Origin of the sequence: Streptomyces sp. NPDC048696 (assembly GCF_043198895.1) — a bacterium.
Lineage (GTDB): Bacteria > Actinomycetota > Actinomycetes > Streptomycetales > Streptomycetaceae > Streptomyces.
On the sequence record NZ_JBICVJ010000004.1, the window covers coordinates 347,374 to 404,649 of the forward strand.

The window sequence follows — 57,276 nt, forward strand, 5'->3', positions numbered from 1 at the left end:
CGCCGGCGGGTGGTGTGGAAGGCGCAGCTGCCGAGCCCTTCGGCCAGTACCCACTGGAGGTTGTCGACGACGGTGTTGCCGGTGGTGAGGATCTGCTCGGCCGCGATGCCCTCGGCGGCGAGGTGGCGTGCGGCACGTTCGGTCGGGGCGAAGTGCCAGCGGGCCATGCGCCCGATCAGGCAGCGGTTGAGCTCCTCGGGGAACGGGTTGTCCGGGACGCCGGTGCGCAGCCCGGCCTCGACATGGGCGACCGGGATCCGTTCGTAGAACGCGCAGAGCGCACCGGTCAGCGCGGTCGTGGTGTCCCCCTGGACGATGACGACATCGGGCCGCTGCGCACGCAGCAGAGTGCCGAGACCCTTCACCAGACGGGCCGTCAGATCGGACAGCTGCTGACGGTTGCGCATGACGTCGAGCGTGAAGCCGACCTCGACCCGGAGCAGGTCGAGCATCTGGTGCAGCATCTCGCGGTGCTGGCCGGTGGTCACCACGACCGGCTCGAACTGCGGGTCGCTCTCCAACGCCCGGGCGAGCGGCGCCAGTTTGATCGCCTCGGGCCGGGTACCGAGCACCAGCATGGCGCGGACGGGCGCGTTGGACGCAAATGTGGACACAAGTCCCCCCTAGGACATGGTCGGACAGGAGAAGACAGGAGAAGAGAGGAAGAGGAGGGCGGCGGGGGCGCGGAGCGGGCGGCCCCCGCCGCCGGTCGCGGAAGACCGCCGCCTTACGTACGGGCGGTCTTGAGCCAGGTGCGCTTGCCGGTCACCATCCGCCACATCCCCCACCAGCCCGCGGCGAACCAGATGTAGCCGTACAGGACGAAGACATGGGCGACCAGCACGGATCGCACGAGTCCGAGGTCCCGCTCCCGCTTGGCGTAGACGAGTCCGTACGCGTACGCGGCGGTGAAGGAGAGCAGATACGGGCCGAGCAGCCACATCGGTGAGATCAGCGACCGGCCCGCCTCGACGGAGGCGAGGGCGGTGCCGCCGACGGCCACCAGGAAGGAGAGCGGCAGCAGCGAGGTGAGCAGGATGAGCACCGGGCTGGAGAGGTGGTAGAGCAGATCGAGCGCGGCCCGGTTCGTGGGGACCTCCCGCAGGATGAGCGGGACGAGTCCGGCCGACTGCAAGTGGCCCTGGAACCAGCGGGATCGCTGCCGGACCAGGCGCCTGACGTCGAGGACGGCCTGCTGGGAGACCGAGGCCGTGGTGCAGTGCTGGGTCTTCCAGCCCTTGGCGATCAGCCGCACCCCGAGGTCCAGGTCCTCGGTGAGGCTGTCGCTCCAGGGGCCGCCGGGGCCGAAGGTGTTCAGCGCCGAGAGCCGCATGAACTGGCCGTTGCCGCCCATGCCGACGCTTCCGATGAACCGGCGCGCGCTCTGGAAGACATCGCCGTAGACGACGAACTCCATGTCCTGGAGCCGGGCAAGGAGGCCCTTGCCGCGGTTGTACATCCGTACGCAGATCTGGGTGGCGCCCGTGCGGGGGTCGTCGAAGAACGGGTCGACGGCCTGGACCACATGGGCGTCGAGCCGTCCGTCCGCGTCGACGACACAGAGGATGACGTCGGCCGGGTCGTGCTCCGCGAGCAGACCGGACTCGGTCAGATGGCGCACTCCGTCGTTGAGGGCGGCGCCTTTGCCGCGCCGTGCGTCGGGCAGTTCGCGCCGGTGCAGCAGGACCCGGTCGCCCGCGGCCAGCGCGATCTCGGACGTACGGTCGTCCGAGGCGTCGTCGATGACCAGGGCCAGGAAATTCCCGGCGGGGAGTTGGGTGATCCGCGCCAGGCTCTCCGCCAGCACCTGCTCTTCGTTGAGACAGGCGAGGAGGAATATGTAGAGCCGCTCTTTGCGCGGCCCTTTCCTGTGGGGCGCCCTGCGCCTGGAGAGAAGAAAGAGGCCGGTGTTGTAGCAGCCCGCCATCAGGATGATGGAAATGCTGGACCACAGGAGCAGGTCAACGATCATATCTGCCCCTGGTCGCCGGGGTGCGGTAGCGCTTTCGTTCCGATGCGCCGGCGCATTCGAATTCTGATCGATATGAGCACGAAGGCGGTGAGGCAGTAGAGAACGAAGCCCGCTCCCGCGGTGGCCTGCAGAGCTTTGGCCAAAGGTAGGCCGGGTATCGCCTCTGGTGCCGCTGCCATGCCCGCTAAAGGCAGCACTGTGCCCAGGGCAGGCTTTCCATACATGGGTCCCCCCCCATTTTTCCCGCACGCGTCTCCGCATGCGGTGGTGAACGTAGCAGATCCACCTGTGGGTGCGAGGCCGAAGTTAAAAGTTCACGGACGGCGCGTCGGGGCGTGTCACATAAAGCTGTGAATGACCCGGACTCTATTGACAGCCTTTACAGCCGGACTGAAGAATCGTGGGTCTCATTCGACCATGATCCTAGGCCGCGGATTCCCGGGCCCGGGCTCCTGGCCTGCCTCTGAATGGCAAGAGGCAAGAGGGGGGAAAGAAAACATGAAATCCTTGAGAAGAACGTCCCAAGGGCGCCGTCGGGGGCGGCGCCCGCTCTCCGTGGTGTTCCTGCTGATCGCCGCGCTCCTGGGCACCGCCGTCGCGGCCTCCGCGGCCGCGACCGACACCCCGCCGCCCGGCGCCGCGAGCGTCGCACCGGTGGCGAACGTCAACCGGGCGAGCCTCGCCGGCTGGGCGAGGACCCACCTCGCGAAGGACCAGGCACGCCGCGCGGCGCCGCACGGCCTGCTCTCCCCGGTGACGGGCCTGCTCGACACGGTGACCTCCACCGTCGGCAAACTCCTCGCCCAGACACCCGACTCCACGTCCACGCTGGTGCTCTACGACACCGCGGGCCCCTACGGCTACCTCGGCGAGCTGTACGCCATGGCGGCCGCGAACCTCGGCGGTCACTTCGGCACCGTCACCGCCAAGCCCGTCCAGCAGTACACCCCGGGCATGCTCGGCCAGTACACGGCGGCCGTCTACCTCGGCTCCACGTACTACGGCGGCGATCTGCCGGACGCCGTGCCCGCCGCCTTCTACCAGGACGTACTGGCCGCCACCAAGCCGGTGATCTGGGTCGGCGACAACATCTGGAACATGGGGAACGCCGTCGGCGTACCGCAGTTCACCCAGAAGTACGGCTGGGACCCGACCACGTCCTACTTCGCGGACGCGAGCGGTTCCATCGGCAACGTCACCCAGGTCACCTACGGCGGCCAGGCCCTCACCCGGAAGATCCCGGCCGGCCAGGACGGCGGCGTCCTGCGCCCGAACGTCCTCACCGGCGCGGGATACCCGCCGGTCACCACGGTCGCCACGGCACTGGACTCGGCGAGCGGGGCGACCTTCCCGTGGGCGGTGCGCTCGGCGAACCTCACCTACGTCGGTGAGATCCCGTTCAGCTACGTCTCCGAGAGCGACCGCGTGATCGCCTTCGAGGACATGCTCTTCGACGCCCTGGCCCCCGCCACCGCCACCCGGCACCGGGCGATGATGCGCCTGGAGGACATCAGCCCCGAATCCGACCCCACCCAGCTGCGGTCGATGGCGGACTACCTCTTCTCGCAGCACATCCCGTACGGCATCAACGTCATCCCCGTCTACACCGACCCCAACGGCGTCTACAACGGCGGCACCCCGCAGACCGAGACGCTGGCGCAGAAGCCGCAGGTCGTCAGCGCGCTCAACTACATGCTGGCGCGTGGCGCGGTGCTGATGGAGCACGGCTACACGCACCAGTACAGCAACGTCAACAACCCGTACACCGGGGTGACGGGCGACGACTTCGAGTTCTACCGGGCGCACATCGACTCGGCGAACAACGTCGTGTACGACGGGCCGGTGGCCGAGGACTCCACCCTCTGGGCGCAGTCCCGGGTCACCGCGGGGCTCGCCGCGTTCGCCGCGGCCGGGCTGCCGCGCCCCCAGCTGTGGACCACGCCGCACTACGCCGCGTCGGCCACGGACTACCGCGTCTTCAGCCAGAACTACTCGGCGCGGCTGGAACGTTCGCTGTACTTCGCCGGGACACTCAGCGGTGGTACGGCGGACCCGAACCGGTTCATCGGCCAGTTCTTCCCGTACGTCGTCAACGATGTGTACGGGACGAAGGTGCTTCCCGAGGATCTGGGGAACTATGAACCCGTGGCACTCAACAACCATCCGCCGCGGCTCCCCGCGGACCTCGTCGCGTCCGCCAAGGCCAACCTCGCGGTCCGGGACGGCATCGCGAGCTTCTTCTACCACCCCTACTATCCGCTCCAGCCGCTGAAGGACACGGTCGACGGCATCAAGGCCCTCGGCTACACCTTCGTCAGCCCCGCGGCGCTGTGATCAGGACCGGAACCAAGGCGGTCGCGGCCATCGCCGCGGCCGCCGCCCTGCTGCTCGCGGGCTGCTCGGGCGGCGGCGGTGGTGGTGGTTCGGACGACGGTCCCAGCCGGTCGGGCCCGAACCCGAGCGGGTCCGGGGGCGACGACGGGCGGGTGCGCGGCATGACCCTGCCGTCCTGGTCGGTGGACGACTACGCCAGCTCGCGCGCCCCGGCGTATCTGCGGGACATCGCGAGCACCGGCGCGCGCTGGGTCGTTTTCACGCCAACCTGGTACCAGCGGACCACCAAGGACTCCGAGCAGCATCCCACCGAGGAGACCGCGAGCGACGCGAGCCTGCGCCGGATCACGGACCTGGCGCACAAGGCCGGGCTCAAGGTCATGCTCAAGCCGCATGTGGACCTGGTGGACGGCACCGACCGGGCGGAGATCCGCCCCGCCGACCGGGCGGCCTGGTTCGCCTCGTACGAGAAGTTCATCACCCACTACGCGACCCTGGCGCAGGACACCGGCATCGAGCGCTTGTCGGTGGGCACCGAACTGGCGGGCGTGTCGGGCGACTTGGCGGCCTGGCGCAAGGTGATCACAGCGGTGCGCGCGCGGTACAAGAAGCCGCTCACCTACGCGGCCAACTACGACGAGTACGCCAAGATCCCCTTCTGGCCGGAGCTCGACGTCATCGGTATCGACGCCTACTGGCCGCTCGCCTCCAAGGCGACCACGGACCCGGCGGCGCTGAGCCGCGCCTGGCAGCCGATCGTGGGGGAGCTGGCCGCGTTCTCCGGCCGTCAGCACCGCAAGATCCTCTTCACCGAGGCGGGCTACACCAGCCAGCGCGGCACCGCCACGGCCCCGTACTCCTGGACGGTGAGCAAGAAGGACGGTTCGGACGAACAGGCCGCCGCCTACCGGGCGTTGCTGGACACCTTCGCGGGCCGCGACTGGTGGGCCGGGGTCTGCTGGTGGATGTGGGACGACTGGCCGGACAGCGGCGAGACCCCGGCGAAGCTCGCCTACACCCCGCACGGCAAACCGGCCGAGCAGGTGCTGAGGGAGCGGTGGACCAAGCCTATTGACTAAAAGTCAAATCCCCTCCACTCTCGGGACCGGGCCGCTGCCGCTCGAAGTCACCGGGAGGTTCCGTGAGCACACAAGCGCTGTCACGACTGGGTACGGAGCTCGGCTCGCCCCCGCCGGAGGGGGTGCGGGGGCTGGCGGACGATCAGGTCACGCTGCTGGCCGACGCGTTGCGGGGCGAGCGGGCGGCGAGGGCCGCCGGTCTCGAAGAGGCGGCTGAGGAAGCGCTGAAACTCGTCCCCGCCCTCGCCCGTGGCCCCGTCCGCCGCATCCTCTTCAAGTGAGCGGGCGGGAGTCCATGAACAAGCTGCCGGCCCGCGCCGAGACCGAGAAGATCGCCCGCCTGCTCGACCGGGACCCGGGCGAGTTCGCGTTCCTCGCGGAACTCCCCGCCGACGACGTACGGCGGCTGCGCGAGCTGACCGTCGCCGCGCTCTTCGACAACGCCCCCGACATGCTCGACCGGATCGCCCGAGCCACCAAACTGGTACCGGCCGGGGTCGCCGCGGCCATCTCGCAGAAGGCGCTCGGGCCGCGCCTCGCCGCGGCCGTCGCGGGCAGGCTGGAGCCGTCGCGCGCCGCCGACATCATCGACAAGCTGCCCGTCGCCTTCACCGCCGAGTCCTGCGCGCATCTGGACCCGCGCCGCATCCCGTCAATCGTCGCCGGTCTCGACGAGGGCCTGCTGGTCCGCGTCTCGGTGGCGCTGGCCGAACGCGGCGACCACCTCACCATGGGCCGCTTCGTGGCCCATCTGCCCGACTCCGTACTGGACCGGGTCCTGCCACAGGTGAGCGACGAGGTGGTACTGAGGACGGGTTACGCGCTCGACTCACCGCAACACCTGCCCCACATCGTCGAGTTGATGGGCGACGACCGCCTGGAGCGGGTGGTGGCGTCGGCGGCGGACGGGCTCTGGCCCGAGGCGCTGGCGATCGCGTCGTCGGTCACCGGCGAGCAGCGCATCCGCATCGCGACGCTGGCGGCGCACAGGCCACCGGACCAACTGGACTCTCTGGTACGGACGGTGGCCGACCAGGACCTGTGGGAGGCGCTGCTGCCGCTGGTGGCGGTGCTGCCGGACGAGGACCGCCGGACGGTCGCGGCCCTGCCCGCGCTCAGCGACGCCGAGGTCCTGACGGGACTGGTCCCGGCGGTGGTCGCGACCGGCCTGTGGGCCCAGTTCCTGCCGCTGTTCGACCTCCTGCCCGAGGACTCCCGCAAGACGGTGGCGGACGCGGCGGGCACGCTGCCCGACGCGGACCTGGACGCGCTGGCCCGCGAGGTCGACAAGCGCGATCTGTGGGAGCTGGTGCTGCCGCTGGTGGAGCTGATGGACGACCCGGCGAAGGAGCGCATCCTCACGCTGCCGGCGTTCCAGGACCGGGCGGGTCAGCCGTAACTGCGGTTAGCTGGACGCATGGGATCACAGACATCGAGCTGGGCCGAGTTCGAGGCGGCCGAGCCGCGGTTCGCCGAGACCGTGCGTACCCGCTTCCTCCTGTACAAGCATCATGTCCTCGCCACGCTGCGGGCCGACGGCAGTCCGCGGGTCACCGGTCTGGAGGTCGAGATCCACTCCGGCGAACTGTGGCTCGGCATGATGCCGAACTCCCGCAAGGCCATCGACCTGCGCCGCGACCCCCGCTTCGCGGTCCAGGCGAACCCGGGGCCCGACGCGGAGATGGCCGACGGCGACGTCCGCGTCAGCGGCAGGGCGATCGAGATCACCGACCCGGCGGCGCTGGCCCGTTACGTGGAGGTGACGAAGCCCCCGGAGCCGTTCCACCTCTTCCGCGCGGAACTGACGGAGGTGGTCCGCACCGGGATCGAGAACGAGGAGGTGGTGATGCGCGCCTGGCGCCCCGGCGCGGCCCTGCGCACCATCCGCCGAGGCAACGGCACGGAGCCTGCGAGGGAGGATGCGTGAGGGGGAGGCGCGGCGCTCTCAACTTCGTTCGAGCAGGGGGGACCCCCACCGCACGGTCCGCAGCCCGAACACGCACCCTTCCAGCGGAGCGCCCCTCACCCCACGTGGTGCGCCAGCACATCCCCCCGGCACACCCGGGCGGAGCCCCACGCGTCCCGCAACGGCCGGGCCTTGCGCAGCCACAGCGACAGGTCGAGCTCCTGGGTGTACCCGACGGCCCCGTGCAGCTGAAGCGCCGCCCGGGCCGCCGAGTACACCGCCGACCCCGCCGCCACCTTCGCCCCCGCGACATCTCCGGGGGCGAGGGTGACCGCGGCCCCGTACAGCAGCGGCCGGGCGAACTCGACCGCGAGGAGCGTGTCGGCGAGCCGGTGCTTGACGGCCTGGAAGGACCCGACCGGGACACCGAACTGCGTCCGTTCCTTGACGTACGCGACCGTCCGCCGCAGCAGTTCCTCCGCCACCCCGACCGCCTGCGCCGCCGCCGCGAGCCGCGCCCACAGCTCGGCGTGCCGAACGGCGTCCGCCAACCGGGGTCCACGGGCGAGGAGTTCACCTCCGGGGGAGGGGAGCGCGAGCCGCCGGGCCGGATCGGCGGACGGGCGGACCGGCCCGTGCCCCGGTGCGAGCCGCAGCTCGGCGTCCCGCACCACCAGCACCGCCCCCGCCGCGTCCGCGTCCAGCGCGTACGGCCCACCCCCCGGCAGGGAGAGCGTCGCCACCGCCTTCCCCGAGACGAGCCCCGGCAGCAGGCGCTCGGCCGGCCCGGTGGCGCCCAGTGCGGCGAGGCGCGCCAGGAGCGCGCTCGCCCCCGCGGTCTCCACCACGGGCCCGGGCGCGGCATGGCGGCCCAACTCCACGTAAGCCACCACCAGTTCGACCGGCCGTAGCCCCATCCCGTCGTACGCCTGCGGAGCGGCCAGCCCGAACACCCCCGCGTCGGCGAGCCGCGACCACAGCGCACGCCCCGGCCCGTGGTCCCCGGTGGACCAGGCGCGTACGACCGCCGGGGTGTCCGAGGCCGTCAGGAGCGCGTCCAGCGAGCGGGCGAACTCGCGCTGTTCGGCGGTGAGGAGGAACCTCATCAGCGACGTCCCTTCGGCAGCCCGAGCAGGCGCTCGGCGACGATGTCCCGCTGGATCTCGTTCGTCCCGGCGTAGATCGGCCCGGCGAGCGAGAACACGTACCCCTCGGCCCAGCCACCCCCGTCGTCCGCCAACTCGCCGTCCGGGCCGAGAACTTCGAGCGCCGTCTCGTGCAGCGCGATGTCGTACTCCGACCAGAACAGCTTGTTGAGGCTGGCCTCCGCGCCGATCCGCTCGCCCGCCGCGAAGCGGGACGCGTTGGCGTGGGTGAAGAGCTGGTAGGCGCGGGCGCCGACGACCGCGTCCGCCACCCGGTCCCGCAGGCCCGGGTCCGAGCCGTGCGCGCGCCACAGCCGCACGAGCCGGTCGGCGGCGGCCAGGAAGCGGCCGGGGGAGCGCAGGGTGAGGCCGCGTTCGTTGCCCGTGGTCGACATCGCGATGCGCCAGCCGTCGCCGGGCTCGCCGATGACGTCCTCGTCGGGCACGAACACCTCGTCCAGGAACAGCTCCGCGAAGGCGGGCCGCCCGTCGAGGCGGGCGATCGGGCGGACCGTCACACCGGGCGCCGCGAGGTCGAACATCAGGTAGGTCAGGCCCTGGTGGGGGCGGGGCGCCGCCGGGTCCGTACGGAAGATCCCGAACGCGCGGTCGGCGAACGCGGCCCGCGACGACCAGGTCTTCTGGCCCGAGAGCAGCCAGCCCCCGTCCGTGCGCGCCGCCCGCGACCGCAGCGCCGCCAGGTCGGATCCGGCCTCCGGTTCCGACCAGGCCTGCGCCCAGACCACCGCGCCGCTCGCCATGTCCGGCAGCACCCGGTCGCGCTGCTCGGGCGTCCCGTGGTCGAACAGCGTCGGTGCCAGCAGATTGATGCCGTTCTGGCCGACCCGGCCGGGCGCGCCCGCCGCGTAGTACTCCTCCTCGAACGCCAGCCATCCGTAGATGTCGGCGCCCCGGCCCCCGTACCGCTCGGGCCAGGAGACGACCGACCAGCGGTCGGCGGACAGCTCGGCCTCCCACGCCCGGTGCGCCGCGAAGCCCTCCTCGGTCTCCAGGGACGGCAGCGGCTCGGCCGGAACGTGCGCGGCGAGCCAGTCCCGCGCCTCGGCGCGCAACGCGTCCTCCTCGGCCGTGTGGTCCAGGTCCATGACGCGTCCCGCCCCTTCGCCCAGCGGCCGACCGACCGAAGCTTCCCTAACAAGTGTTTGGTAGGTTAGCCTGCCGACGTGACCGACAACAAGGTTCGGAACACCGGCGACAAGGTTCGGAACCAGGTTCCGTACGTGCCCGGGCACGGCCTCCTCGACGGCCGCACCGCCGTGGTCACCGCCGCCGCCGGGGCCGGGATCGGCGGCGCGACCGCCCGCAGATTCCTGGAGGAGGGCGCCCGGGTGCTGCTCGGCGACGCGCACGCCCGCCGCCTCAAGGAGACCGAGCAGGCCCTCGCGGCCGAGTTCGGCGCGGCCGCGGTGGCCGCGCTGCCCTGCGACGTCACCGACGAGACACAGGTGCGGGCCCTGTTCGACGAGGCCGTGCGCCTGCACGGCGGCCTCGACGTCGTCGTCAACAACGCGGGCCTGGGCGGCACGGCCGAGCTCGTCGACATGAGCGACGAGCAGTGGGACCGCGTCCTCGACGTCACCCTGGGCGGCACCTTCCGTTGCACCAGGGCGGCCCTGCGCGCGTTCCGCGACGCCGGACGCGGCGGCGTGATCGTCAACAACGCGTCCGTCGTCGGCTGGCGCGCCCAGGCCGGGCAGGCCCACTACGCCGCCGCCAAGGCGGGCGTCATGGCGCTCACCCGCTGCGCGGCGATCGAGGCGGCCGCGTACGGAGTACGGGTCAACGCGGTCGCGCCGTCGCTCGCCATGCACCCCCACCTGGCGAAGGTCGCCAGCGCCGAACTCCTTCAGGAGCTGACCGCCAAGGAGGCGTTCGGGCGGTACGCCGAGCCGTGGGAGGTGGCGAACGTGATCGTCTTCCTGGCCGGCGACTACTCCTCGTACCTGACGGGCGAAGTCGTCGCGGTCAGCAGCCAGCACCCCTGACGCCGCCCAGGACGACAATGGACCCGTGCCGAACAACAAGAAGCAGCAGGTGACCGCCTCGCCCGAGCGGCGCGGGGAACTCCTCGCCACCGCGGCCGAGGTGTTCGCGGCCCAGGGCTACAACGCCACCACCGTCCGCCGGATCGCGGACGAGGCCGGCATGCTCGCGGGCAGCCTCTACTACCACTTCGATTCCAAGGAATCGATGCTCGACGAGATCCTCTCCACCTTCCTGACCGAGCTCTGGGAGGGGTACGACGCCGTGCTCGCCGCCGGGCTCGGGCCCCGGGAGACCATCGAAGCCCTGGTCACCGAGTCGTTCCGGGAGATCGACCGGCACCGGGCGGCCGTCGCGATCTACCAGAAGGAGTCCCGCCACCTCGCCGCCCAGCCCCGCTTCGGCTACCTCGCCGACTCGCAGCGCAAGTTCGAGCGGGCGTGGCTGGGGACGCTGGAGCGCGGGGTGGCCGCGAAGGCGTTCCGGGCGGACCTGGACGTCCGGCTCACCTATCGGTTCGTCCGGGACACGGTGTGGGTGGCCGCGTCCTGGTACCGGCCGGGCGGACAGCACAGCCCGGAGGAAATCGCCCGCCAGTATCTGTCGATGGTGCTGGACGGAATCGCCGTACGCGAATAACCCACCTCAATTCCAAGGGAGTTGGAATGTCCGAGGCCTATATCGTCGAAGCGGTGCGTACGCCCGTCGGGCGGCGCGGGGGCGGGCTCTCGGCCGTCCATCCGGCGGATCTGGGAGCGCATGTGCTCGGCGCGCTGATGCGGCGCTGCGGAATCGATCCGGCCGCCGTCGAGGACGTCGTCTTCGGCTGCCTCGACGCGGTCGGGCCGCAGGCCGGGGACATCGCGCGGACGGCGTGGCTGGCGGCCGGGCTGCCGCAGGAGGTGCCGGGCGTGACCGTCGACCGCCAGTGCGGCTCCTCCCAGCAGGCCGTGCACTTCGCCGCCCAGGCGGTCCTCTCCGGCACCCAGGACCTGGTGGTCGCGGGCGGCGTCCAGAACATGTCGATGATCCCGATCGCCTACGCCTCCCGGCAGGCGGCGGTGCCGCTGGGTCTGACCGAGGGGCCGTTCGCCGGCTCCGAGGGCTGGCGGGCGCGGTACGGGAGGCAGCCGGTCGACCAGTTCCACGGCGCCGAGCTGATCGCGCGGCACTGGCGGATCACCCGCCGCGACCAGGAGGAATTCGCGCTCGGCTCGCACCGGAGGGCGCTGCGCGCGATCGACGAGGGCCGCTTCGCGCGCGAGAGCGTGCCGTACGCGAACGTGACCGTGGACGAGGGGCCGCGCCGCGACACGGACCTGGAGAAGATGGCGGCGCTCAAGCCGGTCGTCGACGGCGGAACGATCACCGCCGCCTGCTCCTCCCAGGTCTCGGACGGCGCGGCCGCGCTGCTGCTCGCGAGCGAGCGGGCGCTGCGGGAGCACGGGCTGACCCCGCGCGCCCGCGTCCACCACCTCTCGGTACGCGGCGAGGACCCCATTCGGATGCTGTCGGCCCCGATCCCGGCGACCGCGTACGCCCTGAAGAAGACGGGTCTGACGATCGACGCGATCGACCTGGTGGAGATCAATGAGGCGTTCGCGCCGGTGGTGCTCGCCTGGCTGAAGGAGACGGGCGCCGACCCGGCGAAGGTCAACGTCAACGGCGGGGCCATCGCGCTCGGCCACCCGCTGGGCGCCACCGGCGCCAAGCTGATGACCACCCTGGTGCACGAGCTGGAGCGCACCGGCGGCCGCTACGGCCTCCAGACGATGTGCGAGGGCGGCGGACAGGCGAACGTGACGATCGTCGAGCGGCTGTAGGCCGCCCCGGCGGGGGAGTGGCGCGGCCCACACCGCCTGCCCTGGCCAGGGCGGAGCGGTGTGGTAAAGTTTTCCCCGTTGCAGTTTTGGTACCCATAGACTTTATGTGCGCCTGACGGGAATGTTCCTTCAGGCGCATTAATTCTTTTCCGGCTTTCTCCGGATGGGGCCCCTACCTATTCAGGAGAATGACATGGCTACTGGCACCGTGAAGTGGTTCAACTCGGAAAAGGGCTTCGGCTTCATCGAGCAGGACGGCGGCGGCCCGGACGTCTTCGCCCACTACTCGAACATCGCCTCCTCCGGCTTCCGTGAGCTCCTTGAGGGCCAGAAGGTCTCCTTCGAGGTCACGCAGGGCCAGAAGGGCCTGCAGGCGGAGAACATCATCCCCGCCTGATCTTCGGCGAATTCCGCTAGCCGGGACCCGCACCGCGCAGGTGCGGGTCCCGGCTTGCGTGCTGTCCGTCCCCCGGCCCCGGAAGGCACCCTCCGTATGACGCGCATGACCTCCCGCAAGCGCCCCAGCTCCAGCTCCAGCAGGCCCGCCGCGAAGCCCGCGCGCGGCCGGACCGTACAGCCGCAGGGTGAATTCACGCTGCCGGAGACCGTCACCCCGGCGCTGCCCGCCGTGGCCGCCTTCGCCGACCTCGACATGCCCGCGGCGCTGCTCAAGACGCTCGCGGCGCAGGGGGTCACCGAGCCGTTCCCGATCCAGGCCGCCACCCTGCCGAACTCGCTGGCGGGCCGCGACATCCTGGGCCGGGGCCGCACCGGCTCGGGCAAGACGCTCGCCTTCGGACTCGCCCTCCTGGCCCGTACGGCCGGACACCGCGCCGAGCCGAAGGCGCCGCTGGCGCTGGTGCTCGTGCCGACACGCGAGCTCGCCCAGCAGGTCACCGACGCGCTCACGCCGTACGCCACCGCCGTCAACCTGCGCCTGACCACCGTCGTCGGCGGTCTCTCCCTGACCAAGCAGGCCAACGCGCTGCGGCGCGGCGCCGAGGTCCTGGTGGCCACGCCCGGCCGCCTCAAGGACCTCATAGAGCGCGGCGACTGCGTGCTCGGCCAGGTGCGTACGACGGTGCTCGACGAGGCCGACCAGATGGCCGACATGGGCTTCATGCCGCAGGTCACGGCGCTGCTGAAGCAGGTCGAGCCGGGTGGCCAGCGGATGCTGTTCTCGGCGACCCTGGACAAGAACATCGACCGCCTGGTCCGGATGTTCCTCACCGACCCGGTCGTCCACTCGGTGGACCCGTCGGCGGGCGCGGTCACCACGATGGAACACCACGTCCTCTACATCCAGGACGAGACCGACAAGAAGGCCGTCACCGCGCGCATCGCGGCGCGCGACGGCCGGGTGATCATGTTCCTGGACACCAAGCGTTCCGTGGACCGGCTGGTCAAGCGGCTGCTCGCGAGCGGTGTACGGGCGGCGGGCCTGCACGGCGGCCGCTCCCAGCCGCAGCGCAACCGGACGCTTGAGCAGTTCAAGAACGGCCAGGTCACCGCGCTGATCGCGACGAACGTCGCGGCGCGTGGCATCCACGTGGACGACCTCGACCTGGTCGTCAACGTCGACCCGCCCACCGACCACAAGGACTACCTCCACCGGGGCGGCCGCACGGCCCGCGCGGGCGAGTCGGGCAGCGTCGTCACCCTGGTCCTGCCGGAGCAGAAGCGCGAGATGACCCGCCTCATGTCGTTCGCGGGGATCCGTCCGCAGACTGCTGCGGTGAAGTCGAGCGACGAGGAGCTGGTACGGGTCACGGGCGCGCGCGAGCCGTCCGGCGTCCCGGTCGTGATCGAGCTCCCGCCGCAGCCGACGCCGTCCACGTCGGGCCGCGGCCGCAGCCGGGGCACCCGCTCGGGCGGAGCCCGCACGTCCGGTGCGACCGGTGGTGCCCGCACGTCCAATGGCGCCGGTGGTGCCCGTACGTCCAGCGGTACCGGTGGTGCCCGCACCCAGGGTGGCGGTCGCGCGGGCCAGGGCGGCGCGCCCCGGCGCGGCGGTCGCCCCCAGGGCGGCGGCCGCCGCAACGCAACGGCGTAACCCCTGGGGCTCCGCCCGGGACCCCGTGACCGCTCCGTGTTCACCTGCGGGTGCGTGGGGGCTGGTCGCGCAGTTCCCCGCGCCCCTAAAGGCGGGCCGGTGGTTTGTCTGCGGGTTGTGTGTGGCTGGTCGCGCAGTTCCCCGCGCCCCTCAGATGGGCCCTTCGGGCCCTCCCTGCGGGCGTGGGCATCGGCGTGAGCAGCGAAATTGGGCCCGGAGGGCCCTCTTAGGGGCGCGGGGCTGTGTCGATTTGCGGCTCCGCCGCGTGGGCGCGAGCAACCCAGCACGGTCCGCAGCCGAACGAAGCGGGGTGCAGGGGCGCAGCCCCGCGTACCTACCCACTCACCCCAGCCGGGGTCCCGGGCGGAGCCCCAAGCGGGGTGCAGGGGGCGCAGCCCCCGCCCAGGGGTCCGGGGGCCCCGCCCCCGGGAAACCGCCTCCACCCCCACCCACCCCCGGAGGGTTCAGGGAAGGGGCGGGGTGGGGGAAAGACCCGACAGGATCGCGGACGCCTCACCCATCACCCGCCCCACCAACTCCGCACAGCTCGGCAGATCCGAAATCACCCCCGCCACCTGCCCGGACGCCATCACCCCGGACTCCGCCCGCCCGTCCACCATCGCCGCCTTCAGCAGCATCGGAGCATTGGCCGCCAGCAGCACCTGACTCCACGTCAAGTCATGGCCGCGCCGCATGGCGACCCCGTCCCGGAGCATCCGGGACCAGGTCAGCCCGGACAAGCGGCGGAACCCCGACGCATGCCGCACCGCACGCGTCAACGCCCGCAACCGCCCCGCCCGTTCGAGCGAGGCGACGAACTCCGTACGGAGCATGCGGTGCGGCAGCCCGTCCACCGCCCGCGTCACCGTCACATCCCCCACCCCCGCCGCCAGATACCGCGCCTTCACCGCGTCCGGCACCGGAGAGTCGGAGGTGAGCAGGAAGCGCGTGCCCATCGCGACCCCCGCCGCCCCGTACGCCAGCGCCGCCACCAGACCGCGCCCGTCGCAGAAGCCGCCGGCCGCGATCACCGGGATGTCCACCGCGTCCACCACCTGCGGCAGCAGGACCGTGGTCGCCACCTCGCCGGTGTGCCCGCCGCCCTCCCCGCCCTGCACGATCACCGCGTCCGCGCCCCACGCCGCGACCTTCTCGGCGTGCCGCCGCGCCCCGACGGACGGCACGACCACCACCCCCGCGTCCTTCAGCTCGGCGATCAGCTCCCGAGAGGGGGCCAGCGCGAAGGACGCCACCCGCACGCCCTCCTCCACGATGATCCGCACCCGCTCCCGCGCGTCGCCCGCGTCCGCCCGCAGATTGACCCCGAACGGCGCGTCCGTACGGGACTTGACCTCCCGTACCGCAGCCCGCAGCGCGTCCGTGGTCATCGTCGCCGAGGCGAGAATGCCCAGCGCCCCCGCCTCGGCCGTGGCCGTCACCAGGCGGGGCCCGGCCACCCAGCCCATCCCGGTCTGCACGATCGGGTGCCGCACCCCGACGAGGGCCGTCAGCGCCGTCTCCATCACGCGGACCGGACCTCTCGCTCGCGACGGCCCTCCGGGTCGAGCACGTCCCGTATCAAGCGCAGCTCCTCGGCGGTGGGTTCACGCGTGAAGGCGACTTCGGCATCCACCGACAGCGAGAAACCCGTCGCCGAGCGCACCTCCTCCACCGTCACCCCCGGATGCAGCGACGCCAGCCGCATCGAGTGGTCCGGCGTGGCGAAGTCGAAGACGCCGAGGTCGCTCACGACCCGGGGGATGCGGTGGTAGCGCGCCCCGGCGGCGGCCGCCCGGTCGTAGCCGACGCCGCACACCATGTCGACCGCCGGGACGAAGACCCGGGGCGAATGGCGGGGGATCCAGTAACTCACCGGATTGTTGAGGGTGTTGACCGGTGCGCCGCGCACCCCGAGCAGCTGGCGCGTCGGGGCCGCCCAGTCGCCGATGCAGGAGATGTTCTGGTTGCCGAACCGGTCGATCTGGCTCGCGCCCATCATCACGTGCCGCCGCCCGCCGGTGACCATGGTCAGATGGCGGCGGTAGGGGAGCCAGCCCTCGGTCGCCCCGGCCGTCGTGACGAGCCTCGCCTCGCCGTCGGTGAGCAGCAGGTCGCGCGCGAACGTGAGGCGTGCCAGGCGGGCGCCGACCGACGGGATCAGGCCCATCGGGCTGGCCAGCACCTCACCGTCGCCCCGCCAGGCCTCGGCGCAGGCGATCACGCAGTACTCGGCGCGGCTGATCACCGGACTCCCTCCTGCCGGGCCTGGACCCGGACCTCCTCGTGCCAGGTCCGGACGGCCGACTGGTAGCTCTCCTCGTCGCCGTCGCCGGGGAGGAAGCGCGCGGCGAACTCCGGCCAGGGCGTGGTCGCGTACAGCTTCTGGAACGGCTCGTCGCGCTCGTAGTCGGGCGCGCAGGACGTGAAGTGCGCCCCGTGCGGGGTCTCCACCACACCGGTGACCGAATGACGTGCGACGAGGAGGGTCTGGGGAGCGGCGTCCGCGAAGCCGCCCGGGTCCACCACGCGTTCGCAGGAGACGTACGCCTCCTCGGCGGCCTCGCAGAACAGGTCGTCGAAGTACGGGTCCGGGCCCAGGTACTGCGCGTTGCCGAGCCGGTCGGCGCGGTTCAGGTGGACCAGGGCCGCGTCCAGCCGCAGGGCGGGCATCGCGACGAAGGTCTCGCCGTCTTCGTACGGTGAAGTGACCGTGCGCAGTGCGGGGTTGACCCGCATGACGTCCGAGCCGAGCCCTGCCCGTACCGGCAGGAACGGCAGCCGGTTGGCGGCGGCGTGCAGCCCCCACATGAACATCGCCTCGTCGACCTCCATCAGCTCGAACGCGCCCGCCTCGCGGGCCGCGCGGAAGTGCGGTTCGAGCGGGATCGAGTCGAGGGTCGCGAAGGGGGCGACCAGCTTGCGGACGCGCCCGGCGGCGGCGAGCACCCCGACGTCCGGACCGCCGTACGAGACGACGGTCAGATCCGTGACGGGGGACCGCAGCACCGCCCTGACCAGCGCCATCGGCTTGCGGCGCGAGCCCCAGCCGCCGATGCCGACGGTCATGCCGCTGCGCAGCCGCGCCGCCACCTCGTCGGGCGTCATGGTCTTGTCGGTCATGCCGGTCCCGCCTGTTCCTCGCTGCCGAAGGTCGCCCGTACCCGGTCGGCGACCCCGCTGAGGTTGGCCTCGAAGGTGAAGCCCTGCTCGTAGCGGTAGCTGCGGTGGACGTCGACGGGGTCGATGCCGTTGATGGCGGCCTTCGCCAGCCGGATGAGCGTGCCGTCCTTGCGGGCGATCTCGCGCGCCAACTCCAGTGCGGCGGACGGCAGTTCCGGGCGCTCGACCACCCTCCAGACCGAGCCGTGCGCGTGCAGCTCGCGGGCCGTGACGGTCCGCGAGGTGTAGTAGAGCGCGCGCATCAGATGCTGGGGGACCAGCCGGGCGAGATGGGTGGCGGCGCCGAGCGCGCCCCGGTCCAGCTCGGGCAGCCCGAAGGTGGCGTCCTCGCTGGCGACGACGGCGTCCGCGTTGCCGACCAGGCCGACGCCGCCGCCGAGGCAGTGCCCCTGCACCGCCGCGACGACCGGCACCTCGCACTCGTACACCGCCGAGAACGCCTCGTAGCAGCCCCGGTTGGCGCCGATGAGGGCGCTGTGACCCCGGTCGCGCCGCAGCTCCTTGATGTCGACCCCGGCGTTGAAGCCGCGCCCCTCGGCGGCCAGGACGACACAGCGGACACCGGGGTCGCGCCCGGCGGCGCGTACGGCGTCGGCCAGTTCGTACCAGCCCTTCACGGGCAGCGCGTTGACGGGCGGGAAGTCGACCGTGACGACGGAAATCCCCGTTTCGGGGGCGGTGGTGGAGACACCCATGAGCGGATCAGCTACCTTTCCACCAAACGTTTGTTAGGTAGGAAGGTAGCAGCGGATGGAGCTGGCCGGGAAGGCGGCGGTCGTCACCGGGGGCACCCGGGGCGTCGGCGCGGGCATCGCACGGGCGCTCCTCGCGGCCGGCGCCGACGTCGTCGTCTGCGCCCGCCGCCCACCCCGAAGCCCGGTCCGGGCGGCGGGCCGCGAGGCCGAGTTCCGCCCGGTCGACCTGCGCGAACCCCAGGCCGTACGGGAGTTCTTCGACGCGGTCGCGACGGCGTACGGGCGCCTCGACCTCCTCGTCAACAACGCGGGCGGCACGCCCTACCGGCTGCTCGGCGAAGGCGAAGCCGGGAACACGGAGATACGCACAGGCGCGCTCGACGCCGAGCGCCACGCGCGCGTGATCGCGCTCAACCTCATCGCGCCGCTCACCGCCTCCCTCGCCGCGTACCCGTATCTGCGCGGCTCCGGCGGCTCGGTCGTCATGATCGGCAGCGTCAGCGGTACGCGCCCCTCGCCCGGGACCGCCGCGTACGGCGCCGCCAAGGCCGGGGTGGAGAGCCTGGCCCGCTCGATGGCGGTCGAGTGGGCACCCGAAGTGCGGGTCAACACCCTGGTCCTGGGCATGGTCCGCACCGAGCTCGCCCATCTCCACTACGGGGACGCGCGGGGGGTCGCGGCAGTCGAGCGCACGGTGCCGCTGGGGCGACTGGCCGAGCCGTCCGACGTGGGCGCGGCGGTCGTCTTCCTCGCGTCCGGAGCGGCCTCGTACATCACCGGCGCCTCCCTCCTGGTCCACGGCGGGGGAGAGCGCCCGGCGTTCCTGGGCGCGGCGACAGTCAACACGGCGGAAACCAAAGGGAGTTGAGATGGCTGCGGACATGTGTGCGGGGCGGGTCGTCGTGGTGACGGGCGCGGGGCGGGGGCTCGGCCGGGCCCACGCCCTGGCGTTCGCGGCCGAGGGGGCGAAGGTCGTCGTCAACGACCTCGGGGTCGGCCTCGACGGCACGCCGGGCTCCGGCAGCCCCGCCCGGAACGTGGTCGAGGAGATCCGGGCGGCGGGCGGCGAGGCGGTCGCGCACGGCGGGGACATCGCGACGGCGAAGGGCGCGGCCTCGCTGGTCGAGGCGGCGCTCGACACCTTCGGCCGCCTCGACACGCTCGTCAACAACGCGGGCTTCCTGCGGGACCGGATGCTGGTGAACCTCGACGAGGACGACTGGGACGCGGTGCTGCGGGTCCACCTCAAGGGCCACTTCCTGCCGCTGCGGGAGGCGGCCGCGTACTGGCGGACCGAGTCCAAGGCGGGGCGCCGGCCGGTGGCCCGGATCGTCAACACCACCTCCGGCGCCGGGCTGTTGGGCAGCGTGGGGCAGGGCAACTACGCGGCCGCCAAGGCCGGGATCGTCGGTCTGACGCTGGTCGCGGCGGCCGAACTCGCCCGGTACGGCGTCCAGGTCAACGCGGTCGCCCCGGCGGCACGCACCCGTATGACGGAACGTGCCTTCGCCGATCTGGCGGCCGCGCCCGAGGACGTGGCGCCGCTGGTGGTCTGGCTCGGGTCGGCCGCGAGCGACGGCGTCACGGGCCGCGTCTTCGAGGCCGAGGCGGGCCGGATCACCGTGATGGAAGGGTGGCGTCCGGGCCCGACGGCGGACAAGGGCGACCGCAGAACCCCGGCGGAGGCGGGCGACACAGCGCGCGACCTGCTGGCGCGGGCACAGGCGCCGGGGGCGGTGTACGGGGCGGGGTGACCGGGGACGGCCGGTCGGGGACCGTGTGCGGCGGGAACAGCGGAAGGGGGCGGGGGTTACGACGTCAGCCGGGTCGCGGCCTCCCGTTGCAGGGTGCTCGTACCGGCCAGGAACCGTACGACCGTCTGCAGCTCGTCGGTCGTGAACTCGTCGCAGAACGAGGCCATTTCGCTCGACCAGTCCACGAAGAACCGTTTCAGACCGGCCACGTTCTCCCGGCGGATCTCGATGAGTACCCGGCGCTTGTCGGTGGGATGCTTGGCGCGGCGTACGAAGCCCTTGGTCTCCAGGCGGTCCACGAGGCCGGTGACGGAGGCGGGGGCGAGGCCGGTGTGCTGGCAGAGGTCCTTGGCGGTGAGCGGGCCGAACCGTTCGAGCAGATCGAGCGTCTTGCTCTCCGAGGCGCCGAGGCCTTGCTTCCCGGCGACGGCGGTGTGGAACATCACCGTGACGCCGCTGTGTTCGCGCGCCACGCTCAGAAGGTCTTCGACCGCCTTGGCGCGGTCAGTGCCGTTGCTGTCGTCCATGCGGGGGAGAGTAGCAACTCCTTAGTTTGCTGAAACGAAAGAATGGCTAAATTATCCCCCTTGTCACAAATAGCGGTGGGCGCCTCCGTTACGCCAGGGTGTCGCAGGTTAACTCGTAGGAAATTCAATGGTTTTATCGTTGACGACCCCCGCTCTACGCGCGTCATCATGTGGCGCATGACCACCCCCACACGCATCACGAAGCGCTTTGTCACGCTCGGCGGCGTCGCCGCCCTCGCCGCGACCCTGCTGGTCGGCCCGTCCGCGCTGACGGCCACCGCGTCCACCCAGTCCACCGGCAGCATCTGCTACGGAGCCCTGCCCTCGCAGGCGCACGACACGCTCGACCTGATCCAGCAGGGCGGCCCGTTCCCGTACTCGCAGGACGGCGTGGTCTTCACCAACCGCGAGCACGTCCTGCCGGCGGAGTCGAGCGGCTACTACCACGAGTACACGGTCACGACGCCGGGCTCCCCGACGCGCGGCGCCCGCCGCGTCGTCACCGGTGAGCAGGACAACGAGGACTACTACACCTCGGACCACTACGCGACCTTCGACCTGATCGACTTCGGCTGCTGAAGCTCCCCGCCAGATCGTTCCGGCCGAAAAACGCCGATGGTCAGGAGCCGCCCAGGCTCCTGCCCATCGCGCGTGACCCGGTCGAGTTGCGCACCGTGAACGCCACCGTGCCCGGGAGATAGCGGTCCTGGGACCATTCGAGCGGCAGCCCGGCCGGGTCGGTGGAGCGGCGGCGTTCACGGAGCAGCGCCTCACCGGCCGGGCAGCCCAGCAACTCCGCGTCGGCCGCGTCCGCCGGGACTACGTCGATCGTATGGTGGGCGTCCACGAACAGCACCCCGTGCGCCTCCAACTCATCGGCGTGCGAGGCGAGTCGCGGATCCATCGCCAGGACCAGCTCGCCCACTCGCTCCGGGTACGTGGTGCGCTCCACCATCACCGGCGCGCCGGACAGGGTACGCACCCGCAGCACCCGGAACACCCGCTCTCCCAGCGGCAGTCGCAGCTGGTACGCCTCCTCCTCGCTCGCCTCGCCCGGGTCCACCGAGACCGTCCGGCCGCCCGGCACCTCGCCCAGCGAGCGGGCCCAGCGGGCGAAGGACCGCAGCTCCTCGAAGCTCTGCAGCCGCGCCCCGCCGGTCCCGCCGAGCACCACCCGCCGCGCACCGCGCCGTGAGGTCACCAGGCCGTCGGCCCGCAGCGCGCCGAGCGCCTGGCGGATGGTCCCCCTGGACACCCCGTAGGTGCGCGCGAGTTCGTCCTCGGCGGGCAGCCGCGCCCCCGATCCGTACTCGCCGGCGGTGATGGCGGCCCGCAGATCGCCGGCCACCTTCCGGTACAGCGGCGCCTTGCCTGCCACGTTCTCCCCCTGGATGTGTCAGCCGGTGCGGATCAGCGAGCGGAGCAACGCGAGATCCGCTTCCTCCAGACTAGCCAGCACCGTTCGGCCGGCCGCGGGCGCGATGGGTTCCATGGACGGCACCGCGAGCACCGCGCATCCCGCCGCCTCCGCCGACGTCACACCGGTGACCGTGTCCTCGACGGCGACGCACCGCGAGGGCTCCGCGCCGAGGGCCGCGGCGGCCGCGAGATACGGGTCGGGCGCGGGCTTGGTCCGTACGGTGTCCTCCGCGCCGTACACCGCGTCGAAGCGGTGTCCGGCCAGCGAGGCCGCCACCTTGTCGACCACCGCGCGCGGCGAGGCGGACACCAGCGCGGTCGGCACCCGGTGCTCGCGCAGCACGGACAGCAGCCGGACCGCCCCCGGCCGGGGCTCGGCCCCGCCCGCGAGCCGCGCCTCGAACCCCTCGCCCAACTCGGCCGCCAGCACCGCCTGTCGCTCGTTCAGCGGCTCGCTCAGCATCGCGGCCGTGTCCTCGACGGACCGCCCGTACACCGCCCGCCGCCCCGCGCCCGCCAGCACATAGCCGTGCCGGGCCGCGACCTGCTCGACGACCTCGACCCAGGCCGCCTCGGTGTCCACCAGGGTGCCGTCCATGTCGAACAGGACGGCCCGCAGCCCGCTCACGCGTCCTCACCCGCCGCCAGCACCGGACGCCGCTGCGGCCGCACCGTCACGGCGGCGCCCGCGCCGAACGCGCCCGCCGCGTGCGACGGAAGGTCGGCCTTGACCCGCGTCCCGTCCGCCAGCCTGATGTGCAGCCGGGTGCTCGCCCCGTGGAAGGCGCTGCCGGTCACCTGGTCCGGGCCGTCTTCCGTGACGTCCAGCGCCTCGGGCCGCAGCAGGAACGCGGTGGCCCCGGCGACCGGTCCGTCCACGGGAAGCGTGACGCCCAGGACCTCGGCCCGCCCGTCCGCCGCCGGGCGGCCCGGGATCCGGTTCATGGTGCCGATGAAGGACGCGACGAACGGGGTGGCCGGACGGTCGTACAACTCGGCCGGACTCGCGCACTGCTCCAGCCGTCCGCCGCGCATCACCGCGACCCGGTCGGCCATCGACAGCGCCTCCTCCTGGTCGTGCGTGACGAAGACCGTGGTGATGCCGAGCTCCAGCTGGAGCCGGCGGATCTCCTCGCGCAGGCTGACGCGCACCTTGGCGTCGAGCGCCGACAGCGGCTCGTCGAGCAGCAGCAGCCGGGGCCGCAGCGCCAGCGCGCGGGCCAGCGCGACCCGCTGCTGCTGGCCGCCCGAGAGCTGGTGGGCGAAGCGGCCGCCGTGCTCGGGCAGGCCCACGAGCTCCAGCAACTCGGCCGCGCGCGAACGGCGTTCGGCCGCCGGGACCTTGCGCATCCGCATCCCGAAGGCGACGTTCTCGGCCACCGTCAGATGCGGGAAGAGGCTGTAGGACTGGAAGACCATGCCGGTGTCGCGCCGGTTGGCGGGCACCGGCACGATGTCCTCGCCGTCGAGCAGCACCTGCCCGGCGTCCGGCCGCTCGAAGCCCGCGAGGACCCGCAGAGCCGTGGTCTTGCCGCAGCCCGACGGGCCGAGCAGGGCGAGGAGTTCACCGGGCGCGACATCGAGGTCGAGCCCGTCGAGCGCGACGGCGGAGCCGAACGTGCGGCGCAGCCCCCGGATCGTCAGGGCGGTTCCGGTGCGTGGAGCGGCATCGGTGAGGGTCACGCGCCGGCCTCCTTCTTGTTCTTGCGGACGAGGGTACGAGAGCGGGTACGGGTGCGGGCGAGCGCCGTCAGGACGAGCAGCAGCACCCAGGTCAGCACCAGGCTGAGCAGCGAGACGGCCACGGACAGCTGGGCGTTGGAGCCGGACGCCTGCACGATCCACACCGCGAACGGCTGGAACCCGAGCAGCTGCGCCACGGTGAACTCGCCGAGCACCAGCGCGAGCGCCAGGAACGACGCGTTGAGCAGGGCGGTCCGCAGATTGGGCAGCACCACCGAGAAGATCGCGCGCGGCCAGGACGCGCCCAGATCCCGGGCGGCCTCGACGAGCGTACGGACGTCCAGGGCGCGCAGCCCCGCGTCCAGCGAGCGATAGACGAACGGCAGGGCCATCACCACGTACGCCAGGATCAGCACGACGGGGAAGTCGGGGTTCTGGACGGCGACGAACGTCGCGTACAGCGGGGTGGTGGACAGATGGTCCGGGCCCCACTTCAGGACCGTCCCGATCCCGGCCACCAGCGCCACCGGCGGCACCACCAGCGGCAGCGTGCACACCGTCTCCAGGACCACCCGCAGCCGCCCCGACCCCGAAAGGCGCACCGCGAGCGCGGCCGGGACCGTGAGCAGCAGCGCGAGCGCGACCGTGGTCAGCGCGAGGCCGAGGGAGAGCAGCAGCGCCGTGGTGAAGCCGTCGGCGGCGAAGATCTGGGTGTACGAGGAGAGGGTGAAGCCCTGGTTGGGCACATCGACGGTGAAGACCGCGGCGGCCAGCAGCGGGACCAGGAAGTACACCCCGGCCACGCCGAGGACCGCGCCGCGCCACGGGCGCAGCGGCTGCGTCAGGCGAGCCATCGGGCGCTCCTTCGCTGGAGGGGCAGGTGGACGGCCATGACGAGGGCCGCGACCAGGACCATGTCGAGGCTGAGCGCGAGGGCCACGTTCTCCTGGCCGAGCAGGACGTTGCCGGAGAGCGCGTCCGCGATCTGGAGCGTCACCAGCGGCACCGAGCTGCCGACCATCGCGGCGGCCGTGGCGTACGCGGCGAAGGCGCTGCCGAAGAGCAGCACGAACCCGCCGAGCAGGGTCGGCAGCAGCACCGGGATGCCGATGTGCCGCCAGTACTGCCAGGCGCTCGCGCCGGAGTTGAGGGCCGCCTCGCGCCACTGCGGGCGCAGCCCGTCGAGCGCGGGCGCCACGGTGAGCACCATCAGCGGCACCAGGAAGTAGAGATAGGTGATCGCCAGGCCCCAGAAGCTGTAGAGGCTCCAGCCGTGGTGATCGAGCCCGAGGCGGGTGGTGAGCACACCGGCGTTGCCGAGGGTGGCGACGAAGGCGAACGCGAGCGGCACACCGCCGAAGTTGGCGAGGACGCCGGACGCGGTGAGCACGCTCTCGCGCAGCACCCGGCCGCGCGAGGTGACGACGGCCTGCGCGAGCAGCAGCCCGAGCACCGAGCCGATCGCGGCGGTGGTGCCCGCGAGCTTCAGGCTGCCGAGCAGCGCGGTGCGGTAGGCGCCGTGCACGGACGCGTCCAGGTTGGCCAGGCCGTACGAACCGTTCACCGTCAGCGCCCCGTTGAGCATCGCGAGCGCCGGGAGGCCGAAGGCGAGCGCGACGAAGAGGAGCAGCGGGACGGCGGCGAGCCAGGGCCCGGGACGGCGGCGGTTGGGAACCGCCTGGTCCGCCGGGGCGGTTGCGGTGGCCCGGGCCGGGGCGGTGGCCCCGGCCGGGGTGGTGGTCTCGATCGTCACCGGTTCAGCCCGAAATCGCCTTGGCCCAGCCCTGGGCGAGGACCGTCTTCGCCCGGGCGGTCTGCTGCTCGCTGGGGAACTTCGGGGTGCCCGCGACCTTCGGGAGCGTCGCCGCCGCGTCCTTGTCGAGCGTGCCGTCCTGCTCCATGACGCTCATGAGCACCGGGCGGGCGTGCCCCTTCAGCCACAGGTTCTGGCCCTCGGCGGAGTACAGGTACTCCTGCCACAGCCGGGCTGCCGCCGGGTGCGGGGCGTCCTTGTTGACGGCCTGGGAGTAGTACTGGGCGTAGACGCCGTCGGTGGGCACGGCGACCTTCCAGTCGAGCCCCTTGGTCTTGAACTCCTCGCCGTAACCGGCGTTGAGGTAGTCCCAGTCGATGCTGATCGGGGTCTCGCCCTTCTCGACAGTGGCCGGGGTGGACTCGACGGGGTTGTAGTTCCCGCTCTTCTTCAGCTTGCCGAAGAAGTCGAGGCCGGGCTGGATGTCGTCGAACGAACCGCCGTTGGCGAGCGAGGCGGCGTACACACCGGCGAACGCCGAACCCGACTTGGTGGGGTTGCCGTTCAGCGCCACCTGGCCCTTGTACTGCGGCTTGAGCAGATCGGCGAAGGTCTGCGGGCACTCCTTGACGCGCTTGGCGTCGCAGCCGATGGAGACATAGCCGCCGTAGTCGTTGAACCAGCGCGCCTGCGCGTCCTTCTGGCCCTGCGCGATCTTGTCGTACGCCTCCACCCGGTACGGGGCGGTCAGCCCCTGCTGGGCCGCGGCCTGGGCGAACGAGGCGCCGAGGTCGAGGACGTCCGGGGCACGGCCTTGGCCCTTGCGGGTCTTGACCGCGTTGATCTCGTCCTGGCTGGTTCCGTCCGGATTGTCGACGGCGACCTTGATGCCGTACTTCTTGCTGAACCCGTCGATGATCGCGCCGTAGTTGGCCCAGTCGCGGGGGATGGCGATCGCGTTGAGCGTGCCCTCCTTCTTGGCCGCGGCGACGAGCGCGTCCATGCCGCCCGCGTCCTTGGCGGAAGCGGCGGTGGCGATGTTCTGACCGCCCTTCCCGCCCGAGTCGACGTTCTTGGCGTCGCTCTTGGCGCCGCACGCGGCGAGGGCGAACGCGGATGCGGTGAGCGCGAGGGCGATACCGGTATTGCGGCGGATGCGAGGGGCGGTCGTCACGTGGGCTCCATGAGGGGCGAGGCCGTACGGAGTTGTACAGCCAACTGTTGTACAGACAACTCCTTCATTACGGGGGTGGTGTGTGACTCGGTGGTTAACAGGGGGCGGTTTTCGGCCGTCCAGCCGGTGAGATTCGGCCTCCCGGCCCGGGGGGTGTTGTTGTTTGGCTGCGGGCCGGTGGGGGGGCTGGTCGCTCCCCCAAGCTCTCGACTCCGCTCGAACAGGGGGGACCCCCACTGCGGCGGAGCCGCACAATGTCACAGCCCCGCGCCCCTCAACGCCTCCGGGACCGTTGCGATCAGCCCGTACCCCTTATGCCTCCAGGGCCGTCACGATTTCCGCGTGCGCCGTCTGCTGGTCCACCGTCGCCCATGTCTCGCCGTCGCGCCTGGCCTCCGCCACTACCGTCACGCCGTCCTCGTCCGTCACTCGGCGTACTACGGTCTCGATCTCCTCGCCGTATGTCCGGACCAGTTGCCGCCGCAGTTCGTCCGCGATGTCGCGGGTGAGCCACAGGCGCGCCTCCGTCAGGGCCTCGCGGCGGGCCGGCGCGCCGTGGCGCAGCAGGGCGCGGACGGTGGGCAGGGAGCCGCGGCGGGCGGCCAGGACCAGGGGCGGCTCGCCGGTCGGGGCGGGCAGGGACGGGTCGGCGCCGGCCGCGAGCAGGGCCTCGGCCGTGGCGGCGTGGCCCAGGCGTACGGCCCAGGTCATCGCCGTGAAGCCGAAGCCCTCGCGCAGATCCGGGCGCGCCCCGGCCGCGAGCAGGGACCGTACGACTTCGGTGTGGCCGCCGCACGCGGCCCCGCACAGCGGCAGGTCCGCCGCGTCCGGGCCGCTCGCGCGCTCGGGGTCGGCGCCCGCGGCGAGCAGCAGCCGGACCGCGCCCGGCCGGTTCTCGACGGCGGCGAGATAGAGCGCGGTCATGCCCTCGGCGTCGGTGTGCTCCGCGGTCGTCCCCGACCGCAGCGCCCGCATCACCGCGTCGTCGTCACCGGCCAGTACCGCCTCGAACAGGTCCATATGTCGACCTTACGTTCGAAAGCCCCTCCGTGATCATCGTCAGGTGTCGCACTCCAGGACCGTGCGGCACAGCGCGCACCGCGCCCGTACGCGCCCCCGCACGGGTACCCGGATCCGCTGTTGGCACGTCGGGCACGCGAAGCAGACCCGCAGCTCGCCGCGGTCGCTTTCGAACGAGTACGGCGTCGAGGGCCCGGCCGGCAGTCCGCCGTTCTCGCCCGCGTACTTCCGGTCCTTGGCGTACCGCCGCCGTCCGGCCCAGCCCGCCGCCACCAGCGGCGGCTGCTGGAGGTCGCGCCGGGCCTGGGCCAGGCCCGCCGTGTACGCGGGGTACGCCTGCGGGCTGGTGAACCAGGGCGAGGGGTCCTCGCCGAACACGGCCGCGCGCTTGGCCAGGACGTAGCCGAACTCCTCCGGCGTGAGATAGCCGAGCTTCTGGCTGGAGACCGCGTCCTCCCGGAACGCGTCGAGCAGCAGCCACCCCGCGCCCAGATAGGTGGTCGCGGTGTCGGTGAGGATCTCGTTGTCGCGCGTGCCCGGGAACGAGAGGTCGAGCCGGTGCAGCAGCACATGCGTGATCTCGTGCGCGAGCGCCGCCCCGATGTCCCGCCGGTGGCGCCGGAAGCGGTCGTTGAGCTCGATGAAGTACTCCGGCCCCGCCGCGAGTTCGACCGCCGCCGCGTGCTGCATCTCGCGGAAGCCCACGATCATCCGGGCCTCCGGCAGCCGCAGGTGCTGGACGAGCGCCCGGGCCACCCGCTGGGCCCCCAGATGCAGGTCGTCGTGGTCGGCGAAGGCCACGTCCACGGGCAGGACGCTCGTCGCGTACGCCTGGAGCCCGTCGTACGACAGCCGCTTGTGCAGCGCGGTGATCGCCGCCCGCACGGTGTCGAGGTGCGGATACCCGTGGACGACCGGGCTGGACCCGGCCGCGCTCTCGTGGGACACGCTGGCACCCCCGTACGACGGTGAACCGGCCTCCACTGTACGGCGATCGAGGCCCGGCGGGTCGTGGCGCACACCTGACCGGAAAGTGCTCCTTGTGGCGCGTGCGGCGGGCTCCGGATAATCCGCGTACACACTTTGACGCGCCCATGACATGTCACCCATGACGCCCATGACATGCACGGCATCGAGTGGCGAACGCGACCGGGCGCGCCGGGGTGCGGACATCCACCCCCCACGAAAGGCAGTCCCTTGAAGAACACCCTCGTACGCGCGCTCAGGAGATGCGTCGCCGTCGCGGCGGTCACCCTCGCGGCGGTCACGCTCCAGCCCGCCACCGGCGCCACCGCCTCCCCGATGCCCGTCGTCGGCGGAACCCGGGCGGCCCAGGGCGAGTTCCCGTTCATGGTCCGCCTCTCCATGGGCTGCGGCGGCGCCCTCTACAGCTCGCAGATCGTGCTGACCGCGGCCCACTGCGTGGACGGCTCCGGCGCCGACACCTCCATCACGGCCACCACGGGCGTCGTCGACCTCCAGAGCGGCAGCGCCGTCAAGGTGAAGTCGACCAAGGTGCTCCAGGCGCCCGGCTACAACGGCAAGGGCAAGGACTGGGCGCTGATCAAGCTCGCCAAGCCGGTCAGTCAGCCCACCCTCAAGATCGCCACCACCACCGAGTTCAACAACGGCACCTTCACCATCGCCGGCTGGGGCGCCCGCAGCGAGGGCGGCGGCCAGCAGCGCTATCTGTACAAGGCGACCGTCCCGTTCGTCTCCGACGCGGACTGCCAGGCCGCGTACGGCAGCGACCTCGTCCCCGGTGACGAGATCTGCGCCGGGTACCTCCAGCAGGGCGGCGTCGACACCTGCCAGGGCGACTCCGGCGGACCCATGTTCCGCAAGGACAACGCCAACGCCTGGATCCAGGTCGGCATCGTCAGCTGGGGCCAGGGCTGCGCGGAGCCCGGCTACCCCGGCGTCTACAGCGAGGTCTCGACCTTCGCCGCCGACATAGCGCAGGCGGCCGCGACGCTGTGACCCCTCGGTTCGCGCTTCTGGCCGGGCGCCCGGGATTTGCGGGCGTCCGGCCGAACCTGCTCATATAGGGACATGCCGATCACAGTGGTCATCGCGGACGACCAGGAGATGGTCAGGACCGGGTTCCGCATGATCCTGGAGAGCAGGTCCGACATCGAGGTCCTGGGCGACGTCCCGGACGGCCCGGCGGCGCTCGCGGCCGTCGACCGGCTCGACCCGGACGTCCTGCTCCTCGACATCCGCATGCCCGGCCTCGACGGCCTTGAGGTGACCCGGCGCCTGTCGGGCCGCGAGCGCCCGCACATCGTCATCGTCACCACCTTCGACCTGGACGAGTACGTGCACGCCGCCCTGCACGGCGGCGCCTCGGGGTTCCTGCTCAAGGACGCCAGCCCCGAGATGCTGGTAGAGGCGGTCCGGGCGGCGGCGGCCGGTGACTCCCTGGTCTCCCCGGCGATCACGGTCCGCCTCCTCAAGGAGCTCGCCACCGCCCGGCCCGCCGGCTCCGTGCGCCGCCCCGCCGAACCCCTCACCGAGCGCGAACGCGATGTGGTGCGCTGTCTGGCGCGCGGCGCCACCAACGCCGAGATCGCCTCCGACCTGTACGTCTCCCTCTCCACCGTGAAGACCCATCTGGCCAATGTGCAGGGCAAGCTCGGGGCCCGGAACCGGGTGGAGATCGCCGCCTGGGCCTGGGAGAGCGGACTGGCCACGGGCGCGGCGTGAGCCCCGTACGCACCTGGCTGGGCACCCATCCGCACGCGGCCGAGGCCGCCCGCGTGGCGCTCGCCGCCGTCCTCGTCGGCCTGGTGGTCTTCGAGGGCCTGGCGCTGGCCCGCCAGCCCACCCGGCCGCACGCGCTCGTCTGGGCCTCGGGCCTGGTGGTCTGTCTGTGCGCGCTGCCGTGGCCGCGGGTCGCCCTGGTCGTACGGGCATGGGTCGCGGCGGCCGTCACCTGGACCACGACGGGGCTGATGTTCCTCGACCGGCCGGAGATCGTCTGGGGGATGGGCGAGGCGCTGGCGCTGCTGGTGCTCCTGTCGGCCGTGCTGCTGCGGGCGCCTTCGCGCACCGCCGCCGTCCTCGGCCCGCTGCTCGGGCTCGGCTGTACGGCGGTGCCGGTGCGGGACGCCTCGCCCGGGCGCTTCACCCTGCTCTTCGCGGTGCTCACGGTGGTGGTCAGCGCGTACTCGCTGCTGCTGCGGGTCCAGTCCTGGCAGCGGGTGCGCGATCTCCAGGCGGTGCGCCAGGCCGAGCGGATCGAACTCGCCCGTGAGCTGCACGACCTGATCGCCCACCATGTCACCGGCATCGTCGTCCAGGCCCGCGCGGCCCGTTTCACCTCGGTGGAGGGACAGCGGGCGGCCGACACCTTCGGCCGGATCGAGGAGGCGGGCGGCGAGGCGCTGAGCGCGATGCGGCGCCTCGTGCGGGTGCTGCGGGCGGGCGACCCCGAGACCGAGCCGGTCGCGGGCCTCGCCCAGATCCGCGAACTGGCCGACCGCTTCTCGCTGGCGGGCCCGCCGGCGCTCCTCCACGTCGAGCCCGGCCTGGAGGAGCGCCTGCCCGGCGAGGTCGCGGCCGCCGCGTACCGGGTGGTCCGCGAGGCCCTGACGAACGTCCGCAAGCACGCGGCGGACGCGAGCGCGGTGCGTGTCGGGCTCCGCGTTGTCGGGTCCGGCCTGGAGGTCCGCGTCGCCGACGACGGTTCCCGAGCGGCGCGGCTGCCGCCTTCGGCGGGTGGTGGCGGCTTCGGCCTCGCGGGCCTGACCGAGCGCGTCACGGCCCTGGGCGGCGAGCTGACGGCGGGCCCGTCGCCGGAGGGCGGCTGGTTGGTGCTGGCGGTTCTGCCACTGGAGGAGTGAGCCGTTCGGAGGGCCCTTCGGGCCCATCCAGGGTGGGCCCGGAGGGCCCATTAAGGGGCGCGGGGAACTGCGCGACCAGCCCACGACGGTCCGCAGACGAACTCGCCCCGCGCGGAGCGCGAACCGGCTCAGTCGCTCGGCCGCGACCAACCCGCCGGCGAACAGTCCAACACCCCCGCCACTTTGTCCATGGGCGCGCCCCTCCCGCCCGGCCCAGGGTGACCGCAGCGGCCCCGGCACGAGGAGGGACCCAGCGTGAACGGTGAAGTACGCGGACCGAAGCGGAGGACGGTGGTGGCGGCCACCGCGCTGGCCGGGGCGGGGGCCGCCCTCGGGGCGCCGGGCACCGCGACGGCGGCGACCGCGGAGAGCGTCATCCGCTCGCACGACCTGGACGTACGCGTCGACACCGCGTTCCCCCGAGTCATCTCGTACACGGACCGAGCGACCGGCGCCCGCCTGTACGGACAGGAGGACCCCGTCCACGACGTCCTGATCGACGGGGTGGCCCACACCCCCCAGGTCACCGCGCACCCCGCCCGCGACCACGTCACGTACACACTCGCGTTCGGGAACGGCACCGAGATCCGGGTCGGGATCCGCGTCGAAGGGCTCCGCGTCGACTGGCGCGTCACCCGCATCCACGACACCCCCGCCCTCCGCATCGGCACCCTCCAGATCCCCGGCCTCGCCCTGCTCTCCGTACGCGACGACCAGCCCGGCGCCGCCCTGCTCGCCGCCAGGATCCAGCTGGACAAGGCGAAGAGCGGTGACACCCTCGTCCTGCTCACCCCGGACAGCGCCCCGGACGCCGCACCTGTCGGCTGCGCGTACGCCGTCGTCGCGCACGACACCCTCGGCGGCGCCGTCGAGACGAACACCGTCTACGACAAGCCCGACAGCGCCGCCGGGACCACCTGGGAGAACGGCCGCCTGTGGCGCCAGACGATCGAGCGGGACGGTCACGTCACGGCGCGGCTCGTCCCCGGCCAGTGGACGCACCGCGCGGCGACCGCCCCCGTCGACGCCACCGAGCCGCTGCCGTACGCCACCGTGATCGTCACCCGGGGCCGGGGCGGCGGTGCCGTCGTCGACTGGCAGGACGCGGCGATCGCGCTGCGCGAGATCATGGTCACCCCGCTCGGCGCCGACGAGCAGCACCTGCGCGTCGTCCCGCACATCCCCTTCAACTTCGCCTCGCAGGCGACCAACCCGTTCCTCGCCACCCTCGACAACGTCAAGCGGATCTCGCTCGCCACCGACGGCCTGCGCCAGTTCACCCTGCTCAAGGGCTATCAGTCCGAGGGCCACGACTCGGCCCACCCCGACTACGCGGGCAACTACAACGAACGCGCGGGCGGCCTTTCGGACCTCAACTTCCTGGTCCGCGAGGGCCGCAAGTGGAACAGCGACTTCGCGGTCCATGTGAACGCGACCGAGTCGTACCCCGTCGCCCACGCCTTCTCCGAGACGCTGGTCGACAAGAAGAACCAGCAGTGGGACTGGCTCGACCAGTCGTACCGCATCGACCAGCGCCGCGACCTGGTCTCCGGCGACATCGTGCGGCGCTTCGCGCAGCTGCGCCGGGAGACGGATCCGGCCCTCGGCGCGCTCTACCTCGACGTCTTCCGCGAGTCCGGCTGGACCTCCGACCGCCTCCAGCGCGCCCTGCGCGACCAGGGCTGGCTGGTCGCCTCGGAGTGGGGACACGGCCTGGAGCGCTCCTCGCTCTGGTCGCACTGGGCCAACGAGACCGACTACGGCGGCGACACCTCGCGCGGCATCAACTCCCGGCTGATCCGGTTCCTGCGCAACCACCAGAAGGACGTGTTCGCCAACAAGTGGCCGACCCTGCTCGGCCATGTCCACATGGGCAACTTCGAGGGCTGGGTCGGCAAGACCGACTGGACGGCGTTCTACCGGCTGATCTGGACCGAGTCGCTGCCCGCCAAGTACCTCCAGGCGTATCCGATCCGGCGCTGGGGCGACCACGAGATCACCTTCTTCGGGCCGACCGGCACCTCCGTCCGTGACGCGGACGGCGTGCGCCGGATCACCACGGACGCGCGCGTGGTGTACGACGGCGGCGCCTATCTGCTGCCCTGGGAGCCCCGCAGCGCACTGAATCCGGCGAAGCTGTACCACTACAACCCATCGGGCGGGAGCACGAGTTGGCGCCTCCCGCGCGGCTGGTCCGGTGCCCGCTCGGTGGTCCTGTACCGCCTGACCGACCAGGGCCGGGTGTACGTACGCGATCTGCCGGTCCGCGCGGGGGCGGTCACCGTCGACGCGGAGGCCGACCAGCCGTACGTCGTCTATCGCGACCGCGTCACCGGCCGCCGCCCCGACTGGGGGCAGGGCACCGCGCTGCGCGACCCCGGCTTCCACTCCGGCTCCCTGGACGCCTGGAAGGTCAGCGGCCCCGCGTCGGTGCGCCGCAGCGCGCTCGGCGACTACGAGCTGGTGATCGGCGCGGGCGCGGCGGCGGCCGTCGGCCAGCGCCTGAGTCGTCTCGCGCCCGGGCAGTACGCGGCGTCCGTGCAGGTCGAAGTGGGGGAGCGGGCGGACGAGCGGCGCACGGCGGCCCTGGAGGTCCGCACCGCCGACGGAGTCACCGCCCGCAGCTGGACGCGGACGTCCACGGCGGGCAACTACGTGGCCGCCGACCGCAAGCACGGCACCCGCTTCCAGCGGATGTTCACGTATTTCACCGTCCCCGAGGGCGGCGGCCCGGTCGAACTGACGCTGCGGGCGGCGGCCGGGAGCGCCCGGGTGCGGTTCGACAACGTACGGATCGTGGCCGCGCGCCGCGCCGCCAGGGCGGGCACGCTCGTGTACGAGGACTTCGAGAACGTGCCACAGGGCTGGGGCGTCTTCGTCAAGGGCGACGCGGGCGGCGCCACCGACCCGCGCACCCACATCGCGCAGCGGCACGCGCCGTACACCCGGCGGGGCTGGAACGGCAAGGCGATCGACGACGTGATCGACGGCGGCCAGTCGCTGAAGTCGCGAGGCGAGAACGACGGCCTGGTCTACCGGACGGTCCCGTTCACCGTCCGTTTCGCCCCGGGCAGGCGCTACCGCGTCGCGTTCCGCTACGAGAACGAGAAGGCGGGCCAGTACGCCTGGATCACCGGCGTCGACGACGGCTCGGCGACGCGCGAGCTGAGCCGCGAAGGACTCCCGGCGGCGGACGGACCGACGGTGTACGCCTATGAGTTCACGGCTCCGGCAGCCGGTGAGGCGTGGGTCGGGCTGCGCAAGACGGGCGACGACGGGACGGCGGAGTTCGTGCTCGACTCGTTCGAGGTGCGCGAGGTCTGACGGCGGAATCTCACTTCCGGATTGATTGAATCCTCAAGCTCCAGCTCCCAAATCCACACCGTATTGGCTTGTTCGCGCAGCACCGCCCCTGGAACGTGGAGCGACGTCTGTGGCCCGGCGGACCAGTAACGTCCGAGGTTGACTCCGTTCACCCAGGCGAAACCCCGTACCAGGCCGGGAAGTTCGAGGCGGGCGTCGCCGGGATCTTGAAGGTCGAACGTGCCCTGGAACAGACCCCGGCCGCTGTTCTCCGCAGTGGAACGGAACGGCAGCCGCCGCATCCGCTCCGCGTCCTCGAACGCGTCGAGCCGCAGGCCACGCGCGCGTACGCCGTGCAGGAACTGCCGTTCGTGGAGCACCCCGACGGTGACGCCCTTGGTCTCACCGAGCCGGGGGCCGTAGTTGACGCGCCCCAGCGACTCGACCCACAGCTCGACCACGGCGGGCCCCGCCACCGGCTCGGGCAGCACCGCCTCCTCCTCGGTCAGCACCCCCGCCCGCACCCCGTCGACGTAGACGACCGCACGGTCCCGCAGCCCTGCCACCCGCAGCGGATACGGCTGCCGGGGACCGGGCACATCGAACCGGTAGCGCACCACGCCCCGGTCCACGTCCAGCTCCTCGAATGTCGGCGGCGTCCCGAACTCGCGCTCGGACGAGCCCAGCACCTCCAGGACGTCCTCGGCGGCGACCCACTCGGTGAGCGGCACGGTGACCGGGGCGCCCAAGGTCACCGGCTCGGGCGGCAGTTGGGGGAGCGGCACCTCGTGGTACCCGGCGAGCACGTCCCGGAAGGCCCAGAACTTCTCCGTCGGCCGGCCGCCCTCGTCGATCGGTGCGTCGTAGTCGTACGAGGTGACGTCCGGCAGCAGCGCCCCGAGATGCGCCTCGCCGTCCCGGTTGGCGCCCGCCCAGCCCGCGAAGCTGGTGCCGCCGTGCGCCATGTAGAGATTGACGGAGGCGCCGCACTCCAGGATCTCGCGCAGCGCCCCGGCCGCCTCGCGCGCGTCCCGTACGACCGGCTCCGCGCCCCAGTGGTCGAACCAGCCGCACCAGAACTCCATGCACATCAGCGGCCCCTTCGGCCGGTGGCGGCGCAGCACCTCGAAGGCCCCCAGGGCGTCCGAGCCGAAGTTGGCGGTGGCGAGCACGCCCGGCAGCGACCCGCCGGTCAGCATGTGGTCCTCGGGCCCGTCCGAGGTGAACAGCGGTACGGCGACGCCCAGTTCACGCAGCAGCTCGGCGAGGGCGTCCAGATACACCCGGTCCGAACCGTAGCTGCCGTACTCGTTCTCGACCTGCACCATGATCACCGGGCCGCCCCGGTCGATCTGCCGCGCCACCACCTGCGGCAGCAGCTGCCCGAACCAGCGCCGCACCCGGTCCAGATACTCCGCGTCCCGGGTGCGCACCCGCCGCCCCAGCGGGCCCGTCAGCCAGTGCGGCAGCCCGCCGTTCTCCCACTCGGCGCAGATGTACGGGCCGGGGCGCACGATCGCCCACAGCCCGGCGCGCCCGGCCGCGTCCAGGAACCGGCCGAGCGCGCCGGGGTCGCGGAAGGCGCCCGGCGCCGGCTCGTGCAGGTTCCATGGAACATACGTCTCCACGCAGTTGAGCCCCATCGCCCGCAGCATCGCGAGCCGGTGGCCCCACTGGGACTCGTGCACCCGAAAGTAGTGCAGCGCCCCCGAAAGCAGCCGCACCGGCCGCCCGTCCAGCAGAAAGTCCTCGTCACCCACGGTGAAGTCGGCCACCGGCCCCCGCCCGTCTCTCGTCCGCTCGCCCCGGCCACTTTTGTCCCTGGCGCCCCGCCGGTCCATGGACAAAGATCGGCGCTGATTGGACGCAAGGAGCTGGTGGGCAGGGGGACGGGACGGGAGGCGGCGGAATGGGCGGGTATCACACCTGGATGCGCTATTTCACCCCGAGTCCGGTCCACCACCGGCTCGGTCTGGTCTGCCTCGGCGTCGGGATGCAGCACGGGCTGCTGCCCACGGTCGGACCCCGCACCCTCGACCACCACGTGGCCGTGGTCGTCGGCGCGGGCGGCGGCTGGTTCCGGGGCGCGGACGGGGAGCGGGTCGCGGTCGTCGCGCCCGCGCTGATCTGGCTCACCCCGGGCGTCCCGCACCACTACGGACCCGACCCGGCCACCGGCTGGGACGAGTCCTTCGTCGACTTCACCGGGCCCGCGACGGCCACCTACACCGAGCTCGGCTACATCGAGCCGGATCGCCCGGTCGTCCCGCTCGCCGACACCGCGGGCGCCCGGGCCGCGGTGGGGAGGATCGCGCGGGCGGCCCGCCGGGGCAATCCGCTCCTGGAGGTCGAGACGGGCGCGGCCGTCCATGAACTCCTGGTTGCCTTGCGCCGCGCCCGCGCCGACCTGGCCCCCGACGGCGACCCGGTCCTGGCGGCGCTCGCCCGCGACGCCTTCCGGCCGCTGTCGGTCGCCGAGCACGCCGCACGGCACGGGATGACCCCCGCCGAGCTGCGCGTCGCGGTGCGCCGGGGCGCCGGGTGCAGCCCCAAGGACTATCTCCTCGGCATCCGGCTCGGCCGGGCCAAGGAACTCCTCGCTGCCACCGACCTGCCGGTCGCCGCCGTGGCCCGGCGCGTCGGCTACGACGACCCGGCGTACTTCTCCCGGCTGTTCACCCGCCGGGTCGGCATCGCGCCGGTCCGCTTCCGCGAGCAGCAGGGCCGGGCGGTGCCCGGCGGCTGGAGCAGCCGCGTCCCGGATCCCGAACACCCTCCGACGATCGCGGGCCGAGCCACGTAAGCTCGACGACCATGACCACGATCGACCCCTCCGTGCAGGCGGAGCTCGCCCGGCTCCGCGACAGCATCGACAACATCGACGCGGCCGTCGTGCACATGCTCGCGGAGCGCTTCAAATGCACCCAGCAGGTCGGCCACCTCAAGGCCCAGCACAAGCTGCCCCCGGCGGACCCCGCCCGGGAGACCGAGCAGATCGCCCGGCTGCGCCGGCTCGCGGAGAACGCCAAGCTGGACCCGGCCTTCGCCGAGAAGCTGCTGAACTTCATCATCGCCGAGGTGATCAGGCACCACGAGACGATCGCGAAGTCGTCCTGACGAGCGCGGACCCGGTCCGCGCGGCCGGGCTCCGCGTGCGCTGAGAGCGCAACGCAATCCCGATGTGCGGACGGGGGGCCATCGGGCAGCATGGCCCCCATGTCCGTACTGACGCGCGACGAAGCGCAGACCCGAGCCCAGTTCCTCGACGTACAGCGGTATGCGATCGAACTAGATCTGACCACCGGCGACGACACCTTCGACTCCCGTACCGTCATCCACTTCACCGCGCGCGCCGCCGGGGACACCTTCGTCGAGGTCAAGCCCGCCGTTCTGCGCTCGGTCAGCCTCGACGGGCAGCCGCTGGACCCCGCCTCGCTCGTCGAGAACCGGATCGCGCTCACCGGCCTGGCCGAGGGCCCGCACGAGCTGCGCCTGGACGCGGCCATGACCTACTCGCACACCGGCGAGGGGCTGCACCGCTTCACCGACCCGGTCGACGGCGAGACCTACACGTACACCCAGCTCTTCATGGAGGACGTGCAGCGCGTCTTCGCCGCCTTCGACCAGCCCGACCTCAAGGCCGCCTTCGACCTCACGGTCACCGCGCCCGAGGGCTGGAGCGTGCTGGCCAACGGCATCACCGAGCAGCAGGAGGACGGCCGCTGGAAGGCCGCCACCACCCCGCTGCTCTCCACCTACTTCGTGGCGCTCGCCGCCGGCCCCTTCCACTCGGTGACCACCGAGCACGCCGGGCTGCCCTTCGGCCTGCACTGCCGCCGCTCGCTCGCGCCCTATCTGGACGCCGACGCCGACGAGCTCTTCGAGATCACCCGGCAGTGCTTCGACCGCTACCACGAGAAGTTCGACGAGCCGTACCCGTTCGACTCCTACGACCAGGCCTTCGTGCCCGAGTTCAACGCGGGCGCGATGGAGAACCCCGGTCTGGTCACCTTCCGGGACGAGTTCATCTACCGCTCGGCCGTCACCGACACCGAGCGCCAGACCCGTGCCATGGTCATCGCGCACGAGATGGCCCACATGTGGTTCGGCGACCTGGTCACCCTGCGCTGGTGGGACGACATCTGGCTGAACGAGTCGTTCGCCGAGTACATGGGCTACCAGACGCTCACCGAGGCCACCCGCTTCACCGACACCTGGGTCGACTTCGGCATCGTGCGCAAGGCGTGGGGCTACGACGCCGACCAGCGCCCCTCCACCCACCCGGTCGCCCCGGACCCGGACGCCGTGCCGGACACCGCCTCCGCGATGCTCAACTTCGACGGCATCTCGTACGCCAAGGGCGCCTCGGCGCTGCGCCAGCTGGTGACCTGGATGGGCGAGAAGGACTTCCTCGCGGGCATCAACACCCACTTCAAGCGGCACAAGTTCGGCAACGCCACACTCGCCGACTTCATCGACAACCTCGCCTCGGCCACCGACCGGGACGTGCACGGCTGGGCCGAGAGCTGGCTGCGCACCACCGGCGTGGACACGCTGACGCCGGTGGTCGAGGAGGCCGAGGGCTCCTGGACGCTCACCGTCGACCAGGACGGCGACCGCCCGCACCGGATCGCGGTCGGCGCGTACGACATCGACCCGTCCAGCCCCGGCCGGCTGGTGCTGCGCGAGCGCTTCGAGATCGACGTCCCGGGCGCGCCCCTGACCCGCACCGGCGCCCGCCCGGCGCTCGTCCTGCTCAACGACGGCGACCTCAGCTACGCCAAGGTGCGCCTCGACGAGGAGTCCTGGGAGACGGCGCTGCGCACGCTCTCCGGCCTCCCCGACCCCATTGCCCGCGCGGTCGTCTGGAACGCCGCCCGCGACATGGTCCGCGACGGCCAACTGGAGCCCGTCGCCTACCTGGAGACGGCCCGCGCGCATCTGCCGTACGAGTCGGACCTCGCCAATGTGCAGGGCGTCCTCACCTTCGCCGCCGCGCAGGCGGCCAACCGCTACCTCGCCCCGGACGCCCGCCCGGCCGCGCTCGCGCTGCTCACCGAGCTGACCCGGGACCTGATCCGGCGCACCGAGGACGGCGACAACCCCGGCCTGCGGCTCACCGCCGTACGCCACTTCATCGACTGCGCCGCCCAGCCCCACACCATCCAGGAGTGGCTGGCCGACGGCAGCGTGCCCGGCGGCCCGGAGCTCGACCCCGAGCTGCGCTGGCGCGTCCTGAACCGCCTCGCGGTCCTCGGCGCGACCGACGAGGCGGCGATCGCGGCCGAGCTCGCCCGCGACCCCAGCGCCACCGGCGAGGAGGGCGCGGCCCGCTGCCGCGCCGCCCTGCCCGACCCGGCGGCCAAGGCGGCCGCGTGGGCGGCCATGTTCGAGGGCGACGAGCTGTCGAACTACCTGTTCACGGCCACGGCCCAGGGCTTCTGGCAGCCCGAACAGGCCGATCTGGTACGGGAGTACGTGGCGCGCTTCTACGCCGACGCGGTCCCGCTGGCGGACCGGCGCGGCCCCGCGATCGCCGAGGCGGCGGGCCGTTACGCCTTCCCGCACTACGCGATCGACCCGGAGGCGGTATCCCTCGGCGAGGCGTGCCTGGCCCGCGAGGACCTGCTCCCGGCCCTGCGCCGCAAGCTCGCCGACCAGGTCGACGACCTGCGCCGGGCCCTGGCGGCACGCGAGTCGTAGGCGTTCAGCAGGGGTTTCGAAGGTGCCGGGGGTGGCGCTCATACCAGCGCGCCACCCCCCAACACCCCGGCTCCGCAAGGCAGTACCACTTTCGGGTTGAGATCGTTGTGCAGGGCAGCCGCACCACCGCGTGACGCAGCACGCTGGTGGGGCCGTCGTTCGCCCACCCGAAGGACCCCCCCCATGCACACCCCGCCCCTCGCCGGCGGCCGCACCGGCCCCGCCGCCCTGCGCCCCCTGATCGGTGTCGTCCTCGACGCGCTGCGGGACGGCGCGGTGGCCCGGGGCGGGCCGCTGCCGGGAGGCGGGCCGCAGGCCGTCGCCGTGCGGGTCGCGGCCGCCGTACGGGACGTGCTCCCCGCCGAGGGCACCGGCGCCGAGGAGGCGCTGGCCACCCTCGTACGGACGGTGGCGGAGGGCGCGGCCGACCCCGCCGACCCCCGCTGCGCCGCCCATCTGCACACCCCGCCGCTCGCGCTCGCCGCCGCCGCCGACCTCGCCGCCGCCGTCCTCAACCCGTCCCTCGACTCCTGGGACCAGGCACCCGCCGCCGCCGAGCTCGAAGGCCATGTCACCCGAGCCCTGGCCGCCGAACTCTTCGGCGGCGGCGACGCGTTGGTCACCACCGGCGGCACCGAGTCCAACCAGGTGGCGCTGCTCCTCGCACGCGAGCGGCACGGCGCGGTCCAGCTCGTGTGCGGCGCCAACGCCCACCACTCCGTGCCGCGCGCCGCCTGGCTCCTCGCTCTCCCCGACCCCGTCGTGGTGCCCGCCCCCGCCGGCACCCTCGACCTCGCCGCGCTCGACGACGCCCTGACCGATCTGCACCACCCCGTGCTGGTCACCGCCACCGCCGGGACCACCGACACCGGCGCCGTCGACCCGCTCCCCGAGATCGCCGACCTGTGCGCGCGGCACGGCGCCGAGCTGCACATCGACGCCGCGTACGGTGGGCCGCTGCTCTTCAGCCCCACCCACCGGGCCGTCCTGCGCGGCATCGAGCGTGCCCACTCGGTCACCCTCGACCTGCACAAACTCGGCTGGCAGCCGGTCGCGGCGGGACTCCTCGCGGTCCCCGACCCGGCCCGCCTCGCCCCGCTCGCGCACACCGCCGACTACCTCAACGCCGACGACGACACCGAGGCGGGCCTGCCCGATCTGCTCGGCCGCTCCCTGCGGACCACCCGCAGACCCGACGTACTGAAGATCGCCGTCACCCTGCGCGCGCTCGGCCGCGCCGGACTCGCGGACCTCGTCGACCGCACGCTCGCGGCGGCGCACCTGTTCGCCGACCTCGTCGAGAAACACCCCGCCCTTGAGCTGTACGGGCGCCCCGCGCTCTCCACCGTCCTGTTCCGCCCGGCCGGAGCCGCTGACGACGAGGTGGCGCGCATCCGCCGGGCGCTGCTCACCGAGGGCCGCGCCGTCCTCGGCCGGGCCCGCGCCGACGGGCGGCTCTGGCTCAAGGCCACCCTGCTCGACCCCCACGCCACCACCGACGACCTGGCCCAGCTCCTCACGATCGTGGAAGGCAGCATCCCCCGATGACCGCACCGGCACTCGCCCCAGACCTGGACCACCCGCACGACCTGGTCGGCATCGGAGTGGGCCCGTTCAACCTCTCACTGGCCGCCCTCGCGCACGGCGTCCCCGGCGGCCTCTCGACCGCGTTCTTCGAACAGCGCCGCGCCTTCCACTGGCACCCCGGGCTGCTCATCGAGGGCGCCACCCTCCAAGTCCCGTTCCTGGCCGACCTGGTGACCCTCGCCGACCCGGCGAGCCCCTGGTCGTTCCTCAACTATCTGCGCCACCGCGAGCGTCTTTTCCCGTTCTATTTCGCCGAGCGCTTCCACGTGCAGCGCACCGAGTACGACGCGTACTGCCGCTGGGTCAGCGAGAGCCTGCCCGGGCTGCACTTCGGCCACCAGGTCGACGCGGTGCGCTGGAACCCCGAACGCGAGCTGTTCGAGGTCGACTTCACCCAGCTGGACATGCACGGCCAGGCCGAGGCGCTGGGCCGCGCCTTCGCCCGCAACCTGGTCCTCGGCGTCGGCACCGAACCGTACGTACCGGAGTCGCTGAGGCCCCTCGCCGACGCGCCCACCGTGCCGGTGATCCACTCGGCGGACTACCTCGACCACCGCGAGCGCTTTCTCGCCGCCGACCACGTCACCGTCGTCGGCTCGGGCCAGTCCGGCGCCGAGGTCTTCCTCGACCTGCTGCGGGGCCGCCCGGCGGGCCGGGAGCGCATCACCTGGCTCGCCCGCACCGAGACGTTCGCGCCGATGGAGTACTCGAAGCTGGGCCTTGAGCACTTCACCCCCGACTACACCCGCTACTTCCACGCCCTGCCCGAGCCCATGCGCGACCAGCTCGTGCCGCGCCAGTGGCAGCTCCACAAGGGCATCGACGCGGACACGATCGCCGCGATCCACGACGAGCTCTACCGCCGCACCCAGCACGGCGGCTGGCCCGACGCGACGCTCACGCCGGGCGTCACCGTCCGCACCGCGGGCAGGGTCGCCACCACCAGGGTCGAGCTGCACCTGGAACACGTCCAGCAGGGCGCGCGCTCGCGGCTCACCACCGACGCGGTCGTCCTCGCCACCGGCTACCGCGAGCGCCCGCTCGCCCGCATGCTGGCCGGACTCGACCCGTACATGCGCCTCGACTCCTCCGAACGCCCCCGTATCGACGCCGAGTTCAGGCTGGTGCTCGACAGCTCGGTGACGGGCGCGGTGTACGTCCAGAACGCGGAGAAGCACACCCATGGAGTGGGCGCCCCCGACCTGGGCCTGGCGGCCTGGCGCAGCGCCCGCATCCTGAACACCCTGACGGGCAAGGAGCCCTACCCCTTGCCGACCCGCACGGCGTTCACGACGTTCGGCCTGACAGAACCCCAACAGCCTCGCCCGACAAAGACACCGGAGGGCCTGATCCCGCTGGAGGGCTGACCCAAGGGGCGCGGGGAACCGCGCGACCAGCCCCCCACGCCCCGCAGCCGAAAGTGAACCTGACCGGACCTAGAACACCGGCACCCCGTCGCGGACAAGCTTCCAGTCCACGGAAGCGAACGCGGCGGGGTCGATCGTCCCCTTCGCCTTCACCCACGCGATCATCGTGTTCCGGATCTCGTCCGAGTTCGCCCACACCTGCTTCGCCGTGGCGACATGCGGGAACCCGCCACCCCCGTTGGCCCGGTAGTTGTTCACCGCGAGCACGAACTGGGCGGCAGGATCGATCGGCTTGCCCTGGAACGACAGGTTCAGGATCCGGGACCCCGCGGGCTTCGCGATGTCGATGTCGTACGTGAGACCCGACACCGCGTCGTAGTTGTAGTCCGGCGTGCTGTTCGCGTTCGTCAGCTTCGACGTGTCGACGGGCGCACCGGCGGGCGTCTGCACGTAGTACCGGGCCGAGAACTCCAGATAGTCCTTGAGCTGCGCGCCCGTCAGCAGCCGCGCCTCCATCGTGTTCTCGTACGGGTAGAGCCCCGCCGCGTCCTTGATGGTGATCTGCCCGGCCGGGATCGCGGCGTTCCGCGAGAAGCAGGACGCCTGCGACAGCACGGGCAGCGAGGCGTACGCGCCACCCGCCAGCGCCGCCTTCACCGTCTCCGTCTGCACCGTGCTGATCAGGTCGATGATCGGCTCGTCCTTCCAGGCCGCCTCGGCCGTGGTCATGGCCGTCTTCGACGTGCCGATGACCTGGTTGACGTACTTCACGACCTTCTCGTGCTCGGCCCGCACCAGCTTCGCCACGAACGGGTCCTCGTCGGCGGTGTTGGCGTTCAGCACGTCCGCCTTGACCGAGGAGACCTGCCACTGGCCGTGCGCGAGCTCCAGCTCGAAGTCGAAGACGCTCAGGCGCATGCCCCACATGTACGGCTCGGACAGCACCACCGACTTGCCGGTCTCGGCGTTCACCACCGTCCGCGAGGGCACCTCCTTGTGGGTGTGGCCCACCAGGATCGCGTCGATGCCCGGCACCTGCTCGGCCACCAGCGACGACGCGTTCTCCGGGTACGGCAGCGCGTCCCCGTACGAGGTGCTGCCGTCGAGGCCCGAGTGGTCCGTGCAGATCACCACGTCACAGCCGAGCGCGCGCAGCCGCGGCACGTACTTCTTCGCCTGCTCGACCAGACCGGGGAACGTCATCTTCCCCTGGACGTTCGCCTTGTCCCAGATGGCGATGCCCGGGTTGGTCAGACCCAGGATGCCGACCTTCACGTCCGGCGCGCCGTGCACCTTGAGGCGGCGGACGGTGTAGGGAGGGAACGCGGGCTTCAGCGTCTTCGCGTCCAGCGCGTTCGCCCCGAGCAGCGGGAAGTGCAGCTGCTCCTGGAACGCGCGCAGCGTGGGGATGCCGTAGTTGAACTCGTGGTTGCCGAGCGCCGCCGCGTCGTAGCGCATGTGGTTCATCGCCAGCGCCATCGGGTGCTTGGGCCCGCGCTTGCCGTGCGAGCCCGTGATCGGCTCCACGCGCGCGTAGTAGTACGAGAGCTGGGTGCCCTGGATGATGTCGCCCGCGTCGATCAGGAGCGTGTTGCGGTGCCCCTTGTCCTCGCGCACCTGGTTGACCAGCGTCGCGACCTTGGCCAGACCGACGTCGTTGTGCGCCTTGTCGTCGTACTCCTTGTCGGTGAAGTAGTCCCAGTTGAAGACGTGGCCGTGCAGGTCGGTGGTGCCCATGACGGTGAACGAGTACCGCTTCGGCGGACGGCCGTGGCCCTTCCCGTGGTGCTGCTCTTCGGCCTCGGCGGGGACCGCGACGCCTCCGGCGATGGCCACACCGGCCCCGGCGGCGGCCGAGCGGCCCAGGAACGTCCTACGGTTCAGCGGCATTTCATGCACTCCCTGACGGTGTGTTACGCGCGTAGAGGCGCTCGACGCGCGTAGAAGGTCCAGAGGATTTTGGCGCAGAACTGCCGTTCGCAACACCCCTCGCAGGTTTCTGTTCGGTGTCCTGGAGAAGTCACGCGCCCCCGCCGGACCCGCGTACCCACGGTCACCCGGACAAACGGATCCACACGGACACACGGACACGCGGGCACACGGGCGCCCGCCGCCCACGCGCGCGTGGCGCGGGACGACGGGCGCACCGGTCATGGCGTGCGCGGCGGTGTTCGGCCACTCACGCGCAGGTGAGGCGCGGCCCCGCCCAGTCGGCGTGGTCGTAGTCGACGCCGTCCCCGGCGTCGGTGACCACCAGGCGCACCTCCATGGCGCCGGTCAGATCGGCGGTGAGCTGCTTGGCCGCGTCCGCCGAGGTGAGCGTTCCGCTGTCGGCGACCAGCGTGGAGTCGCGCCAGATCTGGAAGACGACGGAGCCCTTCGTGGTGACCTCGTCGTCCACCCCGACCGCCGTGGTCAGCGAGGAGCAGGTGCCGCCCAGGTAGTACGCGACGGAGCTCGGCGCGTGGGTGCCGAGGCCCTTGGCGTACACCGTGCCGTTGATGGTCAGCGGCGTGCCGTCGCCGGCCGCCTGCTCGCCGTTGCTGCGGTCCTTCTCGACCGGGCCCCAGCCGTTGGTGGCCGACTCCCAGGTCAGGTCGCTGATGTCATGGGTGCCGGCCGAGGGGCCGCTGCCGCAGGCCAGCTTGGCGTCGGCCCAGTCGGCGTGGTCGAAGTTGATGCCGTCGCCGCCGTCCGTCACCACGAGCCGCAGTGTCGATCCGCCCTTGAGGTCGGCGGTCAGGTGCTTGGGCGGATCGGCGGCCGTGCGCAGCCCGCTGTCGGCGACCAGGGTGGAGTCGCGCCAGATCTGGAACACCACGGACCCGTTGTTCGTTACTTCGTCGTCGACGCCCACGTCGACGCCGAGCGTGGAGCAACCGCCGCCCAGGTAGTACGAGATGTCGCTGGGCGCGTGCGTGCCCAGGCCCTTGGCATAGCCGACACCGCCGATGGTGAGGGTGCGGCCGTCACCCGCCGCCTGCTCGCCGTTGCTGCGGTCGCGCTCGACCGGACCCCAGCCGCCGACCGCCGAGGTCCACGGCAGATCGCTGAGCTGGTTCACCCCGGTCGGCGGCGGCACCGGGCTGCCCGGCGTCACCCGGAACATCACCGTGCCGTGCGCGGGCACCGACGCGCTGATCGCGTTCGTCGTCGTACTGGTCGCCTTCGACCACAGGTCCTTGAGCGCGTACGACGAGGCGCCGCCGATGCCGATGTCCTTCACGGTCGTGGAGATGGTGCGGGCACTGGTGTTCTCATTGGTGAGGGTGACCGAACGGCCGCCGTCCGCGAGGGGCTTGGACATCACGACGAGGCCGCCGGAGTTCGACACCACCGTGCCCTGCTTGCCGAGCGCGTCCTGGTCCACCGCGATCACATCGGTGTTCTTGAGGATCGCGAGCGTCGACGCGCTCGCGCTGCGCAGATCGCTGCCGATCAGCAGCGGCGCGGCCATCTGCGACCAGAGGCTGAAGTGCGTGCGGTACTCGGTGTCCGTCATGCCGCCGTTGCCGACCTCCAGCATGTCGGGGTCGTTCCAGCCGCCGGGGCCCGCGTACGGCGCGAGCGACTGGTTCTGGTGCGCGATGGAGATCATGCTCGACCAGTTGTCGCTGATGTCGCCGGTGGTCCGCCAGGAGTTGCCGACGTTCGGCGCCCAGGTCCAGGGCTGGTTGGAGCCCCATTCGCAGATGCTGTAGAGGATCGGGCGGCCGGTCGCGCGCGTGGCGGCCTTCAGGGCGTCGCCCATCGCCTTGTAGCGCTGCTGCGCGTCCACTCCGTTGTTGTTGCAGTTGTCGTACTTGAGATAGTCGACGCCCCAGGACGCCCACAGGTTCGCGTCCTGCTGCTCATGGCCGAGCCCGCCGGGAAAGCCCTGGACGTCACAGGTCTTGGTGCCCGCGCTGGAGTAGAGGCCGAACTTCAGGCCCTTGGAGTGCACATAGTCGGCGACGGCCTTGATCCCGTGGGGGAAGCGCACCGGGTCGGGCACCAGGTTGCCGCTCGCGTCGCGGTTGGGCAGCGCCCAGCAGTCGTCGATGTTGACGTAGGTGTACCCGGCGTTCTTGAGGCCCTGGGAGACGAAGGTGTCGGCGATGCCCTCGACCATGGCCTCGTTGAACTCGGCCCGGCAGTGCGTGGAGTTCCAGTTGTTGAACCCCATCTGAGGGGTGCGGGCCTGGCCGTTGTCGACGGCTGCGGCGGGCGGCGCAGCCGTGGCGGCGAGGGCGACCAGACCGCCGGCGAGCAGGGGAAGGGTGGCGAGTGCGGTACCGGCCCGTTTTCTGAACTTTCGGAACTTTCCGAACGATGACATGTGCGGCTCCGTCGGTGTAGTGGCGCCGAATTCAACGAGCTCAAACGAAAGCGAACATATTCCAGCGTCGGGACCTGGACATGTCAAGGGTTTGCGCCGGGTCGAGGCGAGGCGCTTTCCGCTCATCGGAGCGCTCCGGCGCACAATTCAACAGTTGTCAATAAGCCTTCATGCAAAGGTTGTTGAGTAGTCACGCGGGACGAATTCTCTACCGGCCGGTAAGCCCTAGGCTCGACATATGCGTCGAGCGAAGATCGTTTGTACTCTGGGGCCCGCCACGGACACGTACGACCAGATCAAGGCACTGGTCGAGGCCGGAATGGACGTCGCCCGGTTCAATCTCAGCCATGGCACGTACGCCGATCACGAGGAGCGATATCACCGCGTCCGCAAGGCGTCCGACGAAACGGGCCGCAGTGTGGGCGTGCTCGCCGACCTTCAAGGCCCGAAGATCCGGCTGGGGCGTTTCCGTGAAGGTCCCGTACTCCTTGAACGCGGCGACGAGTTCACCATCACCGTCGAGAACATCGAGGGCGACCGCCACACCTGCGGCACCACCTACTCCGGCCTCGCCGAGGACGTCACCACCGGCGAGCGCATCCTCGTCGACGACGGCAAGGTCGCCCTGGAGGTCGTCGGCGTCGAAGGCCCGCGCGTGCGCACCCGGGTCGTCGAGGGCGGCATGGTCTCCGACCACAAGGGCCTCAACCTGCCCGGCGTCGCCGTCTCCGTGCCCGCGCTCTCCGAGAAGGACGTCGACGACCTGCGCTGGGCCCTGCGCACCGGCGCCGACATCATCGCGCTCTCCTTCGTCCGCAGCGGCCGCGACATCGAGGACGTCCACCGCGTCATGGACGAGGAGGGCCGCCGGGTCCCGGTGATCGCCAAGATCGAGAAGCCGCAGGCCGTCGACAGCATCGACGACATCGTGGCCGCCTTCGACGGAATCATGGTGGCGCGCGGCGACCTGGGCGTCGAAATGCCGCTGGAACTGGTCCCGATCGTCCAGAAGCGCGCGATCAAGCTGGCCAAGCGGAACGCCAAGCCGGTGATCGTGGCGACCCAGATGCTCGACTCGATGATCGACAACTCCCGCCCCACCAGGGCGGAGGCCTCCGACGTGGCCAACGCGGTCATCGACGGCACGGACGCGGTGATGCTCTCGGGCGAGACCAGCGTCGGCAAGTACCCCGTCGAGACGGTCCGCACGATGGCCCGCATCGTCGCGGCCGCCGAGGAGGACGTGCTGGCCAAGGGCCTGCCGCCGCTCACCGAACGCAGCAAGCCGCGCACCCAGGGCGGCGCGGTCGCCCGCGCGGCGGCCGAGATGGGCGACTTCCTGAACGCCAAGTACCTCGTCGCCTTCACCCAGTCCGGCGACACGGTCAAGCGCCTGTCGCGCTACCGCTCGCCGATCCCGCTGCTCGCCTTCACCCCCGACCCGGCCACCCGCTCCCAGCTCAACCTCACCTGGGGCGTGGAGACCTTCCTCGGGCCGCACGTCGAGTCCACGGACGCGATGGTCGCGCAGGTCGACGAACAACTCCTGAAGATCGGCCGCTGCGAGCGGGGCGACATCGTGGTCATCACGGCCGGCTCCCCGCCCGGGGTCCCCGGCTCGACCAACCTCGTCCGCGTCCACCACATCGGCGAGGACGACAGTCCGAAGAGCTGACACCCCATGAGCCGGGTGTACGAGAGCGGGTCATGCGGTCGTACGAGTAACGGGCGCATCGCCCACACCGGGGAGCGGGCCGGGCCGAAGGGATGACCCGACGGCCCGGTCCCGAGCGCCCGGGCCGCGCCGCCCGCAGGCTGACGCCATGTCACATCACCTCAGCGGGCCGAACCTCCGCTCACCCATGGGCGACGCACGCCTGGACCTCACCGACCTGTTCGTCTTCACGGTGCCGGGCGGTCGCACGGTCCTGATCATGAACGTCAACCCCGTGGCCCCCACCGGCGGCCGGGCCTTCCACCCCGACGCGGTCTACCGCGTCAACATCGACACCGTCGGCGACCACCAGGCGCACATCGCCTACAGCTTCACCTTCTCCGACCCGGCCGACGACGGCGAGCAGACCCTCACCGTCCACCGCGCCACCGGCGACGAGGCCCGCGCCCACGAGGCCGCCGGCACCCCGCTCTTCGTGGACGCGCCCGTGAGCTTCGGCCCGCACCCCGTGGTCACCGAAGCGGGCCCGTACATGGTCTTCGCCGGGCTGCGCAGCGACCCCTTCTTCGCCGACCTCGACGGCATCGTCGACGACTTCCAGTGGACCGGCACCGACTGGGGCGCCGACAAGAACGTCTTCGGCATCGTCCTGGAAATGCCCGGCATGGAGCTCGGCGCCCAGCCCGAGATCGGCGTCTGGGCCCGCGTCAGCGTGCACCAGGGCGGGAAGCTCACGTCGGTGGACCGGGGCGCGCACCCCTCGCTCACGGCGTACTTCAACGCCGAGGAGGCCAAGGACGCGTACAACGCGGGCGAACCGGCCGACGACTGGGACACCTACCTCGCGCCCTGGACGGCCGTGCTGCGGCACACCGGCGGCTACAGCGAGGAACTGGCGGAAGAGGTCCTGCGCACGGTGCTGCCCGACATCCTGCGCTACGACCGCAGCGAGCCCGCCGCGTACCCCAACGGCCGCACGCTCACGGATGACGTCACATCGGCACGGCTGGCCATGATCTCCGGCGGGAAGGTCCCCACGGACCACATCGGCCCGCACACGGACCTGCTCCCGGAATTCCCGTATCTGGGCACGCCGCACCTCAAGGATGCGTGACCATGGATTCGCACGAAAAGTACCCCGGGTCGGATTCGAACCGACGCTGGATGGTGTTTGAGACCATTGCCTCTACCGCTGGGCTACCGGGGCATCCTTTAAACCAAAGGTAGGCGGCTACCCGCCGTGACCACACCTTACCGCAGCTGGGTACGCTCTTGGGAAGCAGTACTTGCCCCGCACCGAGGAGCCCCCAGTGACCGCCCCCGAGTCGCCCCAGCCCGCCGCCGACGACGACCAGTCGCACGTCCCGCCGCTGACGACCCGCGTCGTCATCGCCGAGGACGAGGCGCTGATCCGCCTCGACCTCAAAGAGATGCTCGAAGAAGAGGGCTACGCGGTCGTCGGCGAGGCCGGGGACGGGGAGAAGGCCGTCGCGCTGGCCCGGGAGCACCGGCCCGACCTGGTCATCCTCGATGTGAAGATGCCGATCCTGGACGGCATCTCGGCCGCCGAGCAGATCGCCAAGGACTCCATCGCGCCGGTCCTGATGCTCACCGCGTTCTCGCAGCGCGACCTGGTGGAGCGGGCCCGGGACGCGGGGGCGATGGCGTATCTGGTGAAGCCGTTCTCCAAGAGCGACGTCGTGCCCGCGATCGAGATGGCGGTGTCGCGGTTCACCGAGCTGAAGGCGCTGGAGCAGGAGGTCGCGGACCTCTCCCAGCGCCTGGAGACGCGCAAGCTGGTGGACCGCGCGAAGTCGATCCTGCAGACCCAGTACGGGCTGACGGAGCCCGCGGCGTTCCGCTGGATCCAGAAGACGTCGATGGACCGGCGGCTGTCCATGCAGCAGGTTGCCGAAGCCGTCATCGAGGACGCGGAAGAGAAGAAGGCGGCGAAGGGGTCGTAGCGGCTGGTGTTCGGCTGCGGCCCGGTGGGGGCTTGTCGCGCAGTTCCCCGCGCCCCTGGGTAGTTAGGGGCGCGGGGAACCGCGCGAGCAACCCAGTACGGTCCGCAGCCGAACGACAACCTCAGTCCTCGCCCAGATACGTCTTGCGGACGTTCTCGTCGTGGAGGAGGGTCTGGCCGGAGCCGGAGAGCTTGATCTCGCCGACCTCCATCACATGGGCGTGGTCCGCCAGGGACAGCGCGGCCTGGGCGTTCTGCTCGACGAGCAGGATGGTGGTGCCCTCGGCCTTGAGCTCGACGATGGTCTCCATGATCTTCTGCATCATGATCGGGGAGAGGCCCATCGACGGCTCGTCCAGCATCAGCAGCTTGGGCTGGGACATGAGCGCCCGGCCCATCGCGAGCATCTGCTGCTCACCGCCCGAGAGGGTGCCGGCGGCCTGCTTACGGCGTTCGCCCAGGATGGGGAACATGTCGTAGGCACGCTGGATGTCCTTCTCGATCCCGGCCTTGTCATTGCGGAGAAACGCTCCGAGCTGGAGGTTCTCGGCGATGCTCAGCCTCGGGAAGATATGCCGGCCCTCGGGGGAGTGGGCGAGCCCCAGCGAGACGATCTTGTGCGCGGGGATGTTCGCGAGCGGCTTCCCATCGAACATGATCTTTCCGGCCGAGGGCTTGAGGAGCCCCGACAGGGTGCGCAGCGTGGTCGTCTTGCCGGCGCCGTTGGTGCCGATGAGGGTGACGACCTGCCCGGCCTCGACGGTGAAGGAGATCCCCTTGACGGCCTCGATCTTGCCGTAGGCGACGCGGAGGTCCTCGACTTCCAGAAGTGCGGTCACTGGGAGTCTCCTTCAGTACGGGTCTTGCCTGGAGCGTCGGCCGCCGGCCCCGAGCCACCGTCACCCGGGGCATCGGCGTCGGCGTCGGCGGAGGCGCCGGAGCCGGGCGGGGTGGCGGAGCCCGCCGGGGCGTCCGCCGCCGGGGAGTCGTCCTCGGATGCTTCGTGCTGGACCTCGGTGGCCTCCGGGGCGTCGGCCTCGGGCGCTGCATCCGCCTCGGGCGCCGGGTCCGCCGCGGCTTCCGCTGCGGCATCCCGGTCGGCGCCGCCTCCGGCGGCCCCCGCGGCCTCGGCCGCCTCGACCTCCGCGATCTCCTCCGCGCCGGGTGCGCCCTCGAACGGGGTGCCGAGGTACGCCGCGATGACGCGCTCGTCGCCCTGGACGACGTCCGACGTGCCCTCGACGAGCTTCTCGCCCTGGAGCAGCACCGTGACCCGGTCGCACAGGTTGAAGATGAAGCGCATGTCGTGCTCGATGACGAGGACGGCGATGCCCATGTCCCGGATGGCGAAGACCATTTCCTCGGTGGCGCGGGTCTCCTGCGGGTTCATACCGGCCGTCGGCTCGTCCAGGAGCAGCAGGCCGGGCTCGCTCGCCAGCGCCCGGGCGATCTCCAGCTTGCGCTGTTCGCCGTAGGGGAGGTTGCGGGCGAGGTGGTCGGCCTTGTGCTGGAGGCCGATGAACTCCAGGAGTTCCATGGCCCGTTCACGCGACTTGGCCTCGGCCTTCTTGAAGCCGGGGCCGCGCAGCAGCGCGGACCAGAGGCCTTCCTTGGTCCGGGTGTGCCGGCCGACCAGGACGTTCTCCAGGACGGTCATATTGGCGAAGAGCCGGATGTTCTGGAAGGTCCGCGCGATGCCGGCCTGGGTGACCAGGTGCGGCCTGGGCGGCAGCACGGTCCCCTTGTACGAGACCTTGCCCTCGGTCGGGACGTAAAGACCCGTGAGGCAGTTGAAGAAGGTGGTCTTGCCGGCGCCGTTGGGGCCGATGAGACCGACGATCTCGCCGCTGTTGACGGTGAGGTCGACATTGCGCACGGCGGTCAGACCGCCGAAGCGCATGGTGACGCCGGACGCTTCGAGCACCGGGCTGGGGGCGATGGTGGTGGTCATGATGGTTACGCCTCCGCCTTGGTGACGCCGACGGTGGTGTCCGGGAGCCCTTGTTCGGGGACGTCCAGTTGGCCGGTCTCGTGGAATTCGAGCTGGCGGCGCCGGTTGGCGACGATGCCCTCGGGACGGAACCGCATCAGCAGGATGAGGGCGACACCGAAGCCGAAGAGTTCGTACTCCTTGAGGAAGCCGAGCTTCTCGGGGATCAGGTAGAGCAGTGCCGCGCCCAGGAGCGGGCCGCTGACCGTGCCCATACCGCCGAGGACGACGGCCGCCAGGAGGAAGGCCGAGTTGGGCGGCGCGGCTCCGGCGAACTGGAAGGGGCTGGGCACCACGCTGTAGTTGACGTGGGCGAAGACCGTTCCGGCGAGACCCGCGAGGGAGGCGCCGAGGGCGAAGGCGATGAGCTTGACCCGGAAGCCGTTGATGCCCATGGCGGTGGCCGCCGTCTCGTCCTCGCGGATCGCGATCCAGGAGCGGCCGATACGGGAGTTGGCCGCGCGGTTGAAGACGAGCACGATCAGCGCCGTGATCAGCAGCATCAGGAACAGATAGTTGCCGAAGCGGCCGATCGTACGGCCCGCGATCTCATGGGCGCCGCCGAGGTTGAACCCGAAGATCTCCAGGTCCGGGATGTTGGCGATGCCGTTGGGGCCGTTGGTGAGGTTGGGGCCGGAGCCGCCGTCGAGGTTGTTGACGGTGATCCGGAAGATCTCTCCGAAGCCGAGGGTGACGATGGCGAGATAGTCGCCGCGCAGCCGCAGGGTCGGGGCGCCGATGATGACACCGAAGACCAGCGACGCGCTCATGCCGATCAACGCGGCGGCCCAGAAGGGGACCTGGACGCCGGAGAACCGGGAGAACTCGGAGCCGGAGACCAGGGCGGCCGCGTACGCGCCGACGCCGAGGAAGGCGACGTAACCGAGGTCGAGCAGTCCGGTGAGGCCGACGACGATGTTGAGGCCGAGGGCGACGGTGCCGAAGATGAGGATGTTGGCGCCGAGGTTGGCGTTGTGGTCCTCGCTCTGGGTGAAGGGGAAGATCACGGCCGCCAGGAAGACAGCGGTGGTCGCGAACCCCTTGTGCCGCGCGTTGAGTTCGGTGAACCGCTCGAAGAGCCCGGCGGCGAACAGCGCCATGGAGCCGAACAGCACGAGCAGCAGCAGACCGATGAAGGTCTCGCTCTCGTCGTCGTTCACCCCGATGCCGTACGTGAACACGACCAGGCCGAGTGCGGTGGCCAGCGAGATGATCACGCGCTGGGCCCAGCTGGGCAGCGGGACCGCGGCCGGGATGTCGTCCGGCTTGGCGATGTGGTCGCGCAGCGACCTGCCGGGGCGCGGCAGGGCGAGCGCGCCGATCACCGGAACGAGCGCCGCCACGGCCGCGACGTACGCGCCGGGTTCGAGGTTGGCGAGGCCGCCGAGGTCGTACGAGATGGCGATGGCGGTGAACCAGACCACCGCGAACGCGGAGACGGCCGCCAGGAGTACCGGGTTGTGGGAGCCGCCCGGGTTGAGCCAGCGCAGGCCCTTGATGTCCCACAGATCGAGGGCGTAGAGCAGCGTGAGCGCCGCGCCGACCAGGGTGAGGGTCTGCAGTCCGGCCGGGTAGCCGGTGACGGTGAGGTCGCCGGGGAAGTCGGCGGTCCAGGTCCACGCCAGGAACGTGGAGGCGAGGGTGGCGACGGCGCCGACCGCGATGAGCAGCCGGGCGACGGGCGCGGGCAGCGGGATCAGACCGCGCTGCTCGGTGGCCGCTTCGGTGACGCCGGTGGTGGTGCTGGTGGTCATGTCGATCACGCCCTGTCCGCGACGCGTTCGCCCACCAGGCCCTGTGGCCTGAAGAGCAGGACGAGGATGAGGAGGACGAAGGCCCAGACGTTGGCCCAGCCGGAGCCGCCGAGCTGCTGCATCCCGGGGACGTTGGCGATGTAGGCACTGGCCATGGTCTCGGCGAGGCCGAGGACCACGCCGCCGATCATCGCGCCGTAGATGTTGCCGATACCGCCGAGGACCGCCGCGGTGAACGCCTTGAGACCGGCCTGGAAGCCCATCTCGTACTTGATGGAGCCGTACTTGAGGCCCCAGGCGATACCGGCGACCGCGGCGAACAGACCGCCGATGGCGAAGGCGATCATGATGATGCGGTTGGTGTCGATGCCCATCAGCTGGGCGGTGTCCGGGTCCTGCGCGGTGGCCTGCATGGCGCGGCCGGTGCGGGAGGAGCGGACGAACAGGGCGAGCGCGGCCATGCAGAGCGGCGCCGCCGTGATCAGGAAGATGTCACCGGTGCCGAAGGTGACCGACCCGATGTGGAAGGGGCCGCCGGGGAGCTGCGGGAAGTTCTCGTCGGTCTTGGCGTTCGGGTACCAGTTGAAGACCGCCTGCTGGAGCGCGAGCGAGAGTCCGATCGCGGTGATCAGTGGCGCCAGGCGTGGCGCGCCGCGCAGTGGTCGGTAGGCGAACCGTTCCGCTCCCAGCGCGATGAGCACGGAGACGATCGCGCCGCCGATGAGCATCAGGGGGAGGGCTATCCACATGGATATGCCGTCGGGGAGCACATAGAGATAGACCGTGAGGCCGCCGAAGGCGCCGGTCATGAAGATCTCGCCGTGCGCGAAGTTGATGAGCTGGACGATGCCGTACACCATCGTGTAGCCGATGGCGATCAGCCCGTACATCGAGCCGAGGAGCAGCCCGTTGGCCAGGTTCTGCGGCAGAGTGTGCACCGCAAGGCCTCCATGGGATGGGGAGCGTGCAGGAAGTAGACGTCGGGCCGCGCGGTCGGACGGTTGGTCGTGGCCGCGCGGCCCAGTCGTCGTGCGGTGGTGCGGGTGGTGCGGTGGATCAGGTGCGGGCTGGATCAGCCGGCGTTGTACGTGCCGCTCTTGACGGCCTTCCACTTCCCGTTGGTGACCTGGTAGACGGTCAGCTGCTTGTTGGTGGTGTCGCCGTACTGGTCGAAGGCGACCTGGCCGGCGATGCCCTGGAACTGGGCCTTCTGGACCTCGTCGACGATCTTCTGACGGGCGTCGGACGGGACCTTGCCGTCCTTCACCACGTTGCCGACGGCCTTGATGATCGCGGTGGCGGCGTCGTACGAGTAGCCGCCGTAGGTGCCGTAGTCACCCGGGTACTTCTTGTCCTTGTACGTCTGGATGAACGTCTTGGCCGCGTCCAGGGTGTCGACCGGCACGCCGACCGAGGTGGCGAGGTCGCCCTCGGCCGCCTTGCCGGCGGTGGTGATGAAGGTGTCGCTGTAGATTCCGTCGCCGCCGAAGAGCGGGATCTTGGCGCCGGAGTCCTTGAGCTGCTTGGTGACGATCTGCGCCTCGTCGTACTGGCCGCCGTAGTAGACCAGGTCGGCGCCCGAGTTCTTGATCTTGGTGACGAGGGCGGCGAAGTCCTTGTCGCCCACGTTGACGTGGTCCTCGCCCGCGACCTTGCCGCCCGCCTTGGTGAAGCCCTGCTTGAAGAGCGTGGCCAGACCGGCGCCGTACGTCTGCTTGTCGTCGACGACGAAGACGCTCTTCTTGTGGATGCCGTTGAAGGCGTAGTCCGCCGCGAACCCGCCCTGGATGGCGTCGGTGGTGGCGGTACGGAAGTAGGTCTTGAACGGACGGGTCTTGTTCCCGGCCGCCCAGTCCTTGCCCTGGGTCAGGGTGGGGTTGGTGTTCGAGGGCGAGATCTCGACCAGGTTGGCGGTGGCGAAGACCTGCTGCATGGTCAGGGCCACGCCGGAGTTCAGCGGGCCGACCACACCGAGGACGTCCTTGTCGGCGACGAGCGCGGTGGCGTTCTGCTGGCCGGTCGGCGGCAGGGCCTTGTCGTCCAGGGCCTTGACCTTGAAGGTGACACCCGGGACCAGCTTCTTCGCGTTGGCGTCGTCGACGGCGATCTGTACGCCGTACTGGATGCCGAGGCCGGTCGCGGAGTTCTGGCCGGTCAGGGGCGCGTCCACACCGATCACGACGGTGGTGTTCTTGTCGCCACTGCCTTTGCTGTCGCCGCCGCGCGATCCGCAGGCGGTGAGGGTGAGCG

50 protein-coding genes and 1 tRNA gene (2 of these 51 cut by a window edge) are annotated in these 57,276 nt (G+C 71.5%); 25 read left to right on the forward strand and 26 right to left on the reverse strand.

The features are described 5' to 3' along the window. Both wecB and ACGFRG_RS10735 read right to left on the reverse strand, forming a co-directional pair. On the reverse strand, positions 1 to 614 hold the 5' portion of the coding sequence (gene wecB, locus ACGFRG_RS10730; protein ID WP_393263108.1) for a non-hydrolyzing UDP-N-acetylglucosamine 2-epimerase. Its footprint begins 547 nt before the window's first position; 614 of the gene's 1,161 nt are visible here — the first part of the coding sequence; the start codon lies at positions 612 to 614; its stop codon lies beyond the left edge, outside the window. 113 nt (positions 615 to 727) lie between these two features. Beyond that, positions 728 to 1,972: a glycosyltransferase family 2 protein gene (locus tag ACGFRG_RS10735; protein ID WP_393263110.1), complete on the reverse strand. Its 1,245-nt coding sequence runs from the start codon at positions 1,970 to 1,972 to the stop codon at positions 728 to 730. Between the two features lie 507 nt (positions 1,973 to 2,479). Between ACGFRG_RS10735 and ACGFRG_RS10740 the strand changes: the two genes are divergently transcribed. The 5 genes from ACGFRG_RS10740 to ACGFRG_RS10760 all read left to right on the forward strand — a co-directional run bounded on the left by ACGFRG_RS10740 (position 2,480) and on the right by ACGFRG_RS10760 (position 7,312). Further along, positions 2,480 to 4,306, forward strand: a complete 1,827-nt coding sequence (locus ACGFRG_RS10740; protein ID WP_393263112.1) for a DUF2334 domain-containing protein — start codon at positions 2,480 to 2,482, stop codon at positions 4,304 to 4,306. Beyond that, a complete protein-coding gene (locus ACGFRG_RS10745) occupies positions 4,303 to 5,385 on the forward strand; it encodes a glycoside hydrolase family 113 (protein WP_393263114.1) in 1,083 nt (360 codons plus the stop codon). Before ACGFRG_RS10740 ends, ACGFRG_RS10745 begins: the two co-directional genes overlap by 4 nt. Positions 5,386 to 5,447: 62 nt before the next feature. Then, complete coding sequence (locus tag ACGFRG_RS10750) at positions 5,448 to 5,666, forward strand: hypothetical protein (protein ID WP_393263116.1); 219 nt, start codon at positions 5,448 to 5,450, stop codon at positions 5,664 to 5,666. Positions 5,667 to 5,680: 14 nt separating this feature from the next. Continuing rightward, on the forward strand, positions 5,681 to 6,784 hold the full coding sequence (locus ACGFRG_RS10755; protein ID WP_393263118.1) for a hypothetical protein: 1,104 nt from the start codon (positions 5,681 to 5,683) through the stop codon (positions 6,782 to 6,784). An 18-nt stretch (positions 6,785 to 6,802) separates the two neighbouring features. After that, positions 6,803 to 7,312: a pyridoxamine 5'-phosphate oxidase family protein gene (locus tag ACGFRG_RS10760; RefSeq protein ID WP_361432804.1), complete on the forward strand. Its 510-nt coding sequence runs from the start codon at positions 6,803 to 6,805 to the stop codon at positions 7,310 to 7,312. Between the two features lie 95 nt (positions 7,313 to 7,407). Here the strand turns inward: ACGFRG_RS10760 and ACGFRG_RS10765 are convergent, their stop codons facing one another. Together ACGFRG_RS10765 and ACGFRG_RS10770 are read right to left on the reverse strand one after the other, a co-directional pair. Then, entirely contained in the window at positions 7,408 to 8,397 is a 990-nt protein-coding gene (locus ACGFRG_RS10765) for an acyl-CoA dehydrogenase family protein (protein ID WP_393263120.1), read from the reverse strand. Continuing rightward, on the reverse strand, positions 8,397 to 9,542 hold the full coding sequence (locus ACGFRG_RS10770) for an acyl-CoA dehydrogenase family protein (RefSeq protein WP_393263122.1): 1,146 nt from the start codon (positions 9,540 to 9,542) through the stop codon (positions 8,397 to 8,399). The genes ACGFRG_RS10765 and ACGFRG_RS10770 overlap by 1 nt, the downstream gene beginning before the upstream one ends. A gap of 78 nt (positions 9,543 to 9,620) precedes the next feature. Here ACGFRG_RS10770 and ACGFRG_RS10775 point away from each other — a divergent pair, with 78 nt between their 5' ends. From ACGFRG_RS10775 to ACGFRG_RS10795, 5 genes are all read left to right on the forward strand, one after another. After that, complete coding sequence (locus tag ACGFRG_RS10775; RefSeq protein ID WP_393263124.1) at positions 9,621 to 10,442, forward strand: SDR family oxidoreductase; 822 nt, start codon at positions 9,621 to 9,623, stop codon at positions 10,440 to 10,442. A gap of 25 nt (positions 10,443 to 10,467) precedes the next feature. Continuing rightward, the gene (locus ACGFRG_RS10780; protein WP_361432812.1) at positions 10,468 to 11,079 is read left to right on the forward strand and encodes a TetR/AcrR family transcriptional regulator; all 612 of its coding nucleotides are present in this window, start codon (positions 10,468 to 10,470) and stop codon (positions 11,077 to 11,079) included. A 26-nt stretch (positions 11,080 to 11,105) separates the two neighbouring features. Continuing rightward, a complete protein-coding gene (locus ACGFRG_RS10785; protein ID WP_393263126.1) occupies positions 11,106 to 12,263 on the forward strand; it encodes an acetyl-CoA C-acetyltransferase in 1,158 nt (385 codons plus the stop codon). Positions 12,264 to 12,456: 193 nt separating this feature from the next. Further along, a complete protein-coding gene (locus ACGFRG_RS10790; RefSeq protein WP_030794464.1) occupies positions 12,457 to 12,660 on the forward strand; it encodes a cold-shock protein in 204 nt (67 codons plus the stop codon). Positions 12,661 to 12,765: 105 nt separating this feature from the next. Then, positions 12,766 to 14,316: a DEAD/DEAH box helicase gene (locus ACGFRG_RS10795; RefSeq protein ID WP_393263128.1), complete on the forward strand. Its 1,551-nt coding sequence runs from the start codon at positions 12,766 to 12,768 to the stop codon at positions 14,314 to 14,316. 464 nt (positions 14,317 to 14,780) lie between these two features. Here ACGFRG_RS10795 and ACGFRG_RS10800 read toward each other — a convergent pair whose 3' ends face one another. From ACGFRG_RS10800 to ACGFRG_RS10815, 4 genes are read right to left on the reverse strand one after another with little or no spacing between them, the layout of a single operon-like run. Beyond that, on the reverse strand, positions 14,781 to 15,839 hold the full coding sequence (locus ACGFRG_RS10800) for an NAD(P)H-dependent flavin oxidoreductase (RefSeq protein WP_393263130.1): 1,059 nt from the start codon (positions 15,837 to 15,839) through the stop codon (positions 14,781 to 14,783). After that, positions 15,839 to 16,561: a CoA-transferase subunit beta gene (locus ACGFRG_RS10805; protein WP_393263132.1), complete on the reverse strand. Its 723-nt coding sequence runs from the start codon at positions 16,559 to 16,561 to the stop codon at positions 15,839 to 15,841. Before ACGFRG_RS10805 ends, ACGFRG_RS10800 begins: the two co-directional genes overlap by 1 nt. After that, positions 16,558 to 17,436: a CoA transferase subunit A gene (locus tag ACGFRG_RS10810; protein ID WP_393263134.1), complete on the reverse strand. Its 879-nt coding sequence runs from the start codon at positions 17,434 to 17,436 to the stop codon at positions 16,558 to 16,560. The genes ACGFRG_RS10805 and ACGFRG_RS10810 overlap by 4 nt, the downstream gene beginning before the upstream one ends. Further along, positions 17,433 to 18,191 (reverse strand): enoyl-CoA hydratase family protein, encoded by a 759-nt coding sequence (locus ACGFRG_RS10815; protein ID WP_393263136.1) that lies wholly within the window; start codon positions 18,189 to 18,191, stop codon positions 17,433 to 17,435. The genes ACGFRG_RS10810 and ACGFRG_RS10815 overlap by 4 nt, the downstream gene beginning before the upstream one ends. Before the next feature lie 55 nt (positions 18,192 to 18,246). Here ACGFRG_RS10815 and ACGFRG_RS10820 point away from each other — a divergent pair, with 55 nt between their 5' ends. Beyond that, positions 18,247 to 19,059 carry an SDR family oxidoreductase gene (locus ACGFRG_RS10820; protein WP_393263138.1) on the forward strand — a complete coding sequence of 271 codons (813 nt, stop codon included), beginning with the start codon at positions 18,247 to 18,249 and terminating at the stop codon, positions 19,057 to 19,059. A gap of 1 nt (position 19,060) precedes the next feature. Beyond that, entirely contained in the window at positions 19,061 to 19,945 is an 885-nt protein-coding gene (locus ACGFRG_RS10825; RefSeq protein WP_393263140.1) for an SDR family oxidoreductase, read from the forward strand. A 56-nt stretch (positions 19,946 to 20,001) separates the two neighbouring features. Here the strand turns inward: ACGFRG_RS10825 and ACGFRG_RS10830 are convergent, their stop codons facing one another. Further along, entirely contained in the window at positions 20,002 to 20,472 is a 471-nt protein-coding gene (locus ACGFRG_RS10830) for a MarR family transcriptional regulator (protein ID WP_361430121.1), read from the reverse strand. A gap of 177 nt (positions 20,473 to 20,649) precedes the next feature. Here ACGFRG_RS10830 and ACGFRG_RS10835 point away from each other — a divergent pair, with 177 nt between their 5' ends. Then, positions 20,650 to 21,051 carry a ribonuclease domain-containing protein gene (locus ACGFRG_RS10835; protein ID WP_361430123.1) on the forward strand — a complete coding sequence of 134 codons (402 nt, stop codon included), beginning with the start codon at positions 20,650 to 20,652 and terminating at the stop codon, positions 21,049 to 21,051. A gap of 40 nt (positions 21,052 to 21,091) precedes the next feature. Here ACGFRG_RS10835 and ACGFRG_RS10840 read toward each other — a convergent pair whose 3' ends face one another. From ACGFRG_RS10840 to ACGFRG_RS10875, 8 genes are all read right to left on the reverse strand, one after another. Further along, entirely contained in the window at positions 21,092 to 21,850 is a 759-nt protein-coding gene (locus ACGFRG_RS10840; protein ID WP_361430125.1) for a GntR family transcriptional regulator, read from the reverse strand. An 18-nt stretch (positions 21,851 to 21,868) separates the two neighbouring features. Then, a complete protein-coding gene (locus tag ACGFRG_RS10845; RefSeq protein WP_393263143.1) occupies positions 21,869 to 22,519 on the reverse strand; it encodes an HAD family hydrolase in 651 nt (216 codons plus the stop codon). Continuing rightward, a complete protein-coding gene (locus ACGFRG_RS10850; protein WP_361430128.1) occupies positions 22,516 to 23,574 on the reverse strand; it encodes an ABC transporter ATP-binding protein in 1,059 nt (352 codons plus the stop codon). Before ACGFRG_RS10850 ends, ACGFRG_RS10845 begins: the two co-directional genes overlap by 4 nt. Further along, positions 23,571 to 24,428, reverse strand: coding sequence for an ABC transporter permease (locus tag ACGFRG_RS10855; RefSeq protein WP_393263145.1), 858 nt, complete (start codon positions 24,426 to 24,428; stop codon positions 23,571 to 23,573). The genes ACGFRG_RS10850 and ACGFRG_RS10855 overlap by 4 nt, the downstream gene beginning before the upstream one ends. Beyond that, a complete protein-coding gene (locus ACGFRG_RS10860) occupies positions 24,416 to 25,327 on the reverse strand; it encodes an ABC transporter permease subunit (RefSeq protein WP_361430131.1) in 912 nt (303 codons plus the stop codon). Before ACGFRG_RS10860 ends, ACGFRG_RS10855 begins: the two co-directional genes overlap by 13 nt. A gap of 4 nt (positions 25,328 to 25,331) precedes the next feature. Next, the gene (locus tag ACGFRG_RS10865) at positions 25,332 to 26,501 is read right to left on the reverse strand and encodes an ABC transporter substrate-binding protein (protein ID WP_393263147.1); all 1,170 of its coding nucleotides are present in this window, start codon (positions 26,499 to 26,501) and stop codon (positions 25,332 to 25,334) included. A gap of 312 nt (positions 26,502 to 26,813) precedes the next feature. Further along, positions 26,814 to 27,521, reverse strand: coding sequence for an ankyrin repeat domain-containing protein (locus ACGFRG_RS10870; RefSeq protein ID WP_361430134.1), 708 nt, complete (start codon positions 27,519 to 27,521; stop codon positions 26,814 to 26,816). A gap of 39 nt (positions 27,522 to 27,560) precedes the next feature. Continuing rightward, positions 27,561 to 28,469, reverse strand: a complete 909-nt coding sequence (locus tag ACGFRG_RS10875; RefSeq protein ID WP_361430136.1) for a hypothetical protein — start codon at positions 28,467 to 28,469, stop codon at positions 27,561 to 27,563. A gap of 249 nt (positions 28,470 to 28,718) precedes the next feature. On the opposite strand from ACGFRG_RS10875, the gene ACGFRG_RS10880 reads away from it, so the two are divergent. From ACGFRG_RS10880 to ACGFRG_RS10895, 4 genes are all read left to right on the forward strand, one after another. After that, positions 28,719 to 29,501, forward strand: coding sequence for a S1 family peptidase (locus ACGFRG_RS10880; protein ID WP_393263150.1), 783 nt, complete (start codon positions 28,719 to 28,721; stop codon positions 29,499 to 29,501). A gap of 72 nt (positions 29,502 to 29,573) precedes the next feature. Continuing rightward, complete coding sequence (locus ACGFRG_RS10885) at positions 29,574 to 30,227, forward strand: response regulator transcription factor (RefSeq protein WP_361430139.1); 654 nt, start codon at positions 29,574 to 29,576, stop codon at positions 30,225 to 30,227. Next, positions 30,224 to 31,366, forward strand: a complete 1,143-nt coding sequence (locus ACGFRG_RS10890; RefSeq protein WP_393263152.1) for a sensor histidine kinase — start codon at positions 30,224 to 30,226, stop codon at positions 31,364 to 31,366. Before ACGFRG_RS10885 ends, ACGFRG_RS10890 begins: the two co-directional genes overlap by 4 nt. Positions 31,367 to 31,621: 255 nt before the next feature. After that, a complete protein-coding gene (locus ACGFRG_RS10895; RefSeq protein ID WP_393263154.1) occupies positions 31,622 to 34,690 on the forward strand; it encodes an endo-alpha-N-acetylgalactosaminidase family protein in 3,069 nt (1,022 codons plus the stop codon). Here ACGFRG_RS10895 and ACGFRG_RS10900 read toward each other — a convergent pair. Further along, positions 34,579 to 36,444: a beta-galactosidase family protein gene (locus tag ACGFRG_RS10900; protein ID WP_393263156.1), complete on the reverse strand. Its 1,866-nt coding sequence runs from the start codon at positions 36,442 to 36,444 to the stop codon at positions 34,579 to 34,581. The two genes, ACGFRG_RS10895 and ACGFRG_RS10900, sit on opposite strands and share 112 nt — an antisense overlap. Positions 36,445 to 36,578: 134 nt before the next feature. Here ACGFRG_RS10900 and ACGFRG_RS10905 point away from each other — a divergent pair, with 134 nt between their 5' ends. The 5 genes from ACGFRG_RS10905 (at position 36,579) to ACGFRG_RS10925 (ending at position 43,326) form a co-directional block, all read left to right on the forward strand. Next, entirely contained in the window at positions 36,579 to 37,472 is an 894-nt protein-coding gene (locus ACGFRG_RS10905) for an AraC family transcriptional regulator (RefSeq protein WP_361430144.1), read from the forward strand. A gap of 11 nt (positions 37,473 to 37,483) precedes the next feature. Beyond that, the gene (locus ACGFRG_RS10910; protein WP_361430145.1) at positions 37,484 to 37,786 is read left to right on the forward strand and encodes a chorismate mutase; all 303 of its coding nucleotides are present in this window, start codon (positions 37,484 to 37,486) and stop codon (positions 37,784 to 37,786) included. Between the two features lie 99 nt (positions 37,787 to 37,885). Beyond that, a complete protein-coding gene (pepN, locus tag ACGFRG_RS10915; protein WP_361430147.1) occupies positions 37,886 to 40,372 on the forward strand; it encodes an aminopeptidase N in 2,487 nt (828 codons plus the stop codon). Between the two features lie 183 nt (positions 40,373 to 40,555). After that, positions 40,556 to 41,920: an aminotransferase class V-fold PLP-dependent enzyme gene (locus tag ACGFRG_RS10920; protein ID WP_361430149.1), complete on the forward strand. Its 1,365-nt coding sequence runs from the start codon at positions 40,556 to 40,558 to the stop codon at positions 41,918 to 41,920. After that, positions 41,917 to 43,326: a SidA/IucD/PvdA family monooxygenase gene (locus ACGFRG_RS10925; RefSeq protein ID WP_361430150.1), complete on the forward strand. Its 1,410-nt coding sequence runs from the start codon at positions 41,917 to 41,919 to the stop codon at positions 43,324 to 43,326. The genes ACGFRG_RS10920 and ACGFRG_RS10925 overlap by 4 nt, the downstream gene beginning before the upstream one ends. Positions 43,327 to 43,395: 69 nt before the next feature. Here ACGFRG_RS10925 and ACGFRG_RS10930 read toward each other — a convergent pair whose 3' ends face one another. Both ACGFRG_RS10930 and ACGFRG_RS10935 read right to left on the reverse strand, forming a co-directional pair. Further along, positions 43,396 to 45,216 (reverse strand): 5'-nucleotidase C-terminal domain-containing protein, encoded by a 1,821-nt coding sequence (locus ACGFRG_RS10930; protein ID WP_361430151.1) that lies wholly within the window; start codon positions 45,214 to 45,216, stop codon positions 43,396 to 43,398. A 289-nt stretch (positions 45,217 to 45,505) separates the two neighbouring features. Then, a complete protein-coding gene (locus tag ACGFRG_RS10935; RefSeq protein WP_393263160.1) occupies positions 45,506 to 47,644 on the reverse strand; it encodes an NPCBM/NEW2 domain-containing protein in 2,139 nt (712 codons plus the stop codon). 238 nt (positions 47,645 to 47,882) lie between these two features. Here ACGFRG_RS10935 and pyk point away from each other — a divergent pair, with 238 nt between their 5' ends. Beyond that, complete coding sequence (gene pyk, locus ACGFRG_RS10940; RefSeq protein ID WP_361430154.1) at positions 47,883 to 49,319, forward strand: pyruvate kinase; 1,437 nt, start codon at positions 47,883 to 47,885, stop codon at positions 49,317 to 49,319. A 148-nt stretch (positions 49,320 to 49,467) separates the two neighbouring features. After that, complete coding sequence (locus ACGFRG_RS10945) at positions 49,468 to 50,433, forward strand: DUF4331 family protein (RefSeq protein WP_393263162.1); 966 nt, start codon at positions 49,468 to 49,470, stop codon at positions 50,431 to 50,433. A gap of 20 nt (positions 50,434 to 50,453) precedes the next feature. Here the strand turns inward: ACGFRG_RS10945 and ACGFRG_RS10950 are convergent. Continuing rightward, a tRNA-Leu gene (locus ACGFRG_RS10950) sits at positions 50,454 to 50,526 on the reverse strand. A gap of 103 nt (positions 50,527 to 50,629) precedes the next feature. On the opposite strand from ACGFRG_RS10950, the gene ACGFRG_RS10955 reads away from it, so the two are divergent. Beyond that, a complete protein-coding gene (locus ACGFRG_RS10955; RefSeq protein ID WP_361430156.1) occupies positions 50,630 to 51,283 on the forward strand; it encodes a response regulator in 654 nt (217 codons plus the stop codon). 121 nt (positions 51,284 to 51,404) lie between these two features. Here the strand turns inward: ACGFRG_RS10955 and ACGFRG_RS10960 are convergent, their stop codons facing one another. From ACGFRG_RS10960 to ACGFRG_RS10980, 5 genes are all read right to left on the reverse strand, one after another. Next, entirely contained in the window at positions 51,405 to 52,121 is a 717-nt protein-coding gene (locus ACGFRG_RS10960; RefSeq protein WP_393263164.1) for an ABC transporter ATP-binding protein, read from the reverse strand. Beyond that, positions 52,118 to 53,233, reverse strand: coding sequence for an ABC transporter ATP-binding protein (locus tag ACGFRG_RS10965; protein ID WP_361430158.1), 1,116 nt, complete (start codon positions 53,231 to 53,233; stop codon positions 52,118 to 52,120). Before ACGFRG_RS10965 ends, ACGFRG_RS10960 begins: the two co-directional genes overlap by 4 nt. Positions 53,234 to 53,238: 5 nt before the next feature. Continuing rightward, positions 53,239 to 55,026 (reverse strand): branched-chain amino acid ABC transporter permease, encoded by a 1,788-nt coding sequence (locus ACGFRG_RS10970; RefSeq protein ID WP_361430159.1) that lies wholly within the window; start codon positions 55,024 to 55,026, stop codon positions 53,239 to 53,241. Between the two features lie 5 nt (positions 55,027 to 55,031). Further along, the gene (locus tag ACGFRG_RS10975) at positions 55,032 to 55,964 is read right to left on the reverse strand and encodes a branched-chain amino acid ABC transporter permease (RefSeq protein WP_361430160.1); all 933 of its coding nucleotides are present in this window, start codon (positions 55,962 to 55,964) and stop codon (positions 55,032 to 55,034) included. Positions 55,965 to 56,098: 134 nt separating this feature from the next. Then, positions 56,099 to 57,276 carry the 3' portion of a branched-chain amino acid ABC transporter substrate-binding protein gene (locus ACGFRG_RS10980; RefSeq protein ID WP_361430162.1) on the reverse strand. It continues 34 nt past the right edge of the window, so 1,178 of the gene's 1,212 nt are visible here — the last part of the coding sequence; its start codon lies beyond the right edge, outside the window — the gene reads right to left on this strand; it ends in the stop codon at positions 56,099 to 56,101.

Excerpts from the sequence above, each read along its gene's own strand:
- ACGFRG_RS10735 (WP_393263110.1), bottom strand. The coding sequence starts at position 1,972 with ATGATCGTTGACCTGCTCCTGTGGTCCAGCATTTCCATCATCCTGATG.
- ACGFRG_RS10755 (WP_393263118.1), top strand. The coding sequence starts at position 5,681 with ATGAACAAGCTGCCGGCCCGCGCCGAGACCGAGAAGATCGCCCGCCTG.
- ACGFRG_RS10760 (WP_361432804.1), top strand. The coding sequence starts at position 6,803 with ATGGGATCACAGACATCGAGCTGGGCCGAGTTCGAGGCGGCCGAGCCG.
- ACGFRG_RS10765 (WP_393263120.1), bottom strand. The coding sequence starts at position 8,397 with ATGAGGTTCCTCCTCACCGCCGAACAGCGCGAGTTCGCCCGCTCGCTG.
- ACGFRG_RS10770 (WP_393263122.1), bottom strand. The coding sequence starts at position 9,542 with ATGGACCTGGACCACACGGCCGAGGAGGACGCGTTGCGCGCCGAGGCG.
- ACGFRG_RS10785 (WP_393263126.1), top strand. The coding sequence starts at position 11,106 with ATGTCCGAGGCCTATATCGTCGAAGCGGTGCGTACGCCCGTCGGGCGG.
- ACGFRG_RS10790 (WP_030794464.1), top strand. The coding sequence starts at position 12,457 with ATGGCTACTGGCACCGTGAAGTGGTTCAACTCGGAAAAGGGCTTCGGC.
- ACGFRG_RS10795 (WP_393263128.1), top strand. The coding sequence starts at position 12,766 with ATGACCTCCCGCAAGCGCCCCAGCTCCAGCTCCAGCAGGCCCGCCGCG.
- ACGFRG_RS10800 (WP_393263130.1), bottom strand. The coding sequence starts at position 15,839 with ATGGAGACGGCGCTGACGGCCCTCGTCGGGGTGCGGCACCCGATCGTG.
- ACGFRG_RS10810 (WP_393263134.1), bottom strand. The coding sequence starts at position 17,436 with ATGACCGACAAGACCATGACGCCCGACGAGGTGGCGGCGCGGCTGCGC.
- ACGFRG_RS10815 (WP_393263136.1), bottom strand. The coding sequence starts at position 18,191 with ATGGGTGTCTCCACCACCGCCCCCGAAACGGGGATTTCCGTCGTCACG.
- ACGFRG_RS10820 (WP_393263138.1), top strand. The coding sequence starts at position 18,247 with ATGGAGCTGGCCGGGAAGGCGGCGGTCGTCACCGGGGGCACCCGGGGC.
- ACGFRG_RS10825 (WP_393263140.1), top strand. The coding sequence starts at position 19,061 with ATGGCTGCGGACATGTGTGCGGGGCGGGTCGTCGTGGTGACGGGCGCG.
- ACGFRG_RS10830 (WP_361430121.1), bottom strand. The coding sequence starts at position 20,472 with ATGGACGACAGCAACGGCACTGACCGCGCCAAGGCGGTCGAAGACCTT.
- ACGFRG_RS10835 (WP_361430123.1), top strand. The coding sequence starts at position 20,650 with ATGACCACCCCCACACGCATCACGAAGCGCTTTGTCACGCTCGGCGGC.
- ACGFRG_RS10855 (WP_393263145.1), bottom strand. The coding sequence starts at position 24,428 with ATGGCTCGCCTGACGCAGCCGCTGCGCCCGTGGCGCGGCGCGGTCCTC.
- ACGFRG_RS10870 (WP_361430134.1), bottom strand. The coding sequence starts at position 27,521 with ATGGACCTGTTCGAGGCGGTACTGGCCGGTGACGACGACGCGGTGATG.
- ACGFRG_RS10885 (WP_361430139.1), top strand. The coding sequence starts at position 29,574 with ATGCCGATCACAGTGGTCATCGCGGACGACCAGGAGATGGTCAGGACC.
- ACGFRG_RS10905 (WP_361430144.1), top strand. The coding sequence starts at position 36,579 with ATGGGCGGGTATCACACCTGGATGCGCTATTTCACCCCGAGTCCGGTC.
- ACGFRG_RS10910 (WP_361430145.1), top strand. The coding sequence starts at position 37,484 with ATGACCACGATCGACCCCTCCGTGCAGGCGGAGCTCGCCCGGCTCCGC.
- pepN (WP_361430147.1), top strand. The coding sequence starts at position 37,886 with ATGTCCGTACTGACGCGCGACGAAGCGCAGACCCGAGCCCAGTTCCTC.
- ACGFRG_RS10920 (WP_361430149.1), top strand. The coding sequence starts at position 40,556 with ATGCACACCCCGCCCCTCGCCGGCGGCCGCACCGGCCCCGCCGCCCTG.
- ACGFRG_RS10925 (WP_361430150.1), top strand. The coding sequence starts at position 41,917 with ATGACCGCACCGGCACTCGCCCCAGACCTGGACCACCCGCACGACCTG.
- ACGFRG_RS10930 (WP_361430151.1), bottom strand. The coding sequence starts at position 45,216 with ATGCCGCTGAACCGTAGGACGTTCCTGGGCCGCTCGGCCGCCGCCGGG.
- ACGFRG_RS10935 (WP_393263160.1), bottom strand. The coding sequence starts at position 47,644 with ATGTCATCGTTCGGAAAGTTCCGAAAGTTCAGAAAACGGGCCGGTACC.
- pyk (WP_361430154.1), top strand. The coding sequence starts at position 47,883 with ATGCGTCGAGCGAAGATCGTTTGTACTCTGGGGCCCGCCACGGACACG.
- ACGFRG_RS10945 (WP_393263162.1), top strand. The coding sequence starts at position 49,468 with ATGTCACATCACCTCAGCGGGCCGAACCTCCGCTCACCCATGGGCGAC.
- ACGFRG_RS10965 (WP_361430158.1), bottom strand. The coding sequence starts at position 53,233 with ATGACCACCACCATCGCCCCCAGCCCGGTGCTCGAAGCGTCCGGCGTC.
- ACGFRG_RS10970 (WP_361430159.1), bottom strand. The coding sequence starts at position 55,026 with ATGACCACCAGCACCACCACCGGCGTCACCGAAGCGGCCACCGAGCAG.